This is a genomic window from Allobosea sp. NPDC003192, from assembly GCF_050275675.1.
GTDB lineage: Bacteria > Pseudomonadota > Alphaproteobacteria > Rhizobiales > Beijerinckiaceae > Allobosea.
The window spans coordinates 278,502-334,003 of the sequence record NZ_JBNNPK010000002.1 but is presented as its reverse complement, the minus strand read 5'-3'; the positions used below and the strand labels follow the sequence as shown (position 1 = coordinate 334,003).

At 64.8% G+C, this 55,502-nt stretch carries 51 protein-coding genes, 1 tRNA gene, 1 pseudogene and 1 riboswitch (2 of these 54 cut by a window edge); of the genes and pseudogenes, 33 read left to right on the top strand and 20 right to left on the bottom strand.

All coding sequences use genetic code 11. The features are described 5' to 3' along the window. From ACQKLX_RS04315 to ACQKLX_RS04300, 4 genes are all read left to right on the top strand, one after another. Positions 1-570 carry the 3' portion of an SDR family NAD(P)-dependent oxidoreductase gene (locus ACQKLX_RS04315; protein WP_427360098.1) on the top strand. Its footprint begins 153 nt before the window's first position, so only the last 570 of its 723 coding nucleotides appear in the window; the start codon falls outside the window, past its left edge; it ends in the stop codon at positions 568-570. Then, entirely contained in the window at positions 567-1,049 is a 483-nt protein-coding gene (locus ACQKLX_RS04310) for an NUDIX hydrolase (protein ID WP_427359796.1), read from the top strand. Before ACQKLX_RS04315 ends, ACQKLX_RS04310 begins: the two co-directional genes overlap by 4 nt. Then, positions 1,046-1,498 (top strand): TIGR02301 family protein, encoded by a 453-nt coding sequence (locus tag ACQKLX_RS04305; protein WP_427359795.1) that lies wholly within the window; start codon positions 1,046-1,048, stop codon positions 1,496-1,498. The genes ACQKLX_RS04310 and ACQKLX_RS04305 overlap by 4 nt, the downstream gene beginning before the upstream one ends. 283 nt (positions 1,499-1,781) lie before the next feature. Continuing rightward, the gene (locus ACQKLX_RS04300; RefSeq protein WP_110492788.1) at positions 1,782-2,051 is read left to right on the top strand and encodes a hypothetical protein; all 270 of its coding nucleotides are present in this window, start codon (positions 1,782-1,784) and stop codon (positions 2,049-2,051) included. Here the strand turns inward: ACQKLX_RS04300 and ACQKLX_RS04295 are convergent, their stop codons facing one another. After that, positions 2,052-2,399 (bottom strand): winged helix-turn-helix transcriptional regulator, encoded by a 348-nt coding sequence (locus tag ACQKLX_RS04295; protein ID WP_427359793.1) that lies wholly within the window; start codon positions 2,397-2,399, stop codon positions 2,052-2,054. Between the two features lie 110 nt (positions 2,400-2,509). Here ACQKLX_RS04295 and ACQKLX_RS04290 point away from each other — a divergent pair, with 110 nt between their 5' ends. Beyond that, a complete protein-coding gene (locus ACQKLX_RS04290; protein ID WP_427359791.1) occupies positions 2,510-3,460 on the top strand; it encodes an NAD(P)-dependent oxidoreductase in 951 nt (316 codons plus the stop codon). A gap of 29 nt (positions 3,461-3,489) precedes the next feature. Here ACQKLX_RS04290 and ACQKLX_RS04285 read toward each other — a convergent pair whose 3' ends face one another. From ACQKLX_RS04285 to ACQKLX_RS04270, 4 genes are all read right to left on the bottom strand, one after another. After that, on the bottom strand, positions 3,490-4,758 hold the full coding sequence (locus ACQKLX_RS04285; RefSeq protein WP_427359789.1) for an RNA polymerase sigma factor: 1,269 nt from the start codon (positions 4,756-4,758) through the stop codon (positions 3,490-3,492). A gap of 42 nt (positions 4,759-4,800) precedes the next feature. After that, positions 4,801-5,226, bottom strand: coding sequence for a YciI family protein (locus ACQKLX_RS04280; RefSeq protein WP_427359787.1), 426 nt, complete (start codon positions 5,224-5,226; stop codon positions 4,801-4,803). A gap of 82 nt (positions 5,227-5,308) precedes the next feature. Then, a complete protein-coding gene (locus tag ACQKLX_RS04275; RefSeq protein ID WP_427359785.1) occupies positions 5,309-5,731 on the bottom strand; it encodes a YciI family protein in 423 nt (140 codons plus the stop codon). 117 nt (positions 5,732-5,848) lie between these two features. Next, positions 5,849-6,511, bottom strand: coding sequence for a dihydrofolate reductase family protein (locus tag ACQKLX_RS04270; protein WP_427359783.1), 663 nt, complete (start codon positions 6,509-6,511; stop codon positions 5,849-5,851). A 264-nt stretch (positions 6,512-6,775) separates the two neighbouring features. On the opposite strand from ACQKLX_RS04270, the gene ygfZ reads away from it, so the two are divergent. Genes ygfZ through ACQKLX_RS04245 form a run of 5 tightly spaced genes read left to right on the top strand, consistent with a single transcriptional unit; the run spans position 6,776 to position 10,089 of the window. Next, positions 6,776-7,663, top strand: coding sequence for a CAF17-like 4Fe-4S cluster assembly/insertion protein YgfZ (gene ygfZ, locus ACQKLX_RS04265; RefSeq protein ID WP_427359782.1), 888 nt, complete (start codon positions 6,776-6,778; stop codon positions 7,661-7,663). Continuing rightward, positions 7,660-8,106: a DUF6978 family protein gene (locus ACQKLX_RS04260; protein ID WP_427359780.1), complete on the top strand. Its 447-nt coding sequence runs from the start codon at positions 7,660-7,662 to the stop codon at positions 8,104-8,106. Before ygfZ ends, ACQKLX_RS04260 begins: the two co-directional genes overlap by 4 nt. Further along, a complete protein-coding gene (locus ACQKLX_RS04255) occupies positions 8,103-8,864 on the top strand; it encodes a DUF1829 domain-containing protein (RefSeq protein WP_427359779.1) in 762 nt (253 codons plus the stop codon). Before ACQKLX_RS04260 ends, ACQKLX_RS04255 begins: the two co-directional genes overlap by 4 nt. Next, positions 8,861-9,484 carry a DNA-3-methyladenine glycosylase I gene (locus ACQKLX_RS04250; protein ID WP_427359777.1) on the top strand — a complete coding sequence of 208 codons (624 nt, stop codon included), beginning with the start codon at positions 8,861-8,863 and terminating at the stop codon, positions 9,482-9,484. Before ACQKLX_RS04255 ends, ACQKLX_RS04250 begins: the two co-directional genes overlap by 4 nt. Next, positions 9,484-10,089 carry a YfbR-like 5'-deoxynucleotidase gene (locus tag ACQKLX_RS04245; protein WP_427359775.1) on the top strand — a complete coding sequence of 202 codons (606 nt, stop codon included), beginning with the start codon at positions 9,484-9,486 and terminating at the stop codon, positions 10,087-10,089. Before ACQKLX_RS04250 ends, ACQKLX_RS04245 begins: the two co-directional genes overlap by 1 nt. A 136-nt stretch (positions 10,090-10,225) precedes the next feature. Here the strand turns inward: ACQKLX_RS04245 and ACQKLX_RS04240 are convergent, their stop codons facing one another. Continuing rightward, a complete protein-coding gene (locus ACQKLX_RS04240) occupies positions 10,226-10,513 on the bottom strand; it encodes an SH3 domain-containing protein (RefSeq protein WP_427359773.1) in 288 nt (95 codons plus the stop codon). Beyond that, positions 10,510-10,713 carry a hypothetical protein gene (locus ACQKLX_RS04235; RefSeq protein ID WP_427359772.1) on the bottom strand — a complete coding sequence of 68 codons (204 nt, stop codon included), beginning with the start codon at positions 10,711-10,713 and terminating at the stop codon, positions 10,510-10,512. The genes ACQKLX_RS04240 and ACQKLX_RS04235 overlap by 4 nt, the downstream gene beginning before the upstream one ends. Between ACQKLX_RS04235 and aceB the strand changes: the two genes are divergently transcribed. After that, positions 10,712-12,319 (top strand): malate synthase A, encoded by a 1,608-nt coding sequence (gene aceB, locus ACQKLX_RS04230; protein ID WP_427359770.1) that lies wholly within the window; start codon positions 10,712-10,714, stop codon positions 12,317-12,319. The two genes, ACQKLX_RS04235 and aceB, sit on opposite strands and share 2 nt — an antisense overlap. 142 nt (positions 12,320-12,461) lie before the next feature. On the opposite strand, the gene ACQKLX_RS04225 is transcribed toward aceB, so the two are convergent. Together ACQKLX_RS04225 and ACQKLX_RS04220 are read right to left on the bottom strand one after the other, a co-directional pair. Next, positions 12,462-12,935, bottom strand: a complete 474-nt coding sequence (locus tag ACQKLX_RS04225; RefSeq protein WP_427359769.1) for a methyltransferase family protein — start codon at positions 12,933-12,935, stop codon at positions 12,462-12,464. Positions 12,936-12,957: 22 nt separating this feature from the next. Then, positions 12,958-13,851 carry an NAD(P)/FAD-dependent oxidoreductase gene (locus tag ACQKLX_RS04220; RefSeq protein WP_427360096.1) on the bottom strand — a complete coding sequence of 298 codons (894 nt, stop codon included), beginning with the start codon at positions 13,849-13,851 and terminating at the stop codon, positions 12,958-12,960. Between the two features lie 232 nt (positions 13,852-14,083). Here ACQKLX_RS04220 and ACQKLX_RS04215 point away from each other — a divergent pair, with 232 nt between their 5' ends. The 5 genes from ACQKLX_RS04215 (at position 14,084) to ACQKLX_RS04195 (ending at position 19,054) form a co-directional block, all read left to right on the top strand. Continuing rightward, a complete protein-coding gene (locus ACQKLX_RS04215) occupies positions 14,084-14,731 on the top strand; it encodes a TetR/AcrR family transcriptional regulator (RefSeq protein ID WP_427359767.1) in 648 nt (215 codons plus the stop codon). Between the two features lie 712 nt (positions 14,732-15,443). Then, positions 15,444-16,469, top strand: a complete 1,026-nt coding sequence (locus ACQKLX_RS04210; protein ID WP_427359765.1) for a DUF3616 domain-containing protein — start codon at positions 15,444-15,446, stop codon at positions 16,467-16,469. Between the two features lie 118 nt (positions 16,470-16,587). Continuing rightward, a complete protein-coding gene (locus ACQKLX_RS04205) occupies positions 16,588-17,418 on the top strand; it encodes an outer membrane protein (protein ID WP_427360094.1) in 831 nt (276 codons plus the stop codon). 41 nt (positions 17,419-17,459) lie between these two features. Further along, positions 17,460-18,035, top strand: a complete 576-nt coding sequence (locus ACQKLX_RS04200; protein WP_427359763.1) for an NUDIX hydrolase — start codon at positions 17,460-17,462, stop codon at positions 18,033-18,035. A gap of 122 nt (positions 18,036-18,157) precedes the next feature. Further along, positions 18,158-19,054 carry a hypothetical protein gene (locus ACQKLX_RS04195; protein ID WP_427359762.1) on the top strand — a complete coding sequence of 299 codons (897 nt, stop codon included), beginning with the start codon at positions 18,158-18,160 and terminating at the stop codon, positions 19,052-19,054. Positions 19,055-19,070: 16 nt separating this feature from the next. Here ACQKLX_RS04195 and ACQKLX_RS04190 read toward each other — a convergent pair whose 3' ends face one another. Further along, the gene (locus ACQKLX_RS04190; protein WP_427359760.1) at positions 19,071-21,455 is read right to left on the bottom strand and encodes an AI-2E family transporter; all 2,385 of its coding nucleotides are present in this window, start codon (positions 21,453-21,455) and stop codon (positions 19,071-19,073) included. Between the two features lie 141 nt (positions 21,456-21,596). Here ACQKLX_RS04190 and ACQKLX_RS04185 point away from each other — a divergent pair, with 141 nt between their 5' ends. The 12 genes from ACQKLX_RS04185 (at position 21,597) to ACQKLX_RS04130 (ending at position 36,922) form a co-directional block, all read left to right on the top strand. Next, entirely contained in the window at positions 21,597-22,352 is a 756-nt protein-coding gene (locus tag ACQKLX_RS04185) for a GntR family transcriptional regulator (protein ID WP_427359758.1), read from the top strand. Positions 22,353-22,401: 49 nt separating this feature from the next. Continuing rightward, positions 22,402-22,599, top strand: a riboswitch (cobalamin riboswitch). Between the two features lie 120 nt (positions 22,600-22,719). Next, the gene (locus ACQKLX_RS04180; RefSeq protein WP_427359756.1) at positions 22,720-24,663 is read left to right on the top strand and encodes a TonB-dependent receptor plug domain-containing protein; all 1,944 of its coding nucleotides are present in this window, start codon (positions 22,720-22,722) and stop codon (positions 24,661-24,663) included. Beyond that, complete coding sequence (locus ACQKLX_RS04175) at positions 24,660-25,520, top strand: ABC transporter substrate-binding protein (RefSeq protein WP_427359754.1); 861 nt, start codon at positions 24,660-24,662, stop codon at positions 25,518-25,520. Before ACQKLX_RS04180 ends, ACQKLX_RS04175 begins: the two co-directional genes overlap by 4 nt. Then, the gene (locus ACQKLX_RS04170) at positions 25,517-26,542 is read left to right on the top strand and encodes a FecCD family ABC transporter permease (RefSeq protein ID WP_427359753.1); all 1,026 of its coding nucleotides are present in this window, start codon (positions 25,517-25,519) and stop codon (positions 26,540-26,542) included. Before ACQKLX_RS04175 ends, ACQKLX_RS04170 begins: the two co-directional genes overlap by 4 nt. Beyond that, positions 26,542-27,333, top strand: a complete 792-nt coding sequence (locus ACQKLX_RS04165; protein WP_427359751.1) for an ABC transporter ATP-binding protein — start codon at positions 26,542-26,544, stop codon at positions 27,331-27,333. Before ACQKLX_RS04170 ends, ACQKLX_RS04165 begins: the two co-directional genes overlap by 1 nt. Then, on the top strand, positions 27,330-28,334 hold the full coding sequence (locus tag ACQKLX_RS04160; RefSeq protein WP_427359749.1) for a DUF6925 family protein: 1,005 nt from the start codon (positions 27,330-27,332) through the stop codon (positions 28,332-28,334). Before ACQKLX_RS04165 ends, ACQKLX_RS04160 begins: the two co-directional genes overlap by 4 nt. Positions 28,335-28,438: 104 nt before the next feature. Beyond that, entirely contained in the window at positions 28,439-30,046 is a 1,608-nt protein-coding gene (locus ACQKLX_RS04155; RefSeq protein WP_427359747.1) for an FMN-binding glutamate synthase family protein, read from the top strand. Positions 30,047-30,250: 204 nt separating this feature from the next. Beyond that, positions 30,251-31,375: an efflux RND transporter periplasmic adaptor subunit gene (locus tag ACQKLX_RS04150; protein WP_427360092.1), complete on the top strand. Its 1,125-nt coding sequence runs from the start codon at positions 30,251-30,253 to the stop codon at positions 31,373-31,375. Positions 31,376-31,379: 4 nt separating this feature from the next. Further along, a complete protein-coding gene (locus tag ACQKLX_RS04145) occupies positions 31,380-34,514 on the top strand; it encodes an efflux RND transporter permease subunit (RefSeq protein ID WP_427359746.1) in 3,135 nt (1,044 codons plus the stop codon). Positions 34,515-34,599: 85 nt separating this feature from the next. Beyond that, positions 34,600-34,676: transfer RNA gene (locus tag ACQKLX_RS04140), tRNA-Arg, on the top strand. A gap of 255 nt (positions 34,677-34,931) precedes the next feature. Next, positions 34,932-35,636 (top strand): hypothetical protein, encoded by a 705-nt coding sequence (locus ACQKLX_RS04135; RefSeq protein ID WP_427359744.1) that lies wholly within the window; start codon positions 34,932-34,934, stop codon positions 35,634-35,636. 587 nt (positions 35,637-36,223) lie between these two features. Continuing rightward, complete coding sequence (locus tag ACQKLX_RS04130; RefSeq protein ID WP_427359742.1) at positions 36,224-36,922, top strand: helix-turn-helix domain-containing protein; 699 nt, start codon at positions 36,224-36,226, stop codon at positions 36,920-36,922. Between the two features lie 1,694 nt (positions 36,923-38,616). On the opposite strand, the gene ACQKLX_RS04125 is transcribed toward ACQKLX_RS04130, so the two are convergent. Together ACQKLX_RS04125 and ACQKLX_RS04120 are read right to left on the bottom strand one after the other, a co-directional pair. Beyond that, the gene (locus ACQKLX_RS04125) at positions 38,617-39,210 is read right to left on the bottom strand and encodes a hypothetical protein (RefSeq protein WP_427359741.1); all 594 of its coding nucleotides are present in this window, start codon (positions 39,208-39,210) and stop codon (positions 38,617-38,619) included. Positions 39,211-39,240: 30 nt separating this feature from the next. Continuing rightward, positions 39,241-40,206, bottom strand: a complete 966-nt coding sequence (locus ACQKLX_RS04120) for a hypothetical protein (RefSeq protein ID WP_427359739.1) — start codon at positions 40,204-40,206, stop codon at positions 39,241-39,243. 110 nt (positions 40,207-40,316) lie between these two features. Here ACQKLX_RS04120 and ACQKLX_RS04115 point away from each other — a divergent pair, with 110 nt between their 5' ends. Beyond that, positions 40,317-40,550: a helix-turn-helix domain-containing protein gene (locus ACQKLX_RS04115; RefSeq protein WP_427359737.1), complete on the top strand. Its 234-nt coding sequence runs from the start codon at positions 40,317-40,319 to the stop codon at positions 40,548-40,550. A gap of 121 nt (positions 40,551-40,671) precedes the next feature. Here the strand turns inward: ACQKLX_RS04115 and ACQKLX_RS04110 are convergent, their stop codons facing one another. After that, entirely contained in the window at positions 40,672-42,348 is a 1,677-nt protein-coding gene (locus ACQKLX_RS04110) for a ShlB/FhaC/HecB family hemolysin secretion/activation protein (protein ID WP_427359736.1), read from the bottom strand. A 272-nt stretch (positions 42,349-42,620) separates the two neighbouring features. Here ACQKLX_RS04110 and ACQKLX_RS04105 point away from each other — a divergent pair, with 272 nt between their 5' ends. Further along, positions 42,621-43,994 carry a FecR domain-containing protein gene (locus ACQKLX_RS04105; protein ID WP_427359734.1) on the top strand — a complete coding sequence of 458 codons (1,374 nt, stop codon included), beginning with the start codon at positions 42,621-42,623 and terminating at the stop codon, positions 43,992-43,994. 80 nt (positions 43,995-44,074) lie between these two features. Next, positions 44,075-46,789, top strand: a complete 2,715-nt coding sequence (locus ACQKLX_RS04100; protein ID WP_427359732.1) for an EAL domain-containing protein — start codon at positions 44,075-44,077, stop codon at positions 46,787-46,789. A 282-nt stretch (positions 46,790-47,071) separates the two neighbouring features. On the opposite strand, the pseudogene ACQKLX_RS04095 reads toward ACQKLX_RS04100, so the two are convergent. Continuing rightward, positions 47,072-48,543 (bottom strand): annotated as a pseudogene (locus tag ACQKLX_RS04095) (GMC family oxidoreductase). Between the two features lie 63 nt (positions 48,544-48,606). After that, entirely contained in the window at positions 48,607-49,392 is a 786-nt protein-coding gene (locus ACQKLX_RS04090) for an alpha/beta fold hydrolase (RefSeq protein ID WP_427359731.1), read from the bottom strand. A gap of 145 nt (positions 49,393-49,537) precedes the next feature. Between ACQKLX_RS04090 and ACQKLX_RS04085 the strand changes: the two genes are divergently transcribed. Next, positions 49,538-50,035 carry a MarR family winged helix-turn-helix transcriptional regulator gene (locus ACQKLX_RS04085; RefSeq protein WP_427359729.1) on the top strand — a complete coding sequence of 166 codons (498 nt, stop codon included), beginning with the start codon at positions 49,538-49,540 and terminating at the stop codon, positions 50,033-50,035. 19 nt (positions 50,036-50,054) lie between these two features. On the opposite strand, the gene ACQKLX_RS04080 is transcribed toward ACQKLX_RS04085, so the two are convergent. After that, positions 50,055-50,834, bottom strand: a complete 780-nt coding sequence (locus ACQKLX_RS04080; RefSeq protein ID WP_427359727.1) for an SDR family oxidoreductase — start codon at positions 50,832-50,834, stop codon at positions 50,055-50,057. Further along, on the bottom strand, positions 50,831-51,160 hold the full coding sequence (locus tag ACQKLX_RS04075; protein ID WP_427359725.1) for a nuclear transport factor 2 family protein: 330 nt from the start codon (positions 51,158-51,160) through the stop codon (positions 50,831-50,833). Before ACQKLX_RS04075 ends, ACQKLX_RS04080 begins: the two co-directional genes overlap by 4 nt. A 158-nt stretch (positions 51,161-51,318) precedes the next feature. On the opposite strand from ACQKLX_RS04075, the gene ACQKLX_RS04070 reads away from it, so the two are divergent. Further along, a complete protein-coding gene (locus ACQKLX_RS04070) occupies positions 51,319-52,260 on the top strand; it encodes a LysR family transcriptional regulator (protein WP_427359723.1) in 942 nt (313 codons plus the stop codon). A 52-nt stretch (positions 52,261-52,312) separates the two neighbouring features. Here the strand turns inward: ACQKLX_RS04070 and ACQKLX_RS04065 are convergent, their stop codons facing one another. The 3 genes in view from ACQKLX_RS04065 to ACQKLX_RS04055 are tightly spaced (each overlapping or abutting the next) and all read right to left on the bottom strand, a layout consistent with a single transcriptional unit that may run on beyond the window. Further along, positions 52,313-53,632 carry a class I SAM-dependent methyltransferase gene (locus tag ACQKLX_RS04065; RefSeq protein WP_427359722.1) on the bottom strand — a complete coding sequence of 440 codons (1,320 nt, stop codon included), beginning with the start codon at positions 53,630-53,632 and terminating at the stop codon, positions 52,313-52,315. Further along, complete coding sequence (locus ACQKLX_RS04060; protein ID WP_427359720.1) at positions 53,548-54,351, bottom strand: DUF1365 domain-containing protein; 804 nt, start codon at positions 54,349-54,351, stop codon at positions 53,548-53,550. The genes ACQKLX_RS04065 and ACQKLX_RS04060 overlap by 85 nt, the downstream gene beginning before the upstream one ends. Further along, a protein-coding gene (locus ACQKLX_RS04055; RefSeq protein ID WP_427359719.1) for an NAD(P)/FAD-dependent oxidoreductase crosses the window boundary here: on the bottom strand, positions 54,348-55,502 show its 3' portion. 186 nt of this gene lie beyond the right edge of the window; the window shows 1,155 of its 1,341 coding nt (coding positions 187-1,341); the start codon falls outside the window, past its right edge; its stop codon occupies positions 54,348-54,350. Before ACQKLX_RS04055 ends, ACQKLX_RS04060 begins: the two co-directional genes overlap by 4 nt.

Sequence of the window (55,502 nt, the reverse complement as noted above, 5' to 3'; positions counted from 1 at the left end):
GGCGACCCCGAGGACACGATGCGCGGCATCGCCGAGATCAAGAAGCGCCTCGCCGCCGAGGGCGGCAAGCTCAACGCGCTGGTCAACAATGCCGGCATCTCGCCGAAGGGGCCGAAGGGCGGGCGGCTGGGCGCCGCGACGACCTCGTTCAACGACTGGCACCAGGTCTTCCAGGTCAATTTCTTCGCACCGATCATGCTGGCGCGCGGCCTGCTCGACGAATTGACCGCGGCGAAGGGCACGATCGTCAACGTCACCTCGATCGCCGGTTCGCGCGTCCACCCCTTTGCCGGCGCCGCCTATGCGACCTCGAAGGCGGCGCTCGCCAGCCTGACCCGCGAGATGGCGGCCGATTTCGGCCCGCTCGGCATCCGCGTCAACGCGATCTCGCCCGGAGAGATTGATACCGCCATCCTTTCGCCCGGCACCGACAAGATCGTCGAGAAGCTGCCGATGCTGCGACTTGGGAAGACCGAGGAGGTCGCCAAGGCGATCTATTTTCTCTGCACCGACGCTTCGAGCTACGTCACCGGCGCCGAACTCCACATCAATGGCGGGCAGCACGTGTGAGCGGTCAGGACAACGGCCAGATCATCCGTTTTCCGAATCCAGCCCGCGCCGCGGCACGCCCGGTGCTCGCCGCCTCGATCGCCGTCTTCCGTAACGGCAAGGTCCTGCTGGCGACACGGACCCAGCCCCCGGCCGACCAGCTCTGGTCGCTGCCCGGCGGCAAGGTCGAGGCAGGCGAGAGCCTGGAGGCCGCGGCCCTACGCGAATTGGAGGAAGAGGTCGGCGTCAGCGCCCGGATCGTCGGCTTCAACCGCCATGTCGAGATCGTCGGCCGCGATCCAAAGGGCGCGGTGACCCATCATTTCGTCATCGCCTCCTTCGTCGGGGAGTGGCTCTCCGGCGAGCCCCGGCCGGGCCCTGAAGCCGGCGCTGTCAAATGGGCCGACCCGTTGAAGCTCGGCGGCCTGCCGACGACGCGCGAGCTCGGCGATGTGCTGCGCCGTGCTGCCGCCATTGTCGCTGGTGATGCTGGCGCATGACGAAGTCCGCGCTTGCAGCCCTGGTCCTCGCCACGCTGGCCGCGAGCCCGGAAGTGCTGCTGGCGCAGGCGCGGCGCCCGGCCCAGCCGCAACAACAGCAGCAACAGCGGCCTGCCGAACCGCCCCCTGCGGAACCGGAATCACCAGCCCCGCCCTATGAGCCGCAATTGCTGCAGCTCGCCGAGATCATCGGCTCGCTCTCCTATCTGCGGACGCTCTGCGAGACCCGCGAGGCGCAGGACTGGCGCGACCGCATGGCGACGCTGCTCGAATCGGAAGGGCGCTCGCCGCAACGGCGCGAGCGACTGGCCAGCGCCTATAACCGCGGCTACCGCGCCTATTCGGCGACGCACCGCACCTGCAGCGACGGCACGCAGGAGGCCTCCGCCCGGCTTGCCCAGGAAGGCGAGAAGCTGGCGAAAGCGCTGGCCGGCCGCTTCGGCGGCTAGTGCAGCAGACTGAAACCAGATGCCAGTTTTCGGGACAATCCGGGACTTCGTGCAGAGCTAGACAGCCATTTTGCCGACGACGATCCGCCTAACGCTCCAGTTTCGGCACAAGCCTGCGCCATCCTTAGGCAGAATTGTCCCCTGCGAATTAACCTTTCTTAAAGACCATGATGGCGCCCGCGGACCATGGGCCGTATCCTTGGCAGGCAAATCACCGGAATGGTCGCGACGTGCATCCGTTCCACTCGACAGGTTTCTTCCGACGCCGGGTACTGCTGCCTTCATGTCTGCTCTCTCCGACGACCTGCCGCTCGACCCGACCCTCGCCGAGGACGTCAAGGACGCCCGGCACGTCGCCTATAGCTATGTCGAGGACGCCTTCGCCGAGGCGCGCCAGGACGGGCTCGATTCCGACGCGCTCGCCCATGCCGCCCTGTTCGCGGCCATGCGCACGCTGGTCGAGACCTATGGCGAGGAGGCGACCGCCGTCTTCGCCGAGGCCCTGCCTGAGAAGATCCGCAACGGCAGCTTCACCATCGGCACGCGCCACTGATTATTCGGCTGCGGCCGGAAGCCTGCTCTGCCCGGAATGGGCGAGCCCCCATAGCGCCAGGGTATGCGCGGCATCGTTGAGCGCCGTTCCGGCCGGCGTCAGCGAATACTCGACCCGCAGCACGGCCTCCTCGAACGCTTTGCGCCTGACGACGCCGTCACGCTCCATCTCGCGCAGCTGCTCGTAGAGCACCTTCTCGCTGATTCCCGGCAGCCGCCGGCGCAATTCGCCGAAGCGCAGCGGCCGCTCGTGCAGCTCCCACAGGATCGCCGACTTCCAGCGCCCGCCGATCACCGACAGCGCCTGGCCCAGACCGCATGTGTCGGGCAGATTGACCCTGATTGGCATAGCCCTCTCCAACCGACCACTTACATTCATGTAAGTAATTGAAATAAAAAATAAAACTGGAAATCTCCTGCGGACGCCGCCGGCATGGGCCGGCTTCGACCAACACAGAAATGCGCGCGACGCCGCGCGATCGAAGGCACGCCTTCTATCGCAGCCGTGCTTCCGCGCTGTCAGGAGAGCAATCGATGAGTGCCATTGTTTCCGTGGTCGGCCTCGGCCGCATGGGCTCCGCCCTCGCCCGAGCCTTCCTGAAGGCCGGCATCACCACCCATGTCTGGAACCGCTCGCCCGATAAGGCCGCAGCGCTCGCCAGCCAAGGTGCGATCCTCGCGCCGTCGGTCGCTGCCGCCGCCGCGGCCGCCGACATCGTCGTCGTCTGCGTCAGCACCTATGCCGATTCGGACAGGCTGTTTCGGGTGCCCGAGGTTGCGGCTGCCCTGCGCGGCAAGCTGATCGTCCAGCTCTCCTCCGGTTCGCCGAACCAGGCGCGCGAGCAGGCGCTGTGGGCGGCCGGCAACGGCACGAGCTATCTCGACGGCGCGATCATGGCGACGCCGGACTTCATCGGCCAGCCCGGCGGCACCGTCCTCTATTCCGGACCTCGGGCCCTGTTCGATGCGCATCGGCCCGTCCTCCTGGCGCTCGGCGGCAACCCGCAATTCGTCGGCGAGGATGTCGGCCATGCCTCGGCACTCGACCTCTCTTTGCTCGGCCAGATGTGGGGCGCGCTCTTCGGCCAGTTCCAGGCGGCCGCGATCTGCCAGGCCGAGGGCATCGCGCTCGACCTGTTCGAGGAGCACCGGCTGGCCTTCCAGCCCGTCGTCGAGGGCGCGGTGGTGGACCTCGTCACCCGCATCCGCGACCGCCGCTTTGCTGCGGATGTGCAGACTCTCGCCTCGCTCGACGTCCACTACGGCGCCTTTGGCCTGCTCCTGCAGCTCTGCAGCGAGCGTGGCCTGCACGATCTCGTCCCCAGGGCGCAGGACAGCCTGTTCCGCAAGGCGATCGAGGCCGGCCATCGCCAGGATGATTTCGCCGCTATCGCGCAGTTCATGCGCTGAAGGACAACGCCAGGCGGTTGCGCTCGGTTTCAGCCGGCCGCCTTTCGCGCCGTCTCGGCCCGGCCGAGCAGCAGATCGCGCTCGCGCCGGTTCCGGGTCATTCCGGCGGCGCGGGTGAACTCGATCTCAGCCTCGCTATGGCGGCCGAGCTTGAGCAGGAAATCGGCGCGCACGCTCGGCAGCAGATGGTAGTTCTTCAACGCCGGGGCAGAGGCAAGCGCATCGACCAGCACCAGCCCTGCCGCTGGCCCTTCCGCCATCGAGACAGCAACGGCGCGGTTTAGTTCTATTACCGGCGAGGGCGTCAGCACGCCGAGCGCGCCATAGAGCGAGGCGATCCTGTGCCAGTCGGTTTCCTCGGCGGTATGGGCACGGGCATGGCAGGCGGCGAGCTCGGCCTGCAGGACATAGGGGCTGGGCTCGGTGGACAGCCTGCGCGCCGTCTCCAGCGCCTTGAGGCCGTGATTGATCAGCAGCCGATCCCAGCGCGCCCGGTTCTGATCGAGCAGCAGCACCGGCGCTCCGTCCGATCCGATACGGGCGCGTAGGCGGGAGGCCTGCAGTTCCATCAGCGCGACGAGGCCGTGGACCTCCGGCTCCTGCGGCGCGAGGCCGGCAAGGATGCGCCCGAGCCGCATCGCCTCCTGGCATAGCGCCGGGCGGACCCAGTCCTCGCCGGCGGTCGCGGCATAACCCTCGTTGAAGATCAGATAGACCACCTCCAGCACCGAGGCGAGGCGGTTCGCCAGCTCGGGGCCGTGCGGCACCTCGTAGGGCACCTTCGCCTCGGCCAGCGCCTTCTTCGCCCGGACCAGGCGCTGCGCCATGGTCGGCTCCGGCACGAGGAAGGCGCGAGCGATCTCCTCGGTGGTGAGGCCGCCGATCAATCGCAGCGTCAGCGCAAGCCGCGCCTCGACTGCGAGCACCGGATGGCAGGCGGTGAATATCAGGCGGAGCAGATCGTCGCCCAGCTCGTCGTCGAGCGCCTCCTCGATCCCGGCGATCGGGTCGGCCTCCTCGTCAAGGTCGCGACCGATCTCCTCATGCTTGCGCTTCAGCATCTTGGCGCGCCGGAGGTCGTCGAGCGCGCGATGCTTGGCGGCCTGCATCAGCCAGGCGCCGGGATTGCGTGGCACGCCTTCTCCCGGCCATTGCTGGAGCGCCGCGACAAGCGCGTCCTGCGCCAGCTCCTCGGCCCGGCCGACATCGCGGGTGACGCGGGCAAGGCTCGCGATCAATCTCGGGGCCTCGATCCGGAAGACCGCCTCGATGGCGCGGTGTGCATCGCTTGCCGTCATGGCCTGCGATACACACCATCAGCAGCGTGGCTGGCAAGCGGCTCAGCCGTTGTCGCCGACCTCCTTCTTGAGACGCTTCCACGCCGCGTCGGCCTCGGGCGAGACCGCATCGCCGAAATCGGCGAGGTCGACGACCGGACGGATCTCGATCTCGGACGGGCCCGGCATCGGATTCGGGCAGCGCTTGACCCAGGCGATCGCGTCATCGAGCGACTTGCACTCCCAGAGCCAGTAACCGGCGACCAGCTCCTTGGTCTCGGCGAAAGGCCCGTCGACGACCGAGCGCTTCTCGCCGTCGAACTGGACGCGCGCGCCCTTCGCGCTCGGCTGCAGCCCGTCGCCACCCTTCATGATGCCGGCCTTCACCAGCTCTTCATTGTAGGCCATCATCGCATCGACCAGTTCCCGGGTCGGCGGGGCACCGGCTTCGCTATCCTTGGTCGCCTTGACCATCACCATGAAACGCATCGGTCTTCTCCGTTTTGACTGGAGCGGTGCAAGACACATCTGCCCCCTCCGGATTGGAATCGGGTTTTGAGTTGCCGTCGGCTCAGCCGGCGAGCTTCGCCGCCTCCGCGCGCAGGCGCTCCTCCTGCTCGCGCAGTTCCGGCGTCATCGCCTCGCCGAAATCCTCCATCTCGAAGATCGGGCGCAGCTCGATCTCGGTGCCGCCGTCGAATGGCGCGCGCTTCAGCCACTCGACCGCCTCGTCGAAGGAGCGGACCTGCCAGATCCAGAAGCCGGCCAGCAGTTCCTTGGTCTCGGCGAAGGGCCCGTCGGTAATCGCCCGCTCCGCCCCCGAGAAGCGCATGCGCAGCCCCTTCGAGCTCGGATGCAGTCCCTCGCCCGCCAGCATCACGCCGGCCTTCACCAGCTCCTCGTTATAGGCGCCCATATGGGTGAGCAGGGCCTCGCTCGGCATCACGCCGGCTTCGCTGTCCTTGTCGGCCTTGACCAGAACCATCACACGCATCGGTCTTCTCCTGTCTTTTAGGGTTGGTTTCGCTTCGCTGTGGAGCGGGAGAAGTCCCGCCCTCTGTTGTCACGTCGAACGAGGCAGGCCCCGATCGACAGGTCGCCGAATTTTTTTTCAGCCCCTGGCCGAATATTTTTCGCGGCGGGCGATTTCGGCGGCGCTCGGCTCGGCGAATTCGAACGAGCCGGTGGTAACCTCGCCCTCGCGGCGATAGGTCGCCATGAGCACGCCGGTGCTGGAGGCACTGCTCTCGACCAGCTTGAACGCGGCCGGCATCGCGCCAGTGCCGAACAGGCGCTTGCCCTTGCCGAGCACGACCGGGAAGGTCAGCAGCGTGATCTCGTCGATCAGGTCCCTGGCCAGCAGCGCCTGGATCAGCTCGCTCGAGCCCTGCAGCAGGAGCTTGCGCCCGTCCTGGCGCTTCAGCGCCGCGACTTCCGCAGCCGGGTCGCCACGCAGCGCGACGCTATTCTGCCAGCCAAGCGTCTGCGGCTCCGAGGTCGCGACATATTTGGTGATGGCGTTGAACTTGACCGCGATCGGATCGTCGCCGGCATAGGGCCAGTGCGCCGCGAAGATGTCGTAGGTCCGGCGGCCGAGCAGCAGGTCGAACTCGTCGGACAGCGCCTTGTCCATCACCTTGCCCATCGCCTCGTCCCAGTAATGGAAGGTCCAGCCGCCATGGCTGAAGCCGCCCTGCGGGTCCTCATGCGGGCCGCCCGGCGCCTGCATGACGCCATCGAGCGACACGAAGGTGGCGGCAACGACTTGTCTCATCTGACTTCTCCCGATCGAAGGAACCTGTCGGCTCCGTGAAGGCAGGAGCCTCGCGGCCGGGCCATCCGCCCATTCCGCTGCTCCTTGCCTTCACGTCGAACGACCGATTGCCGGATCGACAGCCCCTCGAAAAAATTCTTCGGCGGGCGACGGCACCCGTTTCCTGCTTCGGCCGGAGCATCGGTTGAGCCTTGCGCCGAAGCACCCTAACTATCGGGACGAACGGCGCCCGCGCCGAAACAGCAATCGCTCAGAGAGCCAGCCATGCCGGCAACCAGACTGGTCGACCGCGGCGTCATCCGCGTCAGCGGCGACGACGCCCGCGATTTCCTCGACAACATCGTCACCAACGCGATGGAGACCGTCACGCCCGAGCGAGCCGGATATGGCGGGCTGCTGACACCGCAAGGCAAGATCATCGGCGATTTTCTGATCGTCGCCGTGCCGGAAGCGGAAGGCGGCGGCTTCCTGCTCGACACGCCCTTACTCCAGACCGCCGACCTGATGAAGAAGCTGAAGCTCTACAAGCTGCGCGCCAAGGTGACGCTCGACGATCTCAGCGACAGTGCGGCGGTAATCGCCGCGACCGATGGCGGCAAGCTGCCGGCCGATGCCGGGCTGGTCTATGCCGATCCGCGCCTGCCCGAACTCGGCGAGCGCGCTATCGTCGATCGCGATGGCGCCGACGAGCTCGTCGATGCCTCGATGGACGACTATCATGCCCGCCGCATCGGCCTCGGCATCCCCGATGGCGGGCGCGACTTCCTCTATGGCGACACCTTCCCGCACGAAGCGCTGTTCGACCAGCTCGGCGGCGTCTCCTTCAGGAAGGGCTGCTATATCGGCCAGGAGGTCGTCTCGCGCATGCAGCATCGCGGCACCGCGCGCTCGCGTATCGTGCCGATCGTCTTCAGCGACGGGGTGATCCCGGAGGACGGCGTCGAGGCCAGCGCCGGCGGCAAGACGCTCGGCCGCGTCGGCTCCTGCGCCAATGGTCACGGCCTCGCCCTGCTTCGGCTCGACCGGGTGGCGGATGCGCTCGCCGCCGGCCACACGCTCGACGCCGGCGGCCTTGCCTTCACCCTGGCGCCCAAGCCGTCCTTCATCCGCTTCCCCTATCCGGGCGAGCCAGAATTCGGAGCAGCGGCATGAGTGCCTTTGTAAGCCAAGCGGAAGTGGACGCACTGCTCGCTATGGATAAACATCGGATCGATGAGGAGCGCTTAGATTTGCCAGACGTGGGCGGGGGAGTGATCGTCCCACTGCTTTCCGCCGACGGAGCTGAACACTTTCATTTGGACATAAGTCGCAGTCGAATGAATCTAGCTAAGGGGAAATTTCAAAACCGCGCCCGAACTACGATGGTTTTGGCCCGCGTCGATATCGGCGGCGCGCCGCACCGAAACCCAGATGGCGAAGAGATTGGATGCCCCCATATCCACCTCTACCGGGAAGGCTACGGAGATCGATGGGCATTTGCTGTCCCACCAGATAAATTCACTGATCCAAGCGACCACTGGCAAACATTAAACGATTTTATGAGGTTCTGTAATATAACTCGGCCACCGCTCTTTAATCGTGGGCTTTTCTCGTGAGTGAGATCGACACCCTTGTAGACGGTTATTGGCGGTGGCTGCGCGATAAGACCGCGATCCGCCAGGTTAAAGATTGGACCGAAATCACTACCCCCTACCTTGATCGGCACAATGATTATTTGCAGATTTACGCTCGCAAATCGGCCAATGGGTTCATTCTGACCGATGGTGGGGAAACTCTACTCGATCTTGAGCAATCCGGCTGCGCGATGGGCAGCGGTAAACGGCAGCTCATTTTGCAATCTATATTGAACGGATTTGGTGTAGAAAAATCTGGAGATGCCATTCAGACGCACGCGACACCAGACAATTTTCCGTTGAAAAAGCACAATCTGATACAGGCACTACTGTCTGTTCATGATATGTTTTTCTTAGCTTCATCAACTGTAGAAGCCATATTTTACGACGATGTCGCTGCTTGGCTAGAAAGCGTAGATATTCGATTTACTTCGAGAATTAAATTCTCCGGTAAAAGTGGATTTGATCATATGTTTGATTTTGTTATCCCGAAATCCAAAAATGCATCCGAGCGTATAATTCGAGCAATAAATAATCCAAGCCGAACCACAGCTCTAAATCTAATTGCAGCTTGGCTTGATACCAGGGCGAGCAGGCCAGAAGACGCGCAGCCTTTTGCATTTGTGAATGACAATGAAAAGATCATTGGCAGCAATGTCACGGATGCACTGATAAACTACGGCATTACACCGATCGCGTGGAGCCAGCGTGATCAATTTGTCGAGCGGTTAGCGGCATGAGCGGGCGCGAGGCGGTCGAGGGTCCCGACGGCAAATATCGCTGCATCTGGCCGGGGAGCGATCCGCTCTATCTCGCCTATCACGACACCGAATGGGGCGTGCCGGAATATGATTCCCGCGCGCTCTGGGAAAAGCTGATGCTCGACGGCTTCCAGGCCGGCCTGTCCTGGATCACCATCCTGCGCAAGCGCGACGCCTTCCGCGCCGGCTTTTCCGGTTTCGAGCCCGAGACCGTCGCCCGCTTCGGCGAGGCCGATGTCCAGCGCCTGCTGGCGGATGCCGGGATCGTGCGCCATCGCGGCAAGATCGAGGGCACCATCCGCAATGCCCAGGCCTATCTCAGGCTGAGCGAGAAGGGCCCCTTCACCGATTTCCTCTGGAAGCATCTCGACGGGCGGGTGATCCAGAACAGCTTCCGGACACACGAAAACGTCCCGGCCGAGACCGCCGTCTCCAAGGCGATCTCGAAGGAGCTCAAGGCCGCCGGCTTCACCTTCTGCGGCCCGACCATCGTTTATGCGGTGATGCAGGCCTGCGGCATGGTCAACGACCACCTCACCGGCTGCTTCCGCTGGCAGGAATGCGCGGCGCTGGCGCGCGACACGCGCCCCGCCGCCTGATGGCCAAACCTCCCGCTCCGCCGCGCGCCTGGCAGCGCATGCTGTCGGGCCGGCGGCTTGACCTGCTCGACCCTTCCCCGCTCGATGTCGAGATCGAGGACATCGCCCATGGCCTCGCCCGCGTCGCCCGCTGGAACGGCCAGACCCGCGGCGTGCATTCCTTCTCGGTGGCGCAGCATTGCCTGTTGGTCGAGGCGATCGCGGGGCATCTCAACCCGGACTGGCCGCGCGAGTGGCGCCTGATGGCACTGCTGCACGATGCGCCGGAATACGTCATCGGCGACATGATCTCGCCGTTCAAGGCGGTGATGGGCGATGCCTACAAAGGCGTCGAGCTGCGCCTCTTGGGCGCGATCCATCTGCGCTTCGGCCTGCCGGCGACGACGCCGGCAATCGTCAAGCGCAAGACCAAGGATGCCGACAAGATCTCGGCCTTCCTCGAAGCCACCGAGCTCGCCGGCTTCGAGCGCAAGGAGGCGCTGCGCTTCTTCGGCCGGCCGCAGGCCCTGCCGCGCGAGGTACTGGCGCTGATCGAGCCGCAGGCGACGGAGGAAGCGCAGGCGGCGTTCCTGAAGCGGTTTGGCGAACTCGCGGCTGCCGGCTGAACGCCTCGCCAATTCGCTCCGGCGAGTCAGGCCGGGGCGATCTTCGAGAACCGGAGCGCAGCGGACATTGGTCCGTGATCACCGGGAGCGCAGAAGATCGTCTCGGATGGCCGCCGGAGTAGAATTGGCGAGGCGTTCAGTAGCAGGATACGAATTCCCGGTAGACCCACCCCACCACATGGTTGCGGCCACGCGGGCTGATCAGCGCCCAGGCCCGGCCCCGCTCGTCGGATGAGGTGTTGATCACCCTGATGCCGACGCCGTTGCTGACGCGGCCGATGATCTCGCCATTGGGCGTCTCGCGGATGTTGAGCGGCGTGCCCGTCGGGTCGGTGACGGCGCAGCGGTTCTGGGCGAAGGCCGGAGCCGCCGAAAGGCAGATGGCCAGCGCGGCGGTGAGCAGGCCGAGGCGGGTGGCGGTCATGAATCAATCCCCTGATCGTCAACCTGCACGCCCCGCGCGGTGACACGCATTTGCAATGGCGCAGTCAGGGCCGCTTTCGCCGCGTTGCGCGATTGTTTCCATTTATGATCAGATGATCTGACATTCTCTGCCATACCCGAGAAAATCAGGCAGGCCCATAATAAGCTCATCTGATCGCAGCCTTGGGAGATGACAGCCATGACCGCCCCGACCAGCCTGAAGCTTCCTGCCGGCGTTGTCGTCAAGGGCGCTCTCGCCGAGCGTTATGACGAAATCCTGAGCCATGACGCGCTCGCTTTCGTCGCCGATTTGCAGCGCCGTTTCAACGAGACCCGCAAGCGCCTGCTCGCTCTGCGCAAGGAGCGCCAGAAGCGCTTCGACGCCGGCGAGACCCCGGATTTCCTGACCGAGACCAGGCACATCCGCGAAGGCGACTGGAAGGTGGCGCCGATCCCGGCCGACCTGCTCGACCGCCGCGTCGAGATCACCGGTCCGGTCGACCGCAAGATGATCGTCAATGCGCTGAACTCCGGCGCCAAGGTCTTCATGGCCGATTTCGAGGACGCCTCCTCGCCGGTCTGGGCCAACATGGTCGAGGGCCAGATCAATCTCCGGGATCGCTGGGCCGGCAAGATCGATTTCACCGACGCGACCTCGGGCAAGGCCTACAAGCTCAAGGACAAGCCGGCCGTCCTGATCATCCGCCCGCGCGGCTGGCATCTTCCCGAGCGCCATATCGAGATCGACGGCGAGATCGCCTCGGGCTCGCTGGTCGATTTCGGCCTCTATCTCTTCCACAACGCCAAGGCGGCGCTGGCGCAGGGCTCGGGCCCCTATTTCTATCTGCCCAAGCTCGAGAGCCATCTCGAGGCGCGCCTCTGGAACGACGTCTTCGTCGCCGCCCAGTCCGCGCTCGGCCTGAAGACCGGCACGATCAAGGCGACAGTGCTGATCGAGACCCTGCCGGCCGCCTTCGAGATGGACGAGATCCTCTACGAGCTGCGCGACCATATGGCCGGCCTCAATTGCGGCCGCTGGGACTACATCTTCTCCTTCATCAAGAAGCTTGCCCGCAACAAGGCCTTCGTCCTGCCCGACCGCTCGCAAGTCGTGATGACCAAGGCCTTCCTGCGCGCCTATTCGCTGCTGCTGATCAAGACCTGCCATCGCCGCGGCGCCTTCGCCATGGGCGGCATGGCGGCGCAGATCCCGGTCAAGAACAACCCCGAGGCCAATGCCGCCGCCTTCGCCAAGGTCAAGGCCGACAAGGAGCGCGAGGCCGGCGACGGCCATGACGGCACCTGGGTCGCCCATCCCGACCTCGTGCCCGTCGCGATGGAGGTGTTCGACCGGCTGATGCCGCAGGCGAACCAGCTCGGCAAGCTGCGCGAGGACGTCTCGGTCGGCCGCGAGAACCTCTTGGAGGTCCATCAGGGCACCCGCACCGAGGACGGCTTCCGCGAGAACATCCGCGTCGGCGTGCAGTATCTTGAGGCCTGGCTGCGTGGCCGTGGCGCCGTGCCGATCTACAACATGATGGAGGACGCTGCGACCGCCGAGATCAGCCGCGCCCAGATCTGGCAGTTCGTCCAGTATGGCGTCGCGCTCGAAGGCGGGGCCAAGGTCGACGCCGACCTGTTCAAGCGCTGCCTGCCCGAGGAGATGGCGCGGGTGAAGGGCGAACTCGGCGCCGAGGCCTATGACAAGGGCCGCTTCCCCGAGGCGATCGACCTGTTCTCGAAGCTCTCGCTCGCGCCTGAGTTCGAGGAATTCCTGACCGTGCCGGCTTACGGGAAGCTGGGGTGATCCAGTCGCCCGCGCCGCTCGGACGGGCGGCGCGGGTTTACCTCTTTCGGTCTTGGATTTTGGCCTTTGCCGCAATGGGTCGTAAGCTGACGTCGTGCCCATCGCTGCTTCGACAATCGTCCTCGCGACGACTTCAGGGACGTCAGAGCCAGCGGCGAACCTCGGCCCTGTAGCGGCGGTAGTCGTCGCCGAACTTCGCTTCGAGATAGCGCTCCTCGCGGGCGATCACCTGCGTCTGGATCACGATCAGCACCAACGGGAGCAAGGCAAAGGCGATCGGCCCGTCGAAGCCGATCGCAAGGCCGGCATAGACAAGCGCCATGCCGAGATACATGGGATTGCGGGTCCACCGATAAGGGCCGGTCGTTGCGATGAGGCTCGTAGGCCGCGACGGCCGAACATTGGTGCCCAGCCGCCGGAACAGCCCCGCCGCCGCAAGCATCATCGCCGCGCCGGCAACGAACAGCAGCGCGCCTGCTGTGATCAGCAACCACCAGTCGATGCCGAAGGAGCGCAGGGTGACGAACCGCTCCGCCGCCAGCCCCAATAGCAGCGCCCCCAGATAGATGAAGGGCGGAGGGAAGCGCACACCCGCGCTGTCCGGTTGGACGGCCATGCTGATCCTCCAATCTATGCTGTCAAACCAGCATCGACTGCTGGGCGAAGATACCCGCCATCGCGCCTTGCCATGATGCCGTGGTGACCGAGGGGATCCCGGGGTTGGCGAGGTCGCCGGCGGCGTAGATGCCGGGCGTGCTGGTTTCGCGGCGCTCGTCGGTCTTGATAGCGATGCCGGTTGGCGTAGCGACGGTGGTGAGGCCTAGTGTTTCATGCAGGCTTGCGGACGGCTTGTTGCGCGGATGCGCGAACAGAATGTCGACCGCGATATCGGGGCCGGTATCGAGCTTGATGGTGGCACCATGGCTCCCGTGACGGGCGATCCCGGTGATCCGTCCATCAATGACAGGTACCTTTCGGCCTGCCAGATCGGCCCGGATGTCGGGAGCGATGTCGTGGACATCAGCGAAAACCGTCAAATTGTCGGTCCAATCGTGAAACAGCCTGACCTGATTCATCGACTGCGGACCCGACCAGACAAGGCCCCAATGCTGGTCGGCCACTTCAAAGCCGTCGCAATAGGGGCACGGGATGACGGATGTGCCCCAGTTTTCAGCATAGCCAGGAACATCAGGCATCTGGTCGACGATGCCGTAGCTCAGGATCACGCGGCGCGCCTTAAGGCTCTCGCCATCGCTCGTGCGGACGGAGAAATCGTCGATGGCACCGTAGACGCTGTCGGCGCGGGCATTGACCATTTTGATCGCAGGATAGCGCGCGAGTTGCTGCCGCGCCTCGGCCAGGATGGCCGATGGTGGCTTGTCATCGTGGCCGAGCAGACCGTGCGAGCGGCCGGCGAAGCGATTGCGCGGCAGGCCGGTATCGAGAACGGTGACTTTGCGGCGGGCACGGCCGAGCTGCAGCGCGGCGGCGAGACCGGCAAAGCTGCCGCCGATGATGATGACGTCATCCATGGTGATGGGCTCCTTGTTGGGGATGGAAGAGGATGGGCCGGACCTGGCGGTGGCCGGGGCGCGGGCGATGCCGATGGCGGAAAGCGCCGCGGCCAGCTTCAGCAGGGTTCGTCGCTGCATGGATCTCTCGTGTTTCAGGTCGACGATCGTCTGACGAACACGCTTGCATATTTATAGAACTTAATGGTATCGTAATTCAGAAATTACGATACTGTCAAGGACCAGAATTATCGTGACTGAAAATCGCCAAGGCCGGCGCGGCCGGCCCCCAAACCAGGCGCTTGGCCAAACGATCGTCGGCGCCGCGAGCGAACTCTTTGTGGAACTGGGTTTTCAAGCGACGACCCTGGACAAGATCGCCCAGCGAGCGAGAATCTCGAAGCTCAGCATCTATCGGCATTTCGAGAACAAGGAGGCACTGTTCGGCGCGGCCATCGCGGCCCACTGCCATCAGTTTGCACCTCTGGCCCTTGTTGAAGGGCTCGAGGGATCGGCCGAAGATCAGCTCATGGCGGTGGGAGCATCCCTGCTTCGCACGCTGCTGAGCCCGGACGTCCGCAGTGTCGAGGCCATGATCATGGCCGACAAGACGAACCAAACGTCGCTAAGCAAGCTCTTTTACGAGGCCGGCGCCGCTCATGTCATCGGCCAAATTGAGGCCCTGTTGCGTCAGATGCATGCGAAGGCGGTATTGAACGTGCCCGATCCTCTCCAGTCCGCCCGCTTGTTTGCCGCGCTATTCAAAGGATCCGATCTCCTGATGATCGCACGCTTTGATGAGGCGAGAGCAGAGGACGACAACGAGATCGAATCCTATTGCCGGTCGGCCGTCGCCATGTTCATCGCCGCGCACGGTGGCAAAGGCCACGCGGGCGGATAGCCTCCTGCCACAACCGGCTCACTAAGCGAGAGACCGCTTTGGGTCCGAAACGGACCCTCAACGCTTGCTGGCGGGAATAGTCATCAACCTTATCCCCGCCCTCGCAACCTCCCGTATAATGCCGCGCATCCCATCCCCGAGGGGCGGCCGACCGGAGGCAAGCTGATTGGCGGGGTGGGTGCGGCGCCTGCGGGCGAGGGTTGCGCCTCGCTCCCGGGAGGCTTCGGGAACCGACCTGGAGGCACTACGACCTCTGCGCGAGGAGCTCGCTAGACCGCGCCGGCGTCAGCCGGCGCGACAGAAGCGCGGCCCGGAGTTTTCAAATCGCCGCTTGGCGGAGCGCCACGGGGCGTGCGGATGGTGGCTCAATCCATCCGCGCCGCTTCCTGGCTCAACGGAAGCGGATCACCAAACGCGCCTCGCGGCGCTCCGCTGCCCCTCACATGCGACAACGCCCGCAGGATCGGCCTGCGGGCGGGGATAGGCTTGGGCGCGATCTTCCTTCTCCCCCCGGGGGAGAAGGTGGCAGCGCGCAGCGCTGACGGATGAGGGAAGTCCAGCCCGACGCTCAGCGCTCACCCGGTCGTCCCGCCCTCATCCCCTGCCGGACCTTCTCCCCCGAGGGGAGAAGGAGGCTAGCAGAGAATCGATGCTCGCCCTTTGCAACCGCCATCGCGCCCCCTATCTCGCCAGTTTCCATCGGAGCATGACCATGCGGCTCGCGTTCCTGTCTGCCCTTGCGCTCAGCCTGCTGGCGATGAATGCCGCTAATGCCGAACCGCTGAAACCCGAACGCAAGATCGAGGCGACCTCCGATTTCGCCGGCAAGAAGCGCAAGGCGGCCAATGACATCAGCGGCATCGCCTGCCGCCCGCCGGCCGGCGGCGAATGGCGCTGCCTGATCGTCAACGACGAAAGCAAGGCGGCCCAGTTCGCGACGCTGTCACAAGGCGCGATCAAGCCCGAACGCCCCCTGCCGCTCATCGGGGACGCTGCGCCCGTCGCCAGCGGGCGCCAACCGACGATCGGCTGCCCGAAGCCGGGCAACTTCGGCGAGTTCGACGGCGAGGGTGTCGCCTATGCCGATCGCGTGTTCTATGCCGTCGGCTCGCATGGCTGCTCGCGCCATGGCGGCGAGTATCGCCCCTCCTCCTTTCTGCTGGCACGCATTGCACCCGGCAATGGCGAAGCCGGCACGCCCGAATTCAGCTGGCGCGTCGCCGACCTGCTCGCCGCCGCCACGGAGGTCGCGCCCTATCTCGGCAAGCCGCTCGACGCTGGGGCGAACGGGCTCAACATCGAGGGTCTCGCCGTCGTCGGCGATCGACTCTGGCTCGGCCTGCGCGCTCCCTCGCTCGACGGCCACGCCTTCCTGGTCGGCGGCAGCGTCGCCGAGTTGTTCAAGCCGGGCAGCGAGCCGGCGACGGACAAGCCCCCGTTCCTCGCCTTCCGGGCCGGCGCGCAGCGCGGCGTGCGCGATCTCGCCCCGCTCGCCGATGGCCGCCTGCTCGTCCTCGTCGGCCCGGCGCAGGACCAGGACGTGCCCTATGCGGTCCTTCTGCTCGACCCCGCCGACCCCGGCTCGGTCCGCGAACTCGGCGAACTGCGCACGCGCAAGAACGCCAAGGCGGAGGCGCTCACCGTGCTGGCGCAGGAGCGCGACGAGCTGCGCGTTATCGTCGGCTATGACGGGGTGAAGAACGGCGAGTTCGAGGAATACCGACTGAAGCTGCGCTGATACTGTAGATCGAGCCGCAGATGCAGCAACTTTGTCGACGATCTGATTACCGGACGTAAATGACCCCGGCAGTATATCAGGCAGCATTGCTGCACTGATTTTCTGAGGCTGGGGCATGATGAGGACGATAATCGCCAGTACCGTTGCCGGGCTGCTTGCCGGCTCCGCCGCATTCGCCGCCGATCTTCCTTCCCGCAAATCCGTGATCGCTCCGCCGATCGTACCCGCCTTCACTTGGACGGGCTTCTATGTCGGCGTCAACGCCGGCTATTCCTGGAACGACAGCAAGACGCATTACAGCTACGCGCTCAGCAATCCCGCCGATTTCGCCGAGTTCAACGCGCTCGGCCTGGTGCCGCAACGCCTCGGCCGCAATGCCGACGGTTTCACCGGCGGCGGGCAGATCGGCTACAACCATCAGATCGGCCAGTTCGTCCTCGGCGCCGAGGCCGATTTCCAATATCTCGATGCGCGCCAGAGCGCTGGCCAATCGGTCACGCTGCTGGATGCCAACGGCAGCAACGCGACCGTGTTCACCGGCACGCGCTCCAGCCTCGACTGGCTCGGCACGCTGCGGGCCCGCGCCGGCTACGCCTTCGACCGCACGTTGCTCTACGCCACCGGTGGCCTCGCCTATGGCCGCAGCGCGAGCAACTCCTTCATCACCTCGGTCGGCGTCGACGATGACGGCCCCTTCGTCGGCCTCTGGAGCGGCTCGAAGAGTGGCACCAGGCTCGGCTGGACGGTCGGCGCCGGCGTCGAATACGCCATCACCGACAATCTGACGCTCAAGGCCGAGTATCTCTATTACGATCTCGGCCGGGCGAAGTATCAGATCGCCGGCGTCTCGACCGATCCCGATGACGAATTCCTCGGCGCCACCGTCCGCCGCGACACCAAGGGCAGCATCGTCCGCGCCGGCCTGAACTGGAAGTTCTCGACCTTCTGATCGCTGGACTTGGTCATCGCGGCGGCCGACCATCCGCCGCGATGACGAATCTCACAGCCTTCCTCGACCGCCTCGATTCCATCGTCTCCCGCTATCTCGCCGAGGTCGCCGGTCCGCGCGAACGGCTCGCCTTGTTGCGCTGGCAGATCGCCGAGCGCCATGCGCTCGACCGGCGCGAAACCATGCCGGGCCACGCCACCACCAGCGCCTTCGTGCTCTCGCCCGACCATGCCCAGGTCCTGCTGATCGACCACGTCGTGATCGGCCGCTGGCTCCAGCCCGGCGGCCACTATGAGCCGGCCGGAAGCTTCCATGAATCGGCGCTGCGCGAGGCGGTGGAGGAGACCGGCGTCACCACTCCGGTCCTGCATCCCTGGCATCGCGGCGGCGACCTGCCCTTCGCCATCGACAGCCATGAGGTGCCGGGCAACCCTCGTCGCAACGAGCCGCCACACATCCACCATGACCTGCAATATCTCTTCATCGCCGATCCCGCCCTGCCGCTGGTCGCCCAGGAAGAGGAGGTCCATGCTGCGGCCTGGAAGCCGATCGCGGCGCTGGCGGAGATTGCCCCTGTCGCATTCGCCCGCCTGCGCAGCCTGAGCCCGTCCGGCTGAGCCGGCGGCTGCGGCTGTTGCCGCGCCGCAACAATACCCGGGTATAATGCGATCGCCGAAGAGTCCATATTGCGACTCATTCGCATTTGCGTAAGCTGGATTCGCCAACAGGATCGCCAGCCATGCTGAAGCTCACCGCCTTCGCTCTTGCCGTCTCGGGCCTGCTCTCGCCCGCCTTTGCCGCCGATCTCCCGCCGCGCAAAGCGGCCCCGGCAGCCCCGCCGGTGCTCTCGGCCTGCAGCGAAAGCGAGGGCATCCCGACCGACGCTTTCGGCTTCACCACCGGTTCGGATGTCGCCGATGTCGGCTCCTTCGGCGCGAGCCTGACCTATAATGGCGGCTTCGGCGTCCGCGACGGCCGCCAGGCGGCGCATGGCCTGCAGCTCCAGGGCTCCTACGGGCTCTTTCCCTGCTTCGAGATCGGCCCCTATCTGCTCGGCGGCTATACCGATGCCACCATCGCCGGCACGAAGGCGGACAACCGCAGCGTCGGCGCCGGCATCGAGATGAAATACCGCCTGCTCGGTCGCGACCTGCACGGCATCGGCCTGACCGTCGTCGTCGACCCCAGCTTCAACCGCACCGATCCGACCGGCGCCGGCAACTTCACCACCTACAACACCGGCATCCGCCTCTTCGCCGACAAGACGCTGGTTCCCGGCAAGCTCTACGCCGCGCTCAACCTGTCGCACGACCTGACCTGGACGGGCCCGAGCCCCTATCTGCGCTCCTCGACCTTCACGGTCGGCGGCTCGCTGGCCTGGCAGCTCGTCGACGGCCTCTATCTCAGCGGCGAGGTCCGCCATCTACGCCGTCACAGCGAACTCGGCTTCGGCAAGGAAGCCGGCTACGCCACCTTCGCCGGTCCCGGCGTCTTCTGGCAGGCGAACAAGCAATTCGCCATCTCGGCAGCCTACAACATCCAGGTCGCCGGCAAGGCCAAGGGCGTGCCGGGCGATCTCGACGTCACCAATTTCAGCCAGCACGTGCTGAAGGTGAAGGCGGCCTATAGCTTCTGAGCGAGGGCGCGAAGCCTCATTCCGGAACCTGCTGGCCGACAGTCGCGCTCGCTTCGGCTTCGGGCTCTGCCTGTTGCTGCGCGCTGCTATCGGCCTCTTTCCTGCTGATCGTCTCGACCACATCACCGGCGAGTTTCTCCAGCAATTGCTTCTCGCGCTGGTCGAGCGTGCGCGCTTCCGCATCGAGGATGCAGAGCGCTCCAAGGACGAAGCCGTCGGCAGAGCGCAGCGGTGCGCCGGCATAGAAGCGCAGTCCCCAGGTCTTGGCGACGGGATTGTCGGTGAAGCGCGCATCGCGCTCGGTATCGGCGACGACCAGCGTCTCGCCACCGGCCACGACATAATCGCAGATCGCCGCCCGGCGCGGCAGGATCGGCCGGCCGGCTTCGTCCCGGCCAAAACCGGACAATTCCTTGCTGCCGCCAATCACGATCTCCCGCTCGGCATCGATCGCGGAGATCATCGCCACATCGACATCGAAAGCATCGGCCGCGCGCTTGGCGATCGCATCGAGATCGTCGCGCAGCGCCTCGTCGAGGAAGCCCGTTCCGGCGAGCGCCGCCACGCGCTCGGCATCATTGGCCGGCGCCTCCGCTCCGACCGGCTCGCCCGCCATCTCGGGCAGCAGACGCTGGACCCGGCCGATCGCTTCCTGGATCGAGGTCGCGATTTCCTCTGCCCCGATGGCCTCCGGCGCACCGCTCGCCAGCGCCTCGGGCGAGACCGTCCAGAGCACGACGACGATCTTCAACTCCGGCCAGCGCTGCCGCAGCCGACGACAGAACTGCCGGGCGGCACCGTCCGGTTCGCTGCTGAAATAGTTGATGCAGACGACCGGCACCCTGTCGAGATCGAGCCTGGCAACCGAGTTTGCCGTGACATGGGCGACCCTGCGGGTTTGCGCAGGGATGTCTTCGAGGCCGAGAGCATGGGCGAGCATCTCGGCGGCGATCGCATCGATCTCCCATTTGCCGCCGATGCAGACGACCTTTGGAGAAGAAGCGGTCGCATCGGCGGCCGGATGCTCCTCGCGCAATTCCTCCAGCAGCGCCTCCATTCCCTCGGCGACGCGCAGGCGATGGGCGGCGGTTGCCTGCCGCCCATAATCGTCATGGGCGAGCCGCAGCACAGAAATGCCGACGCTGTCGTAGAAGGGCGTCACCGCGAGCGTTTCGATCTCGCCCTCGGCGATCTCGATGGCTTCGTCGACATCGCCCGCGAGCAGGCGCTGGTAGATCCGCTCCGCCGGGCTGAGCACTGGTACCGAGCCGAGCAGCGTGTCGAGGAACTGCAACTGCGGCAGGGTCTTGCCTAGAACGAGCAGGCAGACCGTCAGCGGCGTCGACAGGATCAGGCCGACCGGCCCCCAGAGTGCCGTCCAGAAGGTCGCGGCGGCAATCAGCGAGATCGCCGAGAGCCCGGTGCTGGTGCCGTAGAGCATCGGCTCGACGAAATTGTTGCTGATGAGCTCGAGCCCCGCGATCAGCGCGAGCGTCCACAGCACCATGTGCCAGCCGGGATCGACCGCAAAGGCAAGCGCCAGCGGGAAGATGGCCGAGATCAGCGCGCCGACATAGGGCACGAAGCGCAGCACCGCCGCGACGACGCCCCAGAGCAGCGCGCCGGGCACGCCGATCAGCCACAGGCCGAGCGCCAGCGGAATGGCGAAGGTGGTGTTCACCACGAGCTGCATCAGGAGGTAGCGGCTGATCCGCCGGCCGGCATCCTCGATCGCGTCGGTCGAGCGGTGCAGGTTGCCGCCGAGGATGCGCAGCAGCCGGTCGCGCAGATCGGTGCGATCCAGCAAGGCGAGTACCACGAAGACGAGGACGATGCCGGCCGTCGCCAGCGGCTCGAGCACCCGCCCGAGCCAGATCAGGGCGACCTGCAGCTGGGTGCCGGGCGCCGATACGACCTCGACCCGTTGCGCCTCGCTGCCCTGCACTGCTTCGACTTCCTTCTGAAGGGAGGCGATCGCGTTCAACGCGCCGTCGAGCATCCCCGGCGCCCTGAACTGCGCCTTGAGATCGTTGATCTTGCCGTGGATGGTCGACTGATAGGTCGGGAGCTGCTCGCCCAGCGAACGCAGCTGCGTCCCCAGGACAAGGAAGAGCCCACCTAGCAGCACCAGCACGACGGTCATCACTGTCGCGATCGCGATCACCTTGGGCAGCCCACGTCGGCGCAGCCACATCACCAGCGGATTGAGTGCGAAGCCGATCAGGAAGGCGAAGGCGAGCGGGATCAGGATGTCCTGACCGTAATAGAGCGCCGCGATGATCACCGCGGCGGAGACCAGCGTCGCCGCCACCCTGACGATGTCGCTCGCGCCCGTATCGCTTGCACCGAGGCCGCCCGCCTCCGGCTGGATCATGGTTCGGCGGACTGGCGGTGTCGTCATCATGGTCGAAGCCCCCCGGCCCGCTCTGGATGGTCTTGAGAACGTGAGAGAGACGGCCCGGTTCCCCGAAACCCGCCCCGCATTGCGAACTGCAAGCCGCAGACGCTAAGAGGAAGCGATCTTCAACCGCGGGTATCTGCAATGACGCGCGACGAGGCCGGAAGCGGCGCATCTGACAAGGCCGGAACGATCTGCCGGGCGCTGCGCCGGGCGATCATCGAGCGGGCGCTCGAACCGGGCGCGACCTTGCCCGAGGATGCCCTCGGCGAGCGCTTCGGCGTCAGCCGCACCCTTGCGCGCCATGCGCTCGGCCAACTCGCCGCCGAAGGGCTGGTCGAACTGCGCCGCAACCGCACCGCCGTGGTGGCGACGCCAAGCTGGCAGGAGGCGCGCGACACCTTCGACATCCGCATCGAGCTGGAGGGCCTCGTCGTGCGCCAGCTCGCTGGCCGCCTGAGCAAGACGCAGCTCGCAACCTTGCGCGCCCATGTCGATGCCGAGGATACGGTGCGCGGCGAATCCGACGCGGTCTCGATCCGGCTCGCGACCGAATTCCACATCCTGCTTGCTGAGATGACGGAAAGCCCGATCCTCATCCGCTACGTCAGCGAGCTCGCTTATCGCTGCTGCCTGATCCTCTCACTCTACAGCCGGCCGCACTCCTCGGAATGCGGCGTCAACGAACATCGCCTGCTGATCGATGCGCTCGAGAGCGGTGATGCCGCAAAGGTCATCAGCCTGATGCACCGCCATCTCGATTCGGTGGCGGAGCGGGCGCTGGTGGCGCAGGCCAAGCCGCGTGGACGCGACATCATGGCGATCCTCGCGCCCTATGCCGAAACATCGCAATCAGCCGGCAAGCCTCGCGGAAAGCGCGCGCTGAAGGCTGCCGAATAACCCCATCGCAAGGGCCGGCCGGCGCATTGACCCCGCCGCATTTCCGCCCTACTCGTGAACGCGACGGTTCCCTCACGGGATCAAAAGGGAACGCAGTGCGGATGGCCTGGCCATCTCATGCTGCGGCTGCCCCCGCAACTGTAAGCGGCGAGCCTTTCGCCATACGCCACTGGGACCTCGGCCCTGGGAAGGCGGCGAAAGGCAGCGACCCGCGAGCCAGGAGACCTGCCGTCAGCCGTGGTCACACGCGAACACATCGGCCGGGGTGCGCTGATGGGTGGTAGAACTGCGCGCACCCGGTTTCGGGCGCGGGTGGGGACATCTCGTTCGCGGTGACGTGCCACTGACGTTACCGCCGAGGTTTCCCGTGTTCCGTTTGCCAAGTCCCGCCAGGAGCGGGCGTTCATCCCTTGCCCTCTCTTTGCTCGCCGCCTCGACCATGCTGACGCCGCTCTCCGCATCGGCGCAGTCGGGTGAGAAGCCGATCGCGCTCGATGAGCTCGTCGTCAGCCCGACCGGCGTTCCGACGCCAGCCAGGGAGATCGCCAGCTCCGTCACCGTCATCACGGCCAAGGAGATCGAAACCCAGCAGCGCCGTACCTTGCCGCAGGCGCTCGCCGCCGTGCCCGGCCTCAACCTCGTCCAGACCAACGGCCCGGGCGGGCTGACCTCGGTCTTCATGCGCGGCACCAATTCGAACCACGTCAAGGTGCTGATCGACGGCATCGAGGTGAACGATCCCTCGACGCCGAACCGCTCCTTCGACTTCGGCCAGATGCTGACCACCGACATCGAGCGGATCGAGGTGCTGCGCGGCCCGCAGAGCGGCCTTTACGGCGCCAATGCGCTCGGCGGCGTCATCTCGATCACCAGCAAGCGCGGCGAAGGCCCGCCCAAGGTGACGGGCACGGTCGAGGCCGGCTCCCATGGCACCTTCAACCAGAGCATCGGCGTGAGCGGCGGTGACGACCGCTTCGACTACGCCTTCGGCATCAGCCATTTCCGCGCCGATGCGACGCCGGTGACACCGCCGGAGCTCGTGCCCGCCAGCCGGCGGCGCAATCCGAACTCCTATGACAACTGGAGCTATTCCGCCCGCCTCGGTGCTCGCCTGACCGACACGCTGAGCGTCAACTGGGTCGGCCGCTATATCGACGGGCAATTGCTGTTCACCGGCGATTCCGGCTTCCCGAGCCTGCCGGATGCCTTCCGCTCCAGCCAGAACTACCGCCAGGCCTTCACCCGCGGCGAGGTCGTCTGGGCCCCCCTGGACGGGCAGTTCGTCAACCGCTTCGGCGTTTCCTACAGCAATCAGGATCGCTCCAACCGCCGGCCGAACGCCTTCGGCATCCTCGGCCTGCCCGCTGAGAACCTCGGCGAACGGACCAAATACGACTGGCGTGGCGATCTGAAGCTCACCCAGAGCCAGACCCTGGTGATGGGCCTGCAATACGAGACCGAGCGCTTCGACACGCCGAACAAGACCGTCTCGAACGGCAACAAGGGCGCCTACGTCGAATTGCAGTCGAACTGGACCGACCGCTTCTTCACCGTCGCCAATATCCGCTACGATCACGACGACAAGTTCGGCGGCCACACCACCTATCGCATCGCACCGGTCTTCATCGTGCCCGGCACCGACACCAAGCTGAAGGCGAGCTACGGCACCGGCTTCAAGGCGCCGACGCTGAGCGAGCGTTTCAGCGATTCACGCCCGGCCTTCAACTTCTACGGCAATCCGAACCTGAAGCCGGAGGAAAGCCGCGGCTGGGACGTCGGTTTCGAACAGCCGCTGCTGAACGGGCAGGTCAATGTCGGTGCGACCTGGTTCCACAACGACATCGACAACCTGATCCTGACCAACGCCGCGCGCACCTCCTATACGAATATCGGCCGCGCCACGACCAAGGGCGTCGAGGCCTTCGCGGCGCTCGAGCTGACGCCGCAGTTCAAGGTGCACGCCGACTACACCTTCACCCTCGCCAAGGACGAGACCGCGCATCAGGAGCTGCTGCGCCGGCCACGCCACAAGGCCAGCATCACCGCCACCTGGATGCCGATCGAGAAGCTGACGCTCTCGGCGACGCTGATCTATGTCGGCGAGCGCGTGGACGGGAACCGCGATTTCTCGATCTCGCGGATGCGCGCGCCCGGCGCCGCCATCGTCAACCTCGCCGCCGACTATAAGGTCGACGACAAGCTCACCGTGTTCGGCCGCGTCGATAACCTGTTCGACAAGCGCTACGAGAACCCGGTCGGCTTCCTGGTGCCGGGGCTCAGCGCCTTCGGCGGGATCAGGATGAGCCTGTGAGGCGGCTGGCCGCCCTCGCGCTCGGCCTCTGGCTGGCGGCGTCCGGCGGCCCGGCCCAGGCGGACGATGTGCCCGTCAAGCCGCAACGCATCGTTTCGCTCAACATGTGCACCGACGAGTTGGTGCTGCGCCTTGCGTCCCCGCAGCACATCGCCTCGGTGACCTGGCTGTCGCAGGACCCGCGCAACGCCAACATGGCCGGGCTCGCCCGCACGATCCCGGCCAATCACGGACTGGTCGAAGAGGTGCTGGCACACAAGCCCGACCTCGTCGTAGCCGGCGCCTACACGACACGCGCGACCGTCGCGCTGCTGAAGCGCGTCGGCGTGACGGTCCGCGAGTTCGGCGTGCCAAGCAATCTTGCCGAGATGCGCCAGCAGATCCGCGACATGGCCAAGCTCCTCGGTGAGCAGGAGAACGGCGAAGAATTGATCGCCGGGATCGACGCCCGCCTCGCCGCGCTGTCCAGCCGCCCTCGCCCGGCCCATCCCCGCGCGATCGTGCTGCGCCCGAACGGCTTCACCACCGGGCGCGGCTCGCTCGTCGACGAGATATTGACGGCCGCGGGATTGACCAACCTCGCCGCCGAGCTCGGCATCGACAATTACGGCCAGATCGCGCTCGAGACTGTCGCTATCGGCGAGGCCGACATCCTGATCCTCAACACGACGCCGGATGGGCCGCCCTCGCTGGCGCACGAGATTCTGCATCACCCGGTCCTCGCCCGGCTCGGCGACCGGCTGAAGCTCGTCGCCTTGCCGTCGAAGCTCTGGACCTGCGCCGGCCCGGCGGTGATCGACGCCATCGAATTGCTGCTCGATGCGGCCGCGCCGGCATCGACCGGAACCAGACCATGAGCACCATGGCCATGCCCTCATCCACATCCGACCGGATGCCCTATTGGCCGCTCGTCGGTTTGCTGGTCGCCGCGACGCTCGCCATGGCCGTGCTCTCGCTGGCCGTCGGCTATGCCCGGCTCGACTTTTTCGTCGCACTCGGCGACTGGCTCGCCGGGCGCCAGACCCTACCCGCGCTGGTGCTGGTCGAACTGCGCCTGCCGCGCGCCATCCTCGGCGCTCTCGTCGGCTTCAGCCTCGGCCTTGCCGGCGCGGCGATGCAAGGGCTGCTGCGCAATCCGCTGGCCGAGCCCGGTATCGTCGGCATCTCCAGCGCCGCCGCCTTCGGCGCCGTCAGCGTGTTCTATTCGGGCTTCGCCGGCGCCTTCGCGCTGGCCCTGCCGCTCGGCGGCATCACCGGGGCACTGCTGGCGGTCCTGCTGCTCTTCGCCCTCAACGGCCGCGGCGCCGGGACAATGACGCTGATCCTCGCCGGCGTCGCGATCAACAGCTTCGCCGGAGCGATGACCTCCCTCGCGCTCAATCTGGCGCCCAACCCTTACGCCGCGCTTGAGATCGTGTTCTGGCTGATGGGCTCGCTCGCCGATCGCAGCCTGATCCATGTCTGGCTGGTGCTGCCGCTGATGCTGGTCGGCTGGGGCCTGCTTCTTTCCTGCGCGCCGGCCCTCGACGGGCTGACGCTCGGCGAGGACACGGCGCGCAGCCTCGGCTTCGACCTGACCTGGCTGCGAGTGCGATTGATCGGCGGCGCGGCCCTTGCCGTCGGCAGCGCCGTCGCCGTCACCGGCGCGATCGGCTTCGTCGGCCTCGTCGTGCCGCATCTGCTGCGCCCACTGGTCGGACACAAGCCGGGCCGGCTGCTGCTGGTCAGTGGCTTCGGCGGCGCAATCCTGCTGCTCGCCGCCGACACGCTGCTCAGGCTGATACCGATCCGGCCCGAACTCAAGCTCGGCGTCGTCACCGCCCTGATCGGCGCGCCCTTCCTGTTCAGCCTGATCCAGCGCCTGCGGCGGGAGGCGTGATGCGCATCGAGGCCAACGGCATCGCGATCGCCTTCGACGGCAAGCCGATCCTCGCGGGGATCGACCTTGCCTTGCGCCCCGGCGAACTCGTCGGCCTGATCGGCGCCAACGGCGCCGGCAAGACCACCTTGCTGCGCATCCTCGCCGACCTGCTGCCGCCAGCTTCGGGCTCGGTGCTTTATGACGGCGCTCCGGTAAGCAGGCTGGGGCGCCGCACGCTGGCGCAGCGCCTCGCCTTCCTTGCTCAGGGCGGCAGCGTGCAATGGCAGATGCGGGCAGAGGCAGTCGTCGCGCTCGGCCGCCTGCCGCATCGTCGGCCCTTCGCCGACGTCACCGAAGCCGACAAGGCTGCGATCACCAACGCCTTCGCCGCGGCCGATGCCAGCGCCTTTCGCGGGCGCAGCCTCGATACCCTCTCCGGCGGCGAGCGCATGCGCGTCCTGCTGGCGCGGGCGCTGGCGGTGGAGGCCGAGATGCTGCTCGCCGACGAGCCGCTGGTCGGGCTCGATCCACGCCACCAACTCGAGGCGATGGCGCTGTTCAAGCGGATCGCCGCCGCAGGCACCGGCGTGGTCGTCGTTCTGCACGATCTCTCGCTTGCCGGGCGCTTCTGCGATCGGCTCGTCCTCATCAATCGTGGCCGTATCCTCGCCGATGGGCCGCCCGACGCTGTGCTGGACGACGTCAACCTCGCCCGCGCCTTCGGCATCGCAGTCGCCCGCGGCAAGCGGAACGGCGAAGACTTCGTCCTGCCTTGGCAGGCCCTGACTAACGAGGAAACCAGCCGATGACGGCAGACGACGTGACCAGCCTGATCCGGGACGAACTCGCCTCAGTGACGACGCAGTGGAATCTCGGCACCTTCGGCGCCATCGCCGAATTCCTGCGCGATCCCGGCGAGCCGGTCGAGCTCGGCGACGGGCCGGGCCGCCTCTTCGCCGTCACCGATCGTGGCGGCATCGGCTTCGACGATCTCTCTGAGGTCAGGCTCTTCGCTTCGGAAACCGCAGTCGGCTCGGGCTGGAGCCATCGCATCGCGCTCTGCCTGCCGGAAGCGGCCTGCGCAATGAACCGGCGCAGCGTCCTTACCGAGCTCGGGCCCGATGAAGCGGCGCTGCGGCCGCAGGACCGCGCCGGCATCCTGTTCGACATGGGCCTCGGCACGCTGCAGGTCGATATCTGCATCCGCACCGGCGATCCCGAGTTGATCGCGACCTTGCGCTCCGTTGCCGGCAGGAGCTTGTTCGAAACCAGCAATCCGGCGATGGGCGCGATCGTCGCGAAGGGGCCGCACCGGGTCTTCATCGCGCGCGCCGGCCGTTGCGAGGTCTACCAGCCGATCCCGCCGGCTGACGGCAAGAGCCCGGAAGGACCGCACACCCATGTCCTGCCGCAATTGCTGCGCAACGGCCGGACCCATGCGGCCACCGAGCCGGTGCCGGATGGCTGGGTACCCTTCGCCCATCTCGTGCCCGCCCATCCGCTGAAGGACGCGATGGCCCGCCCGCGCCCCTGGGATGGCGCGGCGCACGAGCGCTTTCAGGAACTCCTCGCCGCCACGGGCGATCCGGAGCTCACGACACTGAAGCGCGAGCTTCTGCAGGCGATCCGCGCCGGCTCCAATCCCACCGACTTCCGCGAGCCGGCGAACAAGTTCGCCCGCCACACCTTGCGCGTCACGCTAAGGCAGTTGCGAGCCGGCTCTCCACCACCGGGCTTGTCGCGCTGGCTGGAGGCCTTCGACAAGCAGGAGCCGGCGAGCGAGGAGGTCGACGCTTACGGCCACGGCTAGTGAGCATCGGCCCCCGGTCGCTTCAGGGCGCTCAGTCATTGACGTCTTTACACTGGCTCGGAACTACGGGGAGATAAGCGTCCTCGTTCGGGCAGGTTTCGGATATGACGTTGCGACTGAGCCGCTTCACCACCCTCACCCTCTGCATTGCAATCGCACTGGTGGCGCTTCCGCTCGCCTTCAGCCACCCCTGGCTCTGGCTGCCCGGCCTGCTGGCGACAATCCTGGCGCTGCTCGGCCTCTGGGACCTCACCCAGACCGAGCACGCGATCCGGCGCAACTACCCGGTGATCGGCCATATCCGCTGGTTCGCCGAGCTGGTTCGGCCCGAACTGCGCCAGTATTTGTTCGAGGCGGACGAGGAGGCGGCGCCGTTCTCGCGCTCGCAGCGCTCGCTGATCTATCGCCGCGCCAAGAACCTCGCCGGCGACCATCCTTTCGGCACGCTGCTCGACGTCTATCGCGACGGCTACGAGTTCATCGGCCATTCCACCCGGCCGGCGCCCGTCTCCGATCCCGAGAGCTTCCGCATCACCATCGGCAACGACCAGTGCCGACAGCCCTACTCCGCCTCGGTCTTCAACATCTCGGCGATGAGCTTCGGCTCGCTCTCGGCAAATGCGATCCGGGCGCTCAACACCGGCGCGCGCCTCGGCCGCTTCAGCCACGACACCGGCGAGGGCAGCATCAGCCCCTATCATCGCGAGGGCGGCGGCGACATCGTCTGGGAGCTCGGCAGCGGCTATTTCGGCTGTCGTGACGAGAACGGCCGCTTCGACCCCGAGCGCTTCGCCAGGCAGGCGACCGACGCCCAGGTCAGGATGATCGAGATCAAGTTGAGCCAGGGCGCCAAGCCCGGCCATGGCGGCATCCTGCCGGCGCCGAAGGTCACGCCCGAGATCGCGGCGACGCGCGGCGTCCCGGTCGGGCAGGATTGCGTCTCGCCGGCGAGCCACAGCGCCTTCTCGACGCCGCTGGAGATGATGGCCTTCATTGCGCAATTGCGCGAGCTCTCGGGCGGCAAGCCGGTCGGTTTCAAGCTCTGCCTCGGCCATCCCTGGGAATTCATGGGCATGGTCAAGGCGATGCTGGAGAGCGGCGTCGTGCCCGATTTCATCGTCGTCGACGGCGCCGAGGGCGGCACCGGCGCAGCCCCGGTCGAGTTCAGCGATCATATCGGCCTGCCGATGCGCGAAGGCCTGCTCTTCGTCCACAACGTGCTGGTCGGCGCCGGCCTGCGCGACAGGATCAAGATCGGCGTCGCCGGCCGCATCGTCAGCGCCTTCGATATCGCCAGCGTCCTCGCCATCGGCGCCGACTGGGCCAATGCCGCCCGCGGCTTCATGTTCGCGCTTGGCTGCGTCCAGTCCCTGTCCTGCAACACCAATCGCTGCCCGACCGGCGTCGCGACGCAGGATGCCGTGCGCCAAAGGGCGCTGGTCGTGCCGGACAAGGCGCAGCGCGTCCATCGCTTCCACGCCAACACGCTGCACGCGCTGGCCGACATGCTGGCGGCAGCCGGCCTGACCCATCCCGAGGAGCTCGGCCCGCATCACCTCGTGCGCCGCGTCAGCGCCACCGAGATCCGCCTCTTCTCCGACCTGCACGTCTTCCTGCAACCCGGCGAATTGCTGACCGGGCTCTGCGAGCATGCGTTCTATCGCCGCAACTGGGACCTCGCCCGCGCCGACAGCTTCGACCGGATATCGTGAATGCAGCTTCGTGCAGCGACGACGAAAAGCATCTTAGGCAGACCCGGGCGCGTAACAAGACCGTAGCGTTACCGGCAGAAAAATGCCCAGTATCGATTCGGGATAGGATTGCGCCCGCCCCGCAACCAGCGACTGCGGGGCGAGCGAGGCGGCGAAGAGGAGTGGCCAATGTCTGAGCGTTCACGGATGGCACGCGCGAAGCGGATGTCTTCGACCTTGCCTCTCTCCGTCATGGCGCTTGCAGCCGCCCTCGCCTTCGGATCGGGAACCGGCGCCCTCGCCCAGCAGCCCGCGCCCGCCGCCGTCCCGGTCGGCACCGTCATGGCCGAGAGGCGCGCGATCACGCAGACCGCCGACTTCGTCGGGCGGATCGAGGCGGTCAATCGCGTCGACATTCGCGCCCGCGTCACCGGCTTTCTCGACGAGGTGCTGTTCAAGGACGGCTCGACCGTTGCCGAGGGCGCGCCGCTCTTCCGCATCGAGCGCGCACCGTTCGAAGCCGCGGTCGAGCAGGCGCAAGGCGCGCTGGAGCGCGCCCAGGGCACTCTGCAGAATGCCATTGTGCAGCGCCAGCGCGCCGAAGACCTGCTGCGTACCAATGCCGGTTCCGTCGCGATCCGTGACCAGCGCGTCGCCGAGGAGAAGGGCGCGCAGGGCGACCAGACCACCGCGGAGGCCAATCTGAAGACCGCCCAGATCAATCTCGGCTATACCGAGATCAAGGCTCCGATCGCCGGCCGGATCGGCCGCACCAAGGTGACCAAGGGCAATGTCGTCGGCCCCGATACCGGCGTGCTGGCCCAGATCGTCAGCGACGATCCGATGTATGTCACTTTCCCGGTCAGCCAGCGCGAATTCCTGGCGCTGAAGACCAACCGGTTGCCGGCGGACGGCCAGGCGCCGCTGGTCAGCCTGAAATTCTCGGATGGCTCGAGTTATGACCAGAAGGGTCGCGTCGATTTCGTCGACGTCTCGGTCGAGCGTGCCACCGACACCGTGCTGGTCCGAGCCACCTTGCCCAATCCGACGGGCAAGCTCCTCGACGGTACACTGGTTCGCGTCGCGGTCCAGGCCGACAAGAGCGAGGAAAAGGTGCTGGTGCCACAATCTGCGCTGATCGCCGACCAGCAGGGTTCCTATGTCTTCGCCGTCGAGGGCGGCAAAGCCGTAGCGAAACGCGTCAAGGTCGGGGCGGAGGCCGGCGCCTATGTCGCGATCGATGAGGGCCTCGCCGGCAACGAGCAGATCGTCATCCAGGGCCTGCAGAACCTCCGGCCAGGCGTGCCCGTGCTCGCTTCGCCCGTGACCCCGCCGGTCGGCCGGAGCTGAACCGATGCTGAGCTCCGTCTTCGTCGACCGGCCCCGGCTGGCGATCGTCATCGCGCTCGTCACCACGATCGCGGGCCTGATCTCGCTCTTCGCGATTCCCGTCGCGCAGTATCCCGATATCGTGCCGCCGCAGATTTCGGTGCGAGCCGTCTATCCCGGCGCTTCGGCCGCTGTGGTCGAGCAGACCGTGGCCCAACCGATCGAGGCCCAGATCGTCGGCACCGACAAGATGCTCTATATGAAGAGCGTCAGCGGCAATGACGGCAGCTACTCGCTGCAGGTCTCGTTCGAGCTCGGCACCAACGCCGACATCAACAACGTCAACGTCAACAACCGCGTCCAGCTTGCTCTGTCGAAGCTGCCGCAGGAAGTCCAGCGCAGCGGCGTCACGGTCAAGAAGCAGTCCTCGGCCCTGCTCGGCGTCATCGCCGTCTACGCGCCGAAGGGCAATTACGACACGCTGTTCGTCTCGAACTACGTCACGATCAACCTGCTCGACGCGATCAAGTCGACGGCCGGCGTCGGCGACGCCGCGCTGTTCGGCGCGCAGGACTACGCCATCAGGGCCTGGGTCCGCACCGACGCCCTGACCGGTCTCAACCTCACCACCGGCGACATCATAGCGGCGATCCAGGGCCAGAACGCGCAGGCCGCGGTCGGGCGCATCGGTGCACGGCCGATCTCCGACGACCAGCAACTGCAGCTCAACATCCAGACCAAGGGCCGCCTGACCTCGCCGGAAGAGTTCGGCAAGATCGTGCTGCGCACCAATGCCGACGGTTCGGTGCTGCGGCTTTCCGACGTGGCGCGCCTCGAGCTCGGCGCCGCCAATCTCGACCGCGACACCAGGCTGAACGGCGGCCCCGCCGTGCTGATCGGCGTCTACCAGGCGCCTGGCGCCAACGCGCTCACCGCCTTGGACTCCGTCAAGAAGACGATCGGCGACCTTCAGAAGTCCTTCCCTGAAGGTCTCGAATGGAAGGTCGTTTACGATCCGACCGCCTTCGTCACGGCTACGATCCACGAGGTGCAGAAGACGCTGATCGAGGCCTTCGTCCTCGTCGTGCTCGTCGTCTACATCTTCCTCGGCAATCTCAGGGCGACCCTGATCCCGACCATCGCCGTGCCGGTGAGCCTGGTCGGCGCCTTCATCGTGCTCAACGCCATCGGCTATTCCGCCAACACCGTCTCGCTGCTCGCGGTCGTTCTCGCCATCGGCATCGTCGTCGACGACGCGATCGTCGTGATCGAGAACGTCGAGCGTGTGATGGAGGAGCATCCGGAACTCTCGCCGGCGGAAGCGACCAAGCGCGCCATGGGCGAGATCGTCGCCCCGATCATCGCGATCACGCTGGTGCTGCTCTCGGTCTTCGTGCCGGTCGCCTTCATCCCCGGCATCTCCGGCGAGCTCTTCCGCCAGTTCGCCGTCACCGTCGCAGTCGCGATGGTGCTCTCGGCGATCAACGCGCTGACCCTGTCGCCGGCGCTCTGCGCCATCCTGCTGAAGCCGCATCATGGACCGCGGCGCGGGCCGATCGGCTATATCATGCGCGGCATCGACTGGACGCGCGACCGCTATGGCGACGGCGTGGCGCGCCTGGTGCGCATCTCGTTCATCAGCCTCGCCCTGACCGCTGCCTTTGGCGCCGGCATTTACGCCATGGGGCGGATCACCCCGACCGGCTTCCTGCCGGAGGACGACCAGGGCGCCTTCTTCGTCGTCGCCCAATTGCCCGACGGCGCCTCGATCGGGCGGACATCGGCGCTCGCTGCCGAGGTCGAAGGCATCCTGAAGACCGAGAAAGCGATCGCGGACTATTCCACGGTCATCGGCCTCAACTTCATCGACAACTATTCGCAGCCCAATGCCGGCTTCTTCGTGGTGACGCTGAAGCCATTCGACGAACGCACCAGCCCGGAAGACACGGCCCCGGCGGTCATCGCCCGGCTGGCGCAGAAATTCCGCAGCGTGCGCGACGGCAATGTCGTCCCGGTCGCTCCGCCGCCGATCATCGGCCTCGGCACCGGCGGTGGCTTCAGCTATGTGCTGATGGATATGGGCTCCTCGGACCCCAAGGCGCTCGGCCGGGCGCTGCGCGGACTCACGGTCGCCGCCAACCAGGACCCGCAATTGCGGCGCGTGTTCTCGACCTTCTCGGATTCGGCGCCGTCGATCTATCTCGACATCGACCGCGACAAGGTCCAGATCCTCGGCGTCGCGCTGAGCGACGTCTTCCAGGCCCTACAGGCCTCGCTCGGCGGCTACTACGTCAACGACATGAACCTGTTCGGCCGCACCTGGCAGGTCCAGGTCCAGGCCGAAGGCACCGACCGCGCCTCGGTCAACGACATCTATCGCATCAATGTCCGCAGCAAGTCCGGCGACATGGTCCCGCTGCGCTCCTTCGTCGAAGCGAGGGTCGAGGTCGGCCCGCAGGCGCTGATCCGCTACAACAACCGCCTCGCAGTGACGCTCCAGGGCTCGCCTGCCCCCGGCGTCTCTTCCGGCCAGGCGCTGAAGGCGATGGAGACGGTCGCGGCCAAGACGCTGTCATCAGGCTATCGCGGCGAATGGACCGACGTCTCCTTCCAGGAGAAGCGGGCCGAGGGGCAGACCGGGATGATCCTCGCCTTCGCGCTGCTCTTCGCCTACCTCTTCCTGGTCGCACTCTACGAAAGCTGGACCATCCCCGTGCCGGTGCTGCTCTCGGTGGCGGTCGGCGTGCTCGGCGCCTTCGTCGCGATCGTGCTCGCCGGGTTGACGCTCGATCTCTACGCCCAGATCGGCATCGTCGTGCTGATCGGCCTCGCCGCCAAGAACGGCATCCTGATCGTCGAGTTCGCCAAGGAACTGCGCGAGAAGGGCCACCCGTTGCTGCATGCAGCGACCGAGGGCGCGAGGCTGCGCTTCCGCCCGGTGATGATGACCTCCTTCGCCTTCATCCTCGGCCTGTTGCCGCTCGTCATCGCGGAAGGCCCCTCGAAGCTCGCCAGGCGCGATGTCGGCACGCCGGTCTTCGGCGGCATGCTGTTCGCGTCCGTCCTCGGCATTTTCGTGATCCCGGCGCTCTACGTCGTCTTCCAGGGCCTGCGCGAGCGCCTGCGGCCATCGACCCGGCCCAAGGAGGAACAGGCCTAATGCAGGGCTTGCGGACGCGATCGCGCGTCCGCAAAATCCCGCATTGCCGAAGCAGCAGGGATCGGCTATCCAGCCTGCACGGTTAGCGCCCGTAGCTCAGCTGGATAGAGCGTTGCCCTCCGAAGGCAAAGGTCACACGTTCGAATCGTGTCGGGCGCGCCATTTAATTCAAGTACTTAGCGCAATCTGACTGTGGACGGTAGAATATCCGTCAAATAAGATGCCTGCGGGCCTCGGCGTACACGTCGGGACTTTGGCGGATTCGTATGATGCAACAGAGCGGATCCAGCGGTGAAAGCGCCTCAGTGATGCGAACTGGTTATGATGTGTTGCCGCTACACGTCTTCAGCGACGCTCCGCTATAGGAAACTGGTCACCGTGCCATTGAGACCTTCTCCTCTAGGATACATTAGCTTCTTGGACGCAATAATCCTAATCCTTGAAGAGACGTATCGCTTGGAGTTGAAACAGATACAAAAAAGGAATTCCCGCGAAATCGATGCGAGCGTACAACGCAGAGGAAGTCGTTTTCCGGAAGGATTCGTAAAATTTGCTTTGCGCGATCTAGAAATAGACAATTGGCAAACTTTCACTGAAATCGAGCGGCTTCCGGAATTTCGAGAGTTATGCCGAGTTTCTTGCTTTCTATTTCAAAGCTGGCTGATTGAGGGGCTCCTCGCTGCTGAGGGCGACAGCGTAGTCGACGGGCGAGTGATCAAATTTGATAAGACCCATTTCACGAGAGAAGACGCGCATCGATTTTACGAGTCCCATATATCAGAAGGCGACTTAATAGCCGGGCGCAGGGTGCCTGAGAGCCAACTGCGACATGCACTGTCTCGCAGCGCGAAGGATGGCGGCACCTACTCCGCATATGCTCAGCTCAGTGGCGTCACGAGGGTGGGACTTGGCAAGGGACGGCCTGCAGATAAGAGAATGGCCGCTCGAGCTCATCTTCTCGCCCTGACTGACGAGGAGTTTGAAGCTATTGGACGTGGTCCCCAAAAAACCCTCGCCGATAGAATGATGCTTCCGATTTCCCGTCTGACGGCGGTCCGTGCTTATCGCGAGGCCGCGGAAGAACGAACGGCAAAAAAATTGGGTGTTGAAACAGACATTTAATAGCTTCGTATATTTCGACAGCTACATTTCTTGATCAAAGGACATTTAGGAACAACTCTCGCGGACCATTATGATCTCCTACAGCAGTGCGAGCGTCGCATGCTCACTGAGGAGAATAATTGTGGTCAATACATACGCTTTACGGATACAAGATCTTGTGGCGGCTGGCCCCCTAGGCCGAAGTGCCATTTACGAAGCAATAAAGTCAGGAGCACTGCCGGCCCGCAAGTACGGCCGTAGCACAATCATCCTGACAAGCGACTGGCACGCATTTTTGAGCGGCCTTCCTGAGAGAAAGGCGGCCAGCAACTCGCCAACCGAGGTTCGTGATCCTTACGATCTTTAGGGCTCACGAAAATGCTCGCCGCGAAATTCGACGTTGAATGCGTGAGAGCGCGTAGCTCAATCCCAAAGCGCAATCACAGCCCTTGAGTCGACCTGTGAGTTGGAAAGCCTCGGACCGGTCTCCGCCGTGGGAACCGAATGATATTGAGCGTGTGAGATGGACTGACGAGAGAAGCTTTCGCTCGGAACGTGCAGCATGGCTCCGTGACATCTACCGGACCGGTGGAACAAGATTCGCAAATATGCAGCTCATCTGTAATGTGATCTCGGGCTACATTGGCCCCGAGAAGGGGTATGCGTGGCCAAGCCTCGACAGACTCGCCGCGGACCTGGATTGGTCGCCGAAGACCGTGCAGCGCGCGATAGCCGAAGCAGTTCAGTGGGGCTGGCTGATAAAGCGGCCCTCGCGGCTGTCAAATCAGTATGAAATGTCCTTTTCGCGAAAAATAAGGACCGACGTGGTTCAGCGCCACAGAGAAAGGATCGCGAGGCTGGAGAGGCATCGTGGCGACGCTGATCGCAATGTTTCCGATTACACTGGTCAGGACAACTCTGGCCTGTCAGAATGGTCAGATCTGTCCATCGTGGATGGCAATCTTCGTCATGCAGAGACGGACAGACGTGTCCACCGATCCTCTTTACGATCCAATCCAACGGATCCGGTTCCACGATCCATAGGTGTAATGCTTGACGATAAGATCGGTAGAAACAACTCTTTGTTCGAAAAGCAAAAAAAATGCAGCACTGAGCAAATCGTGCTTGAACTTGGCGAAGGAAACTTCGCTGAGGGTCAATTCCTAGGCGAAATTCTTGGTCAAAAACGAGTTGAATACCTCCAACTTCGCGTCGAAGAAGTAGGAATAGGCGCAGCTCGAGAAGAAATTCAATATGCCAGGCTACATGCACAGCAACGATCTGCTACGAAGCGGACTGAGCGATAGAGACAAAAGTCGGTAATGGATGCTCTTTGTGCCCATTGAATTGCAGGTTTCATCACGCTCGACCGCAAATTGAGCTTGCACAGATAGCCCTAGAGCGTCCGAGATCGTAGCGTAGCCGGTGTAATTGGAAACGCACGCTCGAGCGTCAAGAGCGTTGGCAGTTGATTGGCTGGCGCAGCACTCTTAGCCAATCCCGCACGCCAGGCGGATGCGTTAGGCTGAAAAAGTTTAACGTGGAGTGCGCGTATCGGCCGGCCCGCTGCGTGAATTTCCTGTCAGGGGCGTTCGCAACCGAACTCCGAGTTTGAGCTGCGGACTCGTCCGGGTAAACTTGGGCCGACCATTGCAACTCTCTCCACGTCCTTAGAACCAGCTCACAAAGGCCCTCAGGACCCTCAGGGCTGGCAACAAGCTACCGTGGCTACCTAGCCTTGGAAGATCCCGCCTTGCCCAGCCAGGGGCCGCCGGAAGAGCAGCAGACGCGCATCACGTACGTGCGGCAGCTCCACCAACTCGACTTCGGCCCCTTGGAGTGACGATGGCGAGGCCGCGCAGCACCAGAAAAAGGGGGTACGCTGGAAATTAAAAGTGTACCCCCATCAGCAGAAAAAGCCTTTAAGTATCAGAGTGGTCGCCAGGCGCGATCGGGGCATTCATGTTTCAAAAAGCGTACAGAGGGGGTACGGAATCGTCAGATCGCAGCCGCTCAGATTGACCGGAATGCAGAGCCGGTGAGTGGATTTTCGCAGAGGTGGCGAAATCGCCCCGTGGAGCTGCGGAGGGAGAGCTCCGTCGAAACTTTCACGCTCGGCTTTGCAGCCGGGCGAGGGGCGCCCCGAATCCTCGTCCCGATAACGTCAACGACAGCGACCGACATGAGAAATGCAGTCAAGAGGGGCAGTAGCGACGAAGGCTCAACGCTCGCTTGGACCCCTTCCTTTGCGCACAGACCTTCACGCGCAGACAGGCGACGCGGGCCTGCGCGCGAGGGACGTCCGAGGGGCAGCCCACTTCCCTCGCCACGACGGCAGCCCGCTGCCTCGCGCGCAGGCGGGCGGCGCGGGCCTGCACGCGAGGGACGTCCGGGGGGCAGCCCGCCTCCCTCGCCACGACGGCAGCCCGCTGCCTCGCGCGCAGGCGGGCGACGCGGGCCTGCGCATACAGGCGCACGAAGGCCTGTCCGACCAACACCGCGGCTGGTGTTCGGAATGCAGGCTCCAATCCGGCCGTGTTTCGATTTTCGAGGGGTCAGGGGGGTCCGGAAGGTCAGACGCTCCCGATCATATAAATCGTTGATTTCGTTCGACCGATCCAACGCGGCTATTAAAAATGGCGGAAAATTTTGATGCGAAAGGGGTCCAAAGCCGTCCTTTCGACGGCAGCGAAATGCTGGGCTGTCCGGCTCGCCGTAGCGCTGCGCATTACTTGGCAAGGCACATTTCGTCTGCATAGGACGCGCGGCCGATGCAGCACCGCTTCGGACATCAAATTAACTGGGCCATACTGACGATTCTTGCGGGATCATGGCGCGCCATTGGTGTGGGCGCACATTAGAGGCCGCCCGGCCGTCTATGGCAGTATGGAGCGGTTTTGCCGCATCCATTATAGCCTCTAAGGAATTTTCCCGACGCCCCTAAGATACAGCTGTCGCCCGTGGCCCTAGGTTGCCTCCTCGCCGGACCCTTCCATCGGCTCTACCGAATTGCAGGATTGGTGCGGATATAGTGCACGCCATTGTCCCGACACTCCGTACGCGTGTCTCCGGCGATGGTGCGGCTGACGCATTCAATGCTGGTCGGCGGTGCCGGCTGCGCTTGCGTGATCGACATGCTGCGCCGCTGCGCCATAGCGGCATCGTACTGCGCCTCCAACAGTTGTTGCGATTGCGCGCGCCGCGTCGCCTGGGCTGTCAGGTCTGCATTGACCTGCGCAAAGGCGAGCTCTGCCTCCGATTCAGTCAACTCTTTCCGATCCTGCCGCTCTGCAATCACGAGCCGCGCCCGGCGGCGTACTGATGCCAGATCGCCGCCCCAGACCTCGCCAAGCCGGGCCTCGGCCGCATTATGGCATTCCGCCCTGTCGATGTTGGTCTTGAAGACCTGCTGTCGACAAGCGGCACGCCTCGCTTCGATTTCGCCGGACACCTGCTCCGCAACCGTGACGCAGCCGCTCAATGCGAGAGCAAGAAAGGCAGCTGCCGATAGCGCGCATGCTCCTCCGGATTTGACGACCTCCGGCACGAGCTGTGTCGATTGCAGCCGGTGTTTCGAGCAGCTTGGCGCGGGCATGCTAACGGCTCCAGTCAAAAACGAGCGCCTCTAGACAGCACTGCGGAGTGGAAGGCAGTACGAGGTCGTCGGAAACTCAGCCTGACGCTTCTGCTCGAGGTCCGCTGCGATGGCCTTCCGCAGTCCACTCTTGGAGATCAGGGCGGCCACATATCCGCCGAGCATCCATGCGCCGAAAAAGCCGGTGAGATATCCCCAGTTCCGATAGCTTTGTCCCGGAGCTAAGGGGATCGTCAGATGCCAGCCAAACATGGCATCGCTGACTTGGATGAGCATCCCGAGCAGGAAAGCTCCGACAACCCAGTTCGGCGTGATTCGCGAAATGGCAGAGGCCGGGCCCACCAGGAATGCGGACTTGAGACTGAACCTGGCCCAGCGTCCGGAGAGATAGCCTGCCGCTGCCGCCCCTATTGCGAAGACACTGAACGAGAAGAGCATGAAGGTGATCACGGGACTATCAGCTTTCGAAAACAGCATGATCGTAAACCCGCCGTATACAGCCGTTCCGATGACCGCATTGCGAGCCCACCGTTGCGGCATCTGATCGAGCCAAGCCTCTGCGTGGCTCAGCCGGGTGCTCGAGGGTTGGACGACCGCTGGTGTTCGCTCCCGCTCGGTCAGATCGATACCGCCCCGGCTCGACAAGCCTCTGCGAAAGCCCGATAGCACCCACAGGACGGCGATCGTAGAAAGTCCGATAAATGTCGGTGGCCCCAAGAGAACCGCGAGAAACCACGGCACGTTGAGATACCGAACATGGGGCGGAAGATCGTCGAAGAGGCCCTTCGAGACCCATACCCGCGGAAACAGTCCGCAGTCCCGGCTCCAATAACGCGAGGGTAATTTCGGAGGATAATCTGGCTCCGCGCAGGTAAAAAAGCCGTCGCCCACTTCCCCCCTGCCGGCTTGATACTCAAGCGCCGCAAGCCCGACCACAGTCAAGGCCCATGCCGTGGCAATGACGATCAAGAGCCGCTGCCAACCGTTCAGCGCCACTAGTTCCTCCTTCAGGTCGGCTGGCCCGACCGAGCCGGCTCAGATGCCGGGCCGCATCCACACACTATAGTTGATAATCTCAAAGTGTGTAAATTGGCACGGCGTTGTGCATGGACATGCGCAAACTCGTCGGCCGGAATTTCGCGCGGCTTCGGCGTGAAAAGGGCCTCACTCAGGAGCAGGTCGAGGAACGGTCTGGCTTCAGCCAACAGTACATCAGCGATCTCGAGCGCGGGCGACGGAACCCTACAGTCATCACGCTATTCGAACTCGCTCGTGCCCTTGGGGTCAACCACGTCGAGCTAATCACCCCAGAAAACAGCAACGAACACCAACGCGAATGACCTTAGCTGGCCCTTAGCTGACATCTTGTATGTCGGCTTTCAGGCAAGCCAGCGACCGAGACCCGTCGACTGGCGAGTTTGGTATCGCGTCCCGGCTTGCTTTTGTGTGGGTTGGCGCCCGCTACCCGCAGTGCCAATCTCCCCGCTCGGGACAAGCCTTCAGAATCGTCGACAGCGAGAACAGGACGGTCGCGCCGCGGCCACCTCTGATGGGCGAGTTGTAGCTCAGCGGCGCGGCGACGGTGATGCCGGCCTCGATCGAATCGTTGAGTTGCAGGCGTACGCCGCCGCCCACCGCGGAGAGCGACTGGACGATGTCCTTCGGTGCCGCATAGCTGCGGACCGCTCCGCCTTCGACGAAGCCGAACAGCTGCACGTTCTTCAGGAAAGGCAGCCCTGGCCGATAGTCGTAGCGCAGCTCGGCCGAGCCGGCGATGCCGTTGTCGCCGGCGAGCCAGCCGCTCTGGAAGGCGCGTCCGAAGGCGCCGCCACCGAGATAGAACTGCTGCGAGATCAGCAACGCCTCGGAGCTGACCTGACCGGAGCCGGCAAGCTTCATCGACCAGCTTTCGCCAAGACCCTGATAGCGCGTCAGCGCACCTTGCAGGACATAGAAGTCGCCCGAGCCGTCGAAACGCGAGAGCAACGGATCGTAACGGCGCGAGGCATCGTCGATGCCGAGCCCCTTGCGCAGGCCGAGCGTCGCGTAGGTCGTGCCTTGCCAGTCGTCGCGGAGACGATAATCGGCCGTCAGGCTCGCGATCCGCAGGCGATCACGATAGTTGATGCCGAAGACGCTCTCCTCGACGATGTTGCTGATGCCCAGGCTGGCGGTCAGCGAGAGCGATTGCCGCTGTGTCTGCAGTGCGACGACCGTCGCCCTGGCTTCGAGATTCTCGGCATCGGACCGGACACGGCCGAGCCGACGCAGATCGCCGGGCCAGACGACGCTGCGCGAGGCCGCGACACCGACCCGCAGCCAGTCATTGCCGAGCGGCGTATCATAGGAGATGCGGCCATAGCGCAGTTCCTGTGTCGAGCCCGGGACCGACGAGAGGTTCACAGCGAGGGTGTCGCTGGGGACGATCAACGAATTCAGCGCAGCGCCGAAATAGGCTTGCCACGGACCGACGGCATTCGAAGCGGCATTGTCGAAGCCCGCGGAGACGAACACGCTCCAGCTGTGGAGGATCACGGTCAGACGGAACTGTCCGGAGCCGGTCCCGATTTCCTCCAGCGTCGTGTCCTTGACGCGTACCCCCGGCAGATCGTTGACGAGCAGGAGCTGGCGCTCGAGCGTCGCCAGCCTGGCCGGCGCCTCCTCGGCGATCGGCGCCAGCATCCGGCGCGTGCCGAAGCGGTTCGCCTCGTCGCCCTGCACCACCAGTTCTGCGACGGTGCCGGGGATGATCCTGATGGTGACGACGCCGCGCTTGATGTCCTGCGGCGGTATGAGCGCGCGCGTGAGGTTATAGCCGGCGTCGCGATGAAGCCTGCTGATCTCGCCGGCGAGGGCGACGAGACCCGCCTGAGAGATCGGCTTGCCGAGCTTGTCGCGATAGGTGGCCTCGATCTCGCTGGGGCCGAGCGGACTGTCGCCCTCGATCCTCACAGCGGCGAGCGTGAACAGCGCCCGTTCTTCACCGGCCGGTTGGTCGGGCGCGGATCTCACCGTCGGAACCGAAATCCCGTTCCGGGTCTCCTGCAGCCGCTCGACGCGCCGCTGCTCGAGCCCCTGATCGGCCGGCTGGATCGGTGGAGGGGAGCGGCCGCTCTGGGCATAGGCAGGCTCGATCAAGGCCGGCGAGCACATGAGGAGCGGTAGGACCACCGCTCGCAGACTACCCCTGGATAGCCCGCCCACTCGCCGCCATGCCATGTCGAACATGCACCCGTCTGATGGGCTTTTGCCCAGCCTTCCCCACCCAAAAACCGTAAATAGACATGGTTAATCAGAACTTAATGCCTTCTCCTGTTTCGGAGCATCGCACTAAGCCGGCATTCAGAAATGCCTGTTAGAACGCGGCATAGCCGGCTTTGCATGACCTCCAGGACGGAGACTGCCCACCTATGCTGCGAACGACCCGCATTTTCTTGGCTGCGGGCCTTCTGGCCCTTTTGCATGCGTTGGGCCCGAACGAGGCTTCTGCTCAAGACAATATCTGGCAGGTCAGCAAGGTCTCGGGCGAAGCCTGGATCGCCGGCTCCGGCGTGCAGCAGGTTGCACTCGGGCAGGCCACGACGCTCAAGCCCGGCGACACGATCCGGACTGGACGCAATGGCCGGGTCCTGCTGGTGCGTGGGGCGGAGAGCATGCTGATCTCCGCGAATTCGCAGGTCGCCGTGCCGACGACGACAGGTTCAGGTCGCTCGACCATCCTCCAGCAGGCAGGCTCGATCCTGCTCGACGTGGAGAAGCGGAACGTCCAGCATTTCGAAGTCGAGACCCCCTTTCTCGCCGCCGTCGTCAAGGGCACGCAGTTTCGTGTCACCGTGACGTCGGGCAGCGCCAAGGTCGACGTCCAGCGCGGTCAGGTCCAGGTCTCTGATTTCCGCTCCGGCCAGTTCGTGCTGGTCCAGCCCGGGCAAGCGGCCAGCGCTGCGGGAGGCGGCGCCGCAGGTCTCAGACTCTCCGGCAGCGGGCAGTTCAATCCAACCCAGCAGGGCGCGCCGCGTACCCCCTCGATCCGCCCGATCTCCGTTCCGCGCGAAGGCCTGCCTCCGCCAGCCGGCGCTAGGCGCGAGGAGCGCCGGGCCAGCAGCGGCGAAGGGCCGGGCCGCGCCGTTTCCGTCGGCGGCGGGACGGTGCGCATCGGCTCGGCCTTGGGTGAGGTCCGGGTCGACGCCAAGGAGGTGACCAAGGGTCTGGCACGCAATTCAAGCGACCAGGGCGCTGTCTCGGGACGCCGGCAAGCCACTGCCTGGTCGACTGGAGAGCTTTCGCCGACGGGCGGCTCGGCGCGCAACGCCGAGCGGAACGGCAATGCGGAAGCTGGCCAGTCGGGCGGCGCGACAGCATTGGCGAATGCCAACGGTCAGGCGAATGGGCAGGCCAACGGCCTGGGCGGCTTCGGAAATGGCGGCAGTGGCGCGACGGTTGTGACCGGCAACGGTGGCGGCAATGGCGGTAATGGCAACGCCTTGGGCAATGGCGGCGGAAACAACGGCCGTGGCAACGGCACCAGCAATGGCCACGGCAACGCTGGAAACAACGGCAACGGCAATGGCAATGCCGGCAGCAACGGCAATGGAGACGGTAACGCCGGTGGCAACGGCAACGGCAATGCTGGTGGAAACGGGAACGGCAACGGCAATGCCGGTGGAAACGGAAATGGAAACGGCAATGCCGGCGGTAACGGGAGCGGTAACGGCAATGGTGGCTTGAATCTCGGTCTGAACCTCGGTGGCTTGAACCTCGGGGTGAGCCTCGGCAGGCGGCGCTGATTCTCTTGACGGAATCGTCAGCTTTTCCGCTCTAGGGTCGGGTTGGTTGACCTCGATGCCCGGCAGGGTGGCGGACGGACGTGACGCTGTATCGGCCACACCTCGTTGCATTCGGCCTGTTCGCGCTGGCCTGGCTCGTCGGTCTGCCTGCGGCGCTGGCGGATCTGATCGGCGACAAGCGCTTTCTCTGGCCTCAGCACCCGGCCAGCGAAACCATTGCGCTGGTCGAGATCGACGCTCCGTCGCTGGCGCGGATAGGTGTCTGGCCTTGGCCGCGGCGCCATCATGCCAAGCTGATCGAGCAGCTCGAAGCGGCCGGTGTGACCGATATCCTCTTCGACGTCGATTTCAGCGCCCGCTCCAATCCGGCCGATGATGTGGCCTTCGGGGAGGCGCTGGCCAAGGCCGGCGGCTCGGTCGTGCTGGCGGCCTTCCAGCAGAGGGCCGGCGATCTCAATCGCGGCGTGACATTGCATGTCAACCGGCCCTTGCCGGAGTTCGCCGCTCACAGCTGGTCTGCCGTAGTCAATGTACTGCCGGAGACGGACGGGCTGGTGCGCCGCTATAGCCTCGGCGCACGCATCGGTGAATTCGTGCCGTCGTTCGGCGCGCTGCTGGTCGGCCGCCATGATGAGCAGAGCCCGCCGTTCCGCATCGATTTCAGCATCAGAACCGATACCGTTCCGACCGTATCCTATAGCGCGGTGCTCGACGGCGAGCCGCAGGCGCTGGCGCGGCTCAAGGGACGCAAGGTCATCGTGGCCGGAACCGCTGTCGAGCTGGGCGATCGTTTCAATGTCCCCAATGGGCGCGTCATTCCGGGCTCCATGCTGCAGCTGCTTGCGGCTGAATCGCTGCTGCAGGGCCGCGACCTGCAGATTACCGGCCTGCCGCTGTCGATCGCGGGAACGCTCGCCATTATCGCGGCGATGGTTCTGCTCTGGCTGCGGAGCAGCGCAAGGAGGCGCGTCGCCATCGTGCTGTGGACGGCGGCGGCGCTTGAGATCGGCGCGCTCCTCATTCAGGCGAGATGGCCGGTCATCGTCGATACGAGCAGCTGGCACCTGCTGCTCGGCGCCTATCTGATCGCCATCGCGCTCCATGAAATTGACCTGCGTGGATTGCTGCGCGGCATCGCCGAGCGGCGCTTCCAGCGCATCGCGATGTCGTTGGGCGATGGGCTCGTCTGCCTCGACGATCAGGGGCGCATCGTCTTCTGGAATCCGGGCGCGGCCAGGATTTTCGGCTATTCGGAAGAGGAGGCGCTCGACAGGTCTTTCGCCGCCTGCCTCGCCGACTCCCAGGACTTCGCTTCGGTACAGTTCATTCGCCTGCGCGATGCGGCGGCGACGCAGTCTGTCGAGGACCATGTTCTCGACCTGGTCGGTCTCAGGCGTACTGGCGAGCGTTTTGCCCTGGAAGCGAGCGTTTCCAGCTGGCAGGGGACTGATGGCAGGCAGTTCGGCCTCGTCCTGCGCGACATCACCGTCAAGCAGCGGGAGCGCGAGCGGATTCGCTATCTGGCCGAGCACGACGACCTGACCGGGCTGCTCAATCGGCATACGCTCGGAGAACGTCTCGTCGCGGAGTTCGAGAAGGGTGGAGCACCCGTATCGGCCGTGGTCATGATCGGCATCGACCGCTTCCATCACTTCAGTGACATCCATGGCCGGGAATTCGGTGATCAGCTGCTTGTCGCGTTCGCCGAGCGGCTACGCGCGCTGATGCCGCCCGAGGCCGAAGCCGCTCGCTTCGCCGATGACGAATTTGCCCTGCTCGTGCCGCAGGAGCGCGCCGCGGCCATGGTGGATAGCGTTGCGCATGATTTTGGATCAGCAGCGCTTGTCTTCGGCGAATGGCGCCAGCGGGTGACGGTGCGCATCGGCTATGCTGTTCCCGAGCCGGGCTGGAGCGCCGATCACCTGATCGGAAATGCCCATCTGGCGCTGGAGGCAGCCATCCTGACGCGCGAAGAGCAGCCGATCGGCTTTGCGATTGCCATGCGCGACAGGGTCGCATCGCAACTGGCCCTCGAAGCCGAGCTCCGCATAGCCCTCGAGAAGAATCAATTCGAGCTGTTCTATCAGCCGCAGGTGCTTCTGTCGGACCGGAGCGTGATCGGAGCGGAAGCCCTGATCCGCTGGCGCCATCCCGTGCGCGGCCTGGTGCCGCCGGGGCAGTTCATCCCGCTGCTGAACAATTCCCCGTTGTCTGACGCGGTCGCGAACTGGGTTCTGGCCACGGCTTGCCGGCAGTCCCGGCGCTGGCAGATGGCAGGCACGCCAATCCGGGTCGGCGTCAACCTCTCGCCCTCGCAGTTGCAGGACAGCGATCTGCAGGACACCGTCGCCGCGCTGCTCGACCAAACCGGCCTCGCCCCCGACCTGCTCGAACTGGAAGTCACCGAAGATATCCTGATTGAGGACGCTGGGAAGGCGCAGAAGACGTTCCGCGAGATCCGCGCGCGCGGCGTCAAGATCGCCTTCGACGATTTCGGCACCGGATATGGCAGCCTGAGTTATCTCAAGGCGTTCCCGCTCGACACGCTGAAGATCGACCAGACCTTTGTACGCCAGCTGCTGAATGACAGCGGCGATGCCGCCATCGTCCGTGCCACCATCGACCTTGGCCTCTCACTTGGCCTGTCGATCATTGCGGAGGGGATCGAGGACGTCGAAACCGCCGATCGCCTCAAGGACATGGGCTGCGAGGAAGGGCAGGGCTATCACTTCGGACGGCCACTGCCTGCGGCTGAATTCGAGCAGCTGTTCCTGGCAGGCCGGCGGGTCGCGTGATTTGAACAGCCGCCCGTCCGGGCGCTGGTTGCGAGCACGCCATTCTTCCGCGCGCTGCAACGCAGAACGTTTTCGGAAGCTGCGTCTGTGTTGGCCGAAAGCTAACTCTTGGTCCACCAGCGTTAGAATGTCCGGTTCCGGGCAGTACGCCAACGACAACTGTTGGCGCAGCGCAACCGCTCCATACAACGGAACTGCCTGGAGATGTGCCTTCCAAGCGCCATTCAGTGATTGCTGAAGCGCGGCCATCGCACTCCAGCATGTATGGTTAGAAGGTCAAGCTTACAGCCCGTACTCTTGTCTCAGGATGTCGGCAGCTCGCTCCCCAACGATGGCGCAAGGAGCCTGGGTGTTGCCGGTCGTGACACGCGGCAACACCGACCCATCGGCGATCCGTAGGCCGACGATCCCATGCACCGTGAGCTTGGCATCGACCACCGACATGTCGTCCGAGCCCATCTTCGCGGTGCCGCACTGATGCCAGTAGGTCACCGCAGCATCGCGAATGAAGGCATCGTCGACCTGACAACCAGTTCCAGGGATACGTTCGGCGCTGACGAATGGCTTAAATGCGTCGCTGCTGCCGATCTCGCGGCAAAGCTTTACACAAGCCCGAGCAGCTTCCAGATCGCGCGGATCCGACAGCATGTTGGCGTTGACGACAGGCATCTCGCTCGGATCGGCAGACTTGAGGCGTATCCGACCACGACTATGGGGCTGGGCAAGCCCTACGAACATCGTCCAGCCATGGTTAGGCACCCCTAGAAGAGCTGTCCGCTCACTCGGGACCGGAAACTCCACCTGGCAGAAGAGCAAATCCGGCGCGGTAAGGTCGGGCCGGCTCTTCCAGTAGAGGGTTGCCTCGCTGCCGCTGTTGCGGGGCGCAAGCGGCTCACGATATTCCCATGTGCAGCCGAACGAGACATGATCTTGATCGCCGAGATTGATCCGGCTCGTTCGATCTCCACACCGATAGCGCGATGCCCGTCGAACAGTATCCGCCGGACGACGGTCTCGGTCAGGATCGTCAGGTTCGGACGATCTGCTATCGGCCGGATATAGGCACGGTAGAGGGAGTGTCGTCGTCCCTCGCAAACCAGTGTGTCGGCATAGGCAACCCCACCGACGCCCTCCATCATCTCACCATTGGGATGATCGAAGCGGGGGATGCCAAGACCCTCCGCTGCATCCAGCAGGGCACCTGCGATCGGGCTTGGGTCATTAGCGGGCTGGACCCAGACCGGGCCAGTCGTGCCGCGGTATTTGGCATCCGGCCGACCCTGCCAGTTCTCGATCCGGCGGTAGATGTCGAGAACCGACGCGTAACTCCAAGCGGGATCGCCCGTCTCTGCCGCGAAGTGGTCCCAGTCGCTGCGGTGGCCGCGTGCCCAGACCATGACGTTCACGCTGGAGCCGCCGCCGAGGCCCTTGCCCATCGACATCGACAGAGCCCGTCCGCCGAGATGCGGGTTCGGCTCGGCCTGGAAGCCCCAGTCGCGATCCGTGCCGAGATTGGTGGGCCACAGAGCGGGCTTCAGCACGGACTCCGCTTCGTCGTTCAGCCCGGCCTCGATCAGCAGGACGCTACAGGCAGGGTTCTCGGCAAGGCGGCGCGCAATAACCGATCCCGACGAACCGGCACCGCAGACGATGAAGTCGTAGGTGGTCTTGAGGTTGGCTTTGCGCTCCGCCTGGTTTTCGCGCGCCGGGCGTTCGAAGCCCCCGGCATCGCCGAGGGCACAGTTGTTAGTCATCGGTTACTCTTTCGATTTCGGCGCTAGGCCGTTTGGGGAGCCACGCTGTAGGCGTTGGGCCGACTACTTCGCTGCAGAAGCGGTTTGTCGAGCGGCCTGGTCGATCACATCGGCGACGACGTTGGGCTGGGTCATGAAGAGGGCATGACTGGCCGAGACCTTGGTGACCTTGGCGCCGATGCGCTTGGCCATGTGATCGAGCATCCCCTGATCGAAGGCCTTGTCCTCGCTGGCGATCACGGCCCAGCTCGGCTTGGTGCGCCAGGCGGCGTTCTTGAGCTTGGTGCCGAAGGCCGACAAGTTGATCGGCACCTGCGAGTCTCGCATGAAGGCGACATCTGCATCGGAGACATCGTGCGCGAAGCCGGCCTTGAACTTGGCGCGGTCGACGAAGGCGAATCCGTCCTGCGCCTTGTCGAGGACGAACTCGGTCGCCGGGGCAAAGCCCTCATATTGCTGGGCCGTCGTCTCGCCGGCATCCGGAGACAAAGCCGAGACGTAGACAAGACCGGTGACCTTGGGATCGATGCCCGCTTCGGTGATGACGGTGCCGCCCCAGGAATGGCCGACGAGGATCGTGGGGCCGTCCTGCCTGTCGAGCGCTCGCTTGGTGGCGGCGACGTCGTCTTCGAGCGAGGTCAGCGGGTTCTGGACGATCGTCACGCGGTAGCCGCGAGCCGTCAGCAGGTCATAGACGCCGCGCCATCCCGATCCGTCGGCAAAAGCGCCGTGAACCAGAACGACATTCTTGGCAGGCTGCGCCGTGCTCGCAGTCTGGGCGAGAGCGGCCTGCGACATGGTACCGATGGCGGCTGCGGCGAGAAGGGTGTTGCGGATGGACTTGTTCATGACAGTGCTCCTTCGTTTGAATATCGCGCTAACTGTTATTGCGATAACAGATGTGTCGGTTACCGCCATCCTTGTCAATCTGACATTTGTCGCGATATATGTTTTCGAGATCACGGTTCCGTGAACCGCAATGAAAGTCCTGCCGATGACCGACCCCACCACCGCTCCGCCAGTGCCGCTGGAGGACCAGCTCTGCTTCTCGATCTATTCTGCCGAGATCGCGATCCAGCGCGCCTACAAGCCCTTGCTGGACGGGCTCGGGCTGACCTACCCGCAGTACCTCGTGCTCAACGTGCTCTGGCGTGAGGACGCCCAGACCGTCGGCGGAATCGCTCAGCAGCTGGCCTTGGAATCCAGCACGCTGACGCCATTACTGAAGAGAATGGAAGGGGCCGGGCTGGTGCGCCGCACCCGCAATCCCGAGAACGAGCGCCAGGTCATCATCGCGCTCACACCTGAAGGTGACGCTCTTCGCTTTCGTGCCGGCTGCCTGAATGCAAATCTGCTCGAAGCGTCCGGCCAGACGGTTGGGCAGCTTGGGAAGCTCAACCAGCTGATCCGGCAACTGCGCGACGCAATCTACGCCCATACCGGTGCCCTCGGCGTAGGAGAGCCGGGAATGGACCCCGACCCCAAGGGCTGATGGCGAGAGCCGAGGCCGCCTAGACCGTCGGCACGGTCCCACCATCGATGACGTATTCGGTCCCGGTGATGCTTCCCGCTCGGTCAGAGACAACGAAAGCGACCAGACTTGCGACTTCTTCGGCGCTGGCCGGGCGGCCGATCGGGATTCCGCCGAGAGAATCCATGATCATCTTCGTGCTCGTCTCGACGCTGACGCCCTGTTGCTCGGCAAGGCGCTCCGCGAAGTGAACAGACCCCTCAGTAGCAATCCAGCCCGGCGAGACACGGACGACCCGCACGCCTTTTGGGGAGACCAGCTTCGAAAGGCTCTTGCTGTAGGAAGAGAGTGCGGCCTTCGCCGCCGCATAACCGATCGTCGCTTCCGGCAGCGGCATGACGCGCTGGATGGAGGTGACGTGGACGACGACACCGCTGCCTTGTGCGGTCATCGCCGGGACCAGCTCGCGATCGAGGCGAATGGCCGGCATCAGGTTCAGATCGAGCTCCTTGCGCCACTCTTCGTCCGTCAGGACCTCGTATCCTCCTGCCGGGGCGGATGAGCCGCCCAGCATGTGCACGATGATGTGGACGCCGCCCATGCGCTCCCGAACGGCCTGCGCGAGCTGCGCACAGCCCTCGGGCGTCGTGAGATCGACGCCGACGAACATTTCGGCCGGCAGGTCTTGGGGCCTCGACCTGGCGCTGGTGAGAACCTGGGCGCCGAGCTCGCGGAAAAGCTTGACGGTTGCGGCGCCTGCGCCACGAGTTCCGGACGTCACAAGCGCCCGTTTGCCTTCGAGGCTGATGAACGGGTTCACAGGGTGATCTCCAGTTCGCCGATCTTGTCGCCTTCCAGGCGGAAGAAATAACGCAGATCGATCGGGCTACCCGGGAAGTTGCCCTCGACTTTGCAAGTCACGACGGTGCGCCCGCGGTCATGGGCCATCGCGATCGGCGTCGACGTCGCGGTGAATTTCTTAGAGTAATCCACTTTCCAGCGACGGATCTCATCGCGACCAGTGTGGACGCGGTTTTCGTCCCGGACAGTAGCGTTGTCCGAAAAGCATTCGGCCATCACTTGCGGATTGGGGTCGAGGTCTGCGGTGAAGTACCGCGCGATCGGTGAGGGCAATTCGAGGGACATTGTTACCATCCTAATCTGTTGATATCGCAAGATCTAGCTACTGGCTGATATGTTGAGTTCTTGTCTCTGCGGTTACTTCCGCGGACATCAACTTAGCGATGGACAATCGGATTGATAATCGGGATAAAATGGGATGAAACGTTGCGAAATCCGGGACAATGATCGGCCATAACCTCATCGAACTCGACGCCGTGATGGCGGTCGCGCGGCGCAAGTCGTTCCGGGCGGCGGCGATGGAACTGCAGATTTCTACGACGGCTCTGAGCAATCTCATCGCGAAGTTTGAAAAGCAGCTCGGCGTGCGCCTGTTCAGTCGGACGACCCGAAGTGTTTCACTGACTGACGCCGGGCGGAACTTCGTCGAACAGATCGGTCCTGCTCTCGTTGAAATTCACAGCGCTATGGACAGCGCGATGTCCCAACAAGAGGTGCCGTCCGGGACGATCAGGATCAACGCGTTCCCGACCGCAGCCCGGGAAATCCTCGAGCCGCTCGTATTGGAGTATCTGCGCCGATACCCGCAGGTGCACATTGACCTCGTGACCGAAGGGCGCCTGCTCGACGTCGTGGCCGATGGCTTCGATCTTGGCGTCAGGAGCGCGGATTTCGTGCCCAGCGATATGATCGCCGTTCCGATCGGCCAAGCCCGATCCTACGTCGTCGTGGCGTCGCCGACCTATCTTGTGCAACACGGCAAGCCGCGCGTGCCGCTCGATCTTCTCCGTCACACCTGCATCCGCATCCGACTGCCTAATGGCGGCATCTACAAATGGCATTTTGAAAAAGACGGCCAGCCGGTCCAGATCGACGTCAAAGGACCTATCACCCTCGACGAAGCCAGCCTGTCGCGGACCGCTGTGCTACGTGGCGTCGGCCTGGGCCTGTTCATGGAATCGGACGTGCGAGAAGACCTCGCCGCCGGCCGCCTGGTTCGCGTTCTTGAAGACTGGATGAAGCCCGTGGCGCCGCTATGCCTTTACTACCCTGGTCGGAAAAACCCGTCCGCCGCGTTCAAGGAATTTATCAATTTCGCACGCGAGTTTACCGCGGCCTCAAGAGCCGATCCGGGATCACGCCCCGTTCAAACCGCATCACGATGAAGGTCCGGTTTTCGGCCGTTGCCCAACGTCAGCAGTTGGCGCTTTCAGGCAGCTATCGGCGTCCGCCTATGGCAATCAGGTTGACGTCAATCGTCCCCGCCCTGAAACCGGCCTCGCAATAGCAAAGATAGAATTCCCAGAGCTTTCGGAATTCCTCGTCGAAGCCTTGCGCAGCGATCTGCGGCCAGCGTTCCAGGAAACGTCGACGCCATTCCCTAAGCGTCGCCGCATAGCTTTCACCAAATGAAAAGCGTTCGATTGTGGCTAGACCGGCGGAAGCCGCAGCGTCTTCCAGTGCGAGAACCGAGGGCAGGCAACCGCCCGGGAAGATGAAGCGCTGGATGAAATCCATGCCCCGCTGATACGGCTCGAACAGAACGTGGTCGATGGTGATCGCTTGCAGGACTGCATGGCCCCCGGGAGCCAGCGAGCGGCGCAATGTGGCGAAGTAGGTCGGCCAATAGTCGCGCCCGACGGCCTCGATCATCTCGATCGAGACGATGCGATCGAAGTGGCCCGTCAGGTCCCGGTAGTCCTGCAGGCGAAGCTCGACGCGATCGGCGAGGCCGGCCTCGGTGACCCGTCGCTGCGCATAGGCGAGCTGCGACGGCGAGAGCGTGATCGCCGTGACGCGGCAGCCCTCGCGCGCCAGACGCTCGGCGAGGGCACCCCAGCCGCAACCGATCTCGAGGACATGCTCGCCTCCTGCGAGCGCAAGCATCTCGACGATCCTGTCGAGCTTGCGGTCCTGCGCAGCCTCGAGCATGTCTGTCGGCGCTTCGTAGAGCGCGGACGAATAGGTCATGCTTTTGTCGAGCCACTGCCGGTAAAAGTCGTTCCCGAGGTCGTAATGGGCGGTGATGTTGCGACGGCTGCCAGCCCGGCTGTTAGCGTTGCGCCAGTGCCGTAGGCGATTGAGCAAGCGCGCCGGCCAGGTGCCGGAGACCAGCTGTCGGAGCGTGGCGTCGTTACGGGCCCCGAGCTCGATCAGCGCGGTCAGGTCCGGCGTCGAGAAATCCCCATCGCGATAGGCTTCGGCGAGCCCGATATCGCCATCGAGCATGAGACGACGCATGGCCCGCCAGGTCTTCAATACGATCGCGGCCTGCGGGCCCGGCGCGGCCGGCCCACTCCAGAGTCGTTCCCCCTCGGGCGTGACGATGCTCAGCCGGCCGACGGCGATGCGTGACAGCAGCCGGCGCAGGAACCAGCGCGAGAGACCGATTCCGCCCGGCAGCGAGAGCGAGCGCTCGGCCATTGGCGCCTGGCTTTCGGTTTCGGGCAGTCTCATGGCTGCATCGGTCCTTTCGCGTCGTGCGCGGTGGCTCGCCCCGTGCTGAATGGACGTTCCGGCGGAGCCGGGTGCGCCCACCATGGAATGCGCTTCGCCAGGAGGCGCAGCGCGTTCCAGTGGATGGCGGCGGTGACCTTCATGGTCAGCAGGGGATGGGTTGCGAGCAGGCGCAGGAGCGTGGCGTCGTCGAGCGCGCGACGCTGGCCACCCAGCGAGGTCGTGATCAGCCTTCCGGCGTCGTCATGACCATCGATGGCCACGGAGACGCGCTCCCCCGGCGGATCGACCTCGAAGGCATAGCGCATGGCGAGGCCCATGAACGGCGAGACATGGAAGCGCTTCTGCGCCTCCTGCCGCACAGGATGAGCCTGTCCCCCAGCTGGCGCGACATAGCTATGAATCTCGCCAAAGGTGTTGTGCACCTCATAGATGGTCGCCCGCAGCGCACCGTCGCGGCCGTAGCAGAAATAGGTGCTGAGCGGGTTGAAGGCATAGCCGAGGATGCGCGGCATGGTCAGCAGCCGAACCCTGCCGCCGTCCCAGTCGATACCCGCCGCCGCCAGCGCCTCCGCCACCTGCTCCTTCAGCGGCCGGCCACTGCGATCGCCGTAATCGGCATCGCGAAAGGCATAGAGGTTGAAGCGGTTGCGCGAGAACAGGCGCAACTGCCCGGCGACGGCGTCGATCTCGTCGAGGTCGAGCAGCATCCAGAAGACGCGATAGGACAGCGCATGCGGCTTGGGGCGGAAGCGATGGTGCCGCACGCAGCCGACATAAAGGGCGGAATGCCTGGTCATGCCGCCAGCTCACGCGGCGCAGTGCGCGGAATGCGGCCGGATTCATCGCGGACCTGCCAGGGCCGCCGCACGCCACCGAGCGCTTCGGCCACGGCCAGCCCGGCCTGCAAACCGTCCTCGTGGAAGCCCGCGCCAAAATAGGCGCCGCAGAACCAGCTGCGCCGCGCACCTTGCAGAGCCCATAGCCGCTCTTGAGCTGTGAGCGCGGCCCGATCGAAGATCGGATGCTCGTAGACCTCTTCGTGCAGGATGGCGCCCTGGCGCAGCGTGGCTGGCGGGTTCAGGGTGACGAAGAACGGCCGGGCACCCGGCAGGTCTTGCAGGCGGTTCATCCAATAGGTGACGGCGCAGGTGGCATCCGGCTTGCCGCGCTCGCCGATATGGTTCCAGCTCGCCCAGGCGCGGCGGCGCTTCGGCATCAGAGCCTCGTCGCCATGCAGCACGGCACGATTGTGGCTGTAGCGAAAGGCGCCAAGCGCGGACGCTTCGAGCGGATCGGGATCGGCGAGCATGGCCAGCGTCTGGTCGGCGTGTGTTGCGAACACGACCTCGTCGAAGCGCTCACTCCAGCCTTCGCCAAAGACGAGCACCTCGTTCGGCGCGCGCCTGACCTGACGCACTGGCGAGCCGAGCTGAACGCTCCCGCCGAACTGCTCGCGCAGCCGCGCGACATAGCGGGCGCTGCCGCCACTGATGGTGCGCCAGACGGGTCGGTCAGTGAGCTGCAACAGGCCGTGATTGTGGTGGAAGCGCAGGAAAGCTTCGGCGGGATAGCCCAGGATCTCCGAGCAGGGCGCCGACCAGATCGCCGCCGCCATCGGCAGCAGATGATCGTCGCGGAAGGCCTCGCCATAGCCGCCGGCCGCAAGATAGTCGCCGAGCGTCATATCGGCCGCGTTTCCCACCTGCGCATCGCGGGTCGCGTTGCGATAGAAGCGGACGAGGCCCTGGAGCATGGCCCAGAAGCGCGGGCTGGCCAGATTGCGCCGCTGCGCAAACAGCCCTGCGAGGCTGGTACCGCTGTATTCGAGGCGCCCGCTATCCAGCGAAGCGGCGAAAGACATCTCGGTCGGCTGCGTCGCGACACCCATGTGCGCGAGCAGCGCGACGAAGTTCGGATAGGTTTTCTCGTTGTAGACGATGAAGCCCGT

What these genes read in the sequence shown, in the direction of transcription:
- ACQKLX_RS04145 (WP_427359746.1), top strand. Translation starts at nt 31,380, where the DNA reads ATGCTGAGCTCCGTCTTCGTCGACCGGCCCCGGCTGGCGATCGTCATC.
- ACQKLX_RS04130 (WP_427359742.1), top strand. Translation starts at nt 36,224, where the DNA reads ATGCAGCTCATCTGTAATGTGATCTCGGGCTACATTGGCCCCGAGAAG.
- ACQKLX_RS04275 (WP_427359785.1), bottom strand. Translation starts at nt 5,731, where the DNA reads ATGCGTGTGATGGTTCTGGTCAAGGCCGACAAGGACAGCGAAGCCGGC.
- ACQKLX_RS04250 (WP_427359777.1), top strand. Translation starts at nt 8,861, where the DNA reads ATGAGCGGGCGCGAGGCGGTCGAGGGTCCCGACGGCAAATATCGCTGC.
- ACQKLX_RS04160 (WP_427359749.1), top strand. Translation starts at nt 27,330, where the DNA reads ATGACGGCAGACGACGTGACCAGCCTGATCCGGGACGAACTCGCCTCA.
- ACQKLX_RS04195 (WP_427359762.1), top strand. Translation starts at nt 18,158, where the DNA reads ATGCTGAAGCTCACCGCCTTCGCTCTTGCCGTCTCGGGCCTGCTCTCG.
- ACQKLX_RS04245 (WP_427359775.1), top strand. Translation starts at nt 9,484, where the DNA reads ATGGCCAAACCTCCCGCTCCGCCGCGCGCCTGGCAGCGCATGCTGTCG.
- ACQKLX_RS04185 (WP_427359758.1), top strand. Translation starts at nt 21,597, where the DNA reads ATGACGCGCGACGAGGCCGGAAGCGGCGCATCTGACAAGGCCGGAACG.
- ACQKLX_RS04060 (WP_427359720.1), bottom strand. Translation starts at nt 54,351, where the DNA reads ATGACCAGGCATTCCGCCCTTTATGTCGGCTGCGTGCGGCACCATCGC.
- ACQKLX_RS04190 (WP_427359760.1), bottom strand. Translation starts at nt 21,455, where the DNA reads ATGACGACACCGCCAGTCCGCCGAACCATGATCCAGCCGGAGGCGGGC.
- ACQKLX_RS04105 (WP_427359734.1), top strand. Translation starts at nt 42,621, where the DNA reads ATGCTGCGAACGACCCGCATTTTCTTGGCTGCGGGCCTTCTGGCCCTT.
- ACQKLX_RS04280 (WP_427359787.1), bottom strand. Translation starts at nt 5,226, where the DNA reads ATGCGTTTCATGGTGATGGTCAAGGCGACCAAGGATAGCGAAGCCGGT.
- ACQKLX_RS04270 (WP_427359783.1), bottom strand. Translation starts at nt 6,511, where the DNA reads ATGAGACAAGTCGTTGCCGCCACCTTCGTGTCGCTCGATGGCGTCATG.
- ACQKLX_RS04115 (WP_427359737.1), top strand. Translation starts at nt 40,317, where the DNA reads ATGGACATGCGCAAACTCGTCGGCCGGAATTTCGCGCGGCTTCGGCGT.
- ACQKLX_RS04290 (WP_427359791.1), top strand. Translation starts at nt 2,510, where the DNA reads ATGCGCGCGACGCCGCGCGATCGAAGGCACGCCTTCTATCGCAGCCGT.
- ACQKLX_RS04295 (WP_427359793.1), bottom strand. Translation starts at nt 2,399, where the DNA reads ATGCCAATCAGGGTCAATCTGCCCGACACATGCGGTCTGGGCCAGGCG.
- ACQKLX_RS04150 (WP_427360092.1), top strand. Translation starts at nt 30,251, where the DNA reads ATGTCTTCGACCTTGCCTCTCTCCGTCATGGCGCTTGCAGCCGCCCTC.
- ACQKLX_RS04220 (WP_427360096.1), bottom strand. Translation starts at nt 13,851, where the DNA reads ATGGATGACGTCATCATCATCGGCGGCAGCTTTGCCGGTCTCGCCGCC.
- ACQKLX_RS04235 (WP_427359772.1), bottom strand. Translation starts at nt 10,713, where the DNA reads ATGGCTGTCATCTCCCAAGGCTGCGATCAGATGAGCTTATTATGGGCC.
- ACQKLX_RS04090 (WP_427359731.1), bottom strand. Translation starts at nt 49,392, where the DNA reads ATGAACAAGTCCATCCGCAACACCCTTCTCGCCGCAGCCGCCATCGGT.
- ACQKLX_RS04225 (WP_427359769.1), bottom strand. Translation starts at nt 12,935, where the DNA reads ATGGCCGTCCAACCGGACAGCGCGGGTGTGCGCTTCCCTCCGCCCTTC.
- ACQKLX_RS04260 (WP_427359780.1), top strand. Translation starts at nt 7,660, where the DNA reads ATGAGTGCCTTTGTAAGCCAAGCGGAAGTGGACGCACTGCTCGCTATG.
- ACQKLX_RS04085 (WP_427359729.1), top strand. Translation starts at nt 49,538, where the DNA reads ATGACCGACCCCACCACCGCTCCGCCAGTGCCGCTGGAGGACCAGCTC.
- ACQKLX_RS04240 (WP_427359773.1), bottom strand. Translation starts at nt 10,513, where the DNA reads ATGACCGCCACCCGCCTCGGCCTGCTCACCGCCGCGCTGGCCATCTGC.
- ACQKLX_RS04125 (WP_427359741.1), bottom strand. Translation starts at nt 39,210, where the DNA reads ATGCCCGCGCCAAGCTGCTCGAAACACCGGCTGCAATCGACACAGCTC.
- ACQKLX_RS04165 (WP_427359751.1), top strand. Translation starts at nt 26,542, where the DNA reads ATGCGCATCGAGGCCAACGGCATCGCGATCGCCTTCGACGGCAAGCCG.
- aceB (WP_427359770.1), top strand. Translation starts at nt 10,712, where the DNA reads ATGACCGCCCCGACCAGCCTGAAGCTTCCTGCCGGCGTTGTCGTCAAG.
- ygfZ (WP_427359782.1), top strand. Translation starts at nt 6,776, where the DNA reads ATGCCGGCAACCAGACTGGTCGACCGCGGCGTCATCCGCGTCAGCGGC.
- ACQKLX_RS04200 (WP_427359763.1), top strand. Translation starts at nt 17,460, where the DNA reads ATGACGAATCTCACAGCCTTCCTCGACCGCCTCGATTCCATCGTCTCC.
- ACQKLX_RS04155 (WP_427359747.1), top strand. Translation starts at nt 28,439, where the DNA reads ATGACGTTGCGACTGAGCCGCTTCACCACCCTCACCCTCTGCATTGCA.
- ACQKLX_RS04285 (WP_427359789.1), bottom strand. Translation starts at nt 4,758, where the DNA reads ATGACGGCAAGCGATGCACACCGCGCCATCGAGGCGGTCTTCCGGATC.
- ACQKLX_RS04070 (WP_427359723.1), top strand. Translation starts at nt 51,319, where the DNA reads ATGATCGGCCATAACCTCATCGAACTCGACGCCGTGATGGCGGTCGCG.
- ACQKLX_RS04300 (WP_110492788.1), top strand. Translation starts at nt 1,782, where the DNA reads ATGTCTGCTCTCTCCGACGACCTGCCGCTCGACCCGACCCTCGCCGAG.
- ACQKLX_RS04075 (WP_427359725.1), bottom strand. Translation starts at nt 51,160, where the DNA reads ATGTCCCTCGAATTGCCCTCACCGATCGCGCGGTACTTCACCGCAGAC.
- ACQKLX_RS04170 (WP_427359753.1), top strand. Translation starts at nt 25,517, where the DNA reads ATGAGCACCATGGCCATGCCCTCATCCACATCCGACCGGATGCCCTAT.
- ACQKLX_RS04210 (WP_427359765.1), top strand. Translation starts at nt 15,444, where the DNA reads ATGCGGCTCGCGTTCCTGTCTGCCCTTGCGCTCAGCCTGCTGGCGATG.
- ACQKLX_RS04205 (WP_427360094.1), top strand. Translation starts at nt 16,588, where the DNA reads ATGAGGACGATAATCGCCAGTACCGTTGCCGGGCTGCTTGCCGGCTCC.
- ACQKLX_RS04305 (WP_427359795.1), top strand. Translation starts at nt 1,046, where the DNA reads ATGACGAAGTCCGCGCTTGCAGCCCTGGTCCTCGCCACGCTGGCCGCG.